At 66.3% G+C, this 57671-nt stretch carries 50 protein-coding genes, 1 tRNA gene and 1 pseudogene (2 of these 52 running past the window's edge); 20 read left to right on the forward strand and 32 right to left on the reverse strand.

The genetic code is table 11. The annotated features are described in order from the left end of the window. Window positions 1–675, forward strand: partial view of a transcription initiation factor IIB gene (locus AC5FRZ_RS10460; protein ID WP_015763627.1) — the 3' portion only. The gene continues 279 nt to the left of window position 1, outside the view; only the last 675 of its 954 coding nucleotides appear in the window; the start codon falls outside the window, past its left edge; the stop codon is at window positions 673–675. 198 nt (window positions 676–873) lie between these two features. Here the strand turns inward: AC5FRZ_RS10460 and AC5FRZ_RS10465 are convergent, their stop codons facing one another. Both AC5FRZ_RS10465 and AC5FRZ_RS10470 read right to left on the reverse strand, forming a co-directional pair. Next, window positions 874–1605 carry a bacteriorhodopsin gene (locus AC5FRZ_RS10465; protein ID WP_170094627.1) on the reverse strand — a complete coding sequence of 244 codons (732 nt, stop codon included), beginning with the start codon at window positions 1603–1605 and terminating at the stop codon, window positions 874–876. Window positions 1606–1607: 2 nt separating this feature from the next. Beyond that, on the reverse strand, window positions 1608–3911 hold the full coding sequence (locus tag AC5FRZ_RS10470; RefSeq protein ID WP_170094629.1) for a methyl-accepting chemotaxis protein: 2304 nt from the start codon (window positions 3909–3911) through the stop codon (window positions 1608–1610). A 326-nt stretch (window positions 3912–4237) separates the two neighbouring features. Here AC5FRZ_RS10470 and AC5FRZ_RS10475 point away from each other — a divergent pair, with 326 nt between their 5' ends. Further along, entirely contained in the window at window positions 4238–4948 is a 711-nt protein-coding gene (locus AC5FRZ_RS10475) for an SDR family oxidoreductase (RefSeq protein WP_493564535.1), read from the forward strand. Window positions 4949–4999: 51 nt separating this feature from the next. Here the strand turns inward: AC5FRZ_RS10475 and AC5FRZ_RS10480 are convergent, their stop codons facing one another. Then, a complete protein-coding gene (locus AC5FRZ_RS10480) occupies window positions 5000–5473 on the reverse strand; it encodes a redoxin domain-containing protein (protein ID WP_493564536.1) in 474 nt (157 codons plus the stop codon). Window positions 5474–5594: 121 nt separating this feature from the next. Here AC5FRZ_RS10480 and AC5FRZ_RS10485 point away from each other — a divergent pair, with 121 nt between their 5' ends. Beyond that, complete coding sequence (locus AC5FRZ_RS10485; RefSeq protein WP_015763632.1) at window positions 5595–5888, forward strand: twin-arginine translocase TatA/TatE family subunit; 294 nt, start codon at window positions 5595–5597, stop codon at window positions 5886–5888. 115 nt (window positions 5889–6003) lie between these two features. Then, window positions 6004–6077 (forward strand) — tRNA-Arg (locus AC5FRZ_RS10490). Between the two features lie 197 nt (window positions 6078–6274). Here AC5FRZ_RS10490 and AC5FRZ_RS10495 read toward each other — a convergent pair. Continuing rightward, window positions 6275–7153, reverse strand: coding sequence for a halocyanin domain-containing protein (locus AC5FRZ_RS10495; RefSeq protein WP_493564537.1), 879 nt, complete (start codon window positions 7151–7153; stop codon window positions 6275–6277). A 239-nt stretch (window positions 7154–7392) separates the two neighbouring features. On the opposite strand from AC5FRZ_RS10495, the gene AC5FRZ_RS10500 reads away from it, so the two are divergent. Beyond that, entirely contained in the window at window positions 7393–7752 is a 360-nt protein-coding gene (locus AC5FRZ_RS10500) for a winged helix-turn-helix domain-containing protein (RefSeq protein ID WP_153553746.1), read from the forward strand. After that, window positions 7749–8048: a DUF7521 family protein gene (locus AC5FRZ_RS10505; protein WP_170094633.1), complete on the forward strand. Its 300-nt coding sequence runs from the start codon at window positions 7749–7751 to the stop codon at window positions 8046–8048. Before AC5FRZ_RS10500 ends, AC5FRZ_RS10505 begins: the two co-directional genes overlap by 4 nt. Window positions 8049–8125: 77 nt before the next feature. On the opposite strand, the gene AC5FRZ_RS10510 is transcribed toward AC5FRZ_RS10505, so the two are convergent. Continuing rightward, complete coding sequence (locus tag AC5FRZ_RS10510; RefSeq protein WP_493564538.1) at window positions 8126–8680, reverse strand: halocyanin domain-containing protein; 555 nt, start codon at window positions 8678–8680, stop codon at window positions 8126–8128. Between the two features lie 203 nt (window positions 8681–8883). Between AC5FRZ_RS10510 and AC5FRZ_RS10515 the strand changes: the two genes are divergently transcribed. After that, window positions 8884–10410: a cryptochrome/photolyase family protein gene (locus AC5FRZ_RS10515; RefSeq protein ID WP_493564539.1), complete on the forward strand. Its 1527-nt coding sequence runs from the start codon at window positions 8884–8886 to the stop codon at window positions 10408–10410. Window positions 10411–10413: 3 nt separating this feature from the next. Here the strand turns inward: AC5FRZ_RS10515 and AC5FRZ_RS10520 are convergent, their stop codons facing one another. From AC5FRZ_RS10520 to AC5FRZ_RS10580, 13 genes are all read right to left on the reverse strand, one after another. Next, complete coding sequence (locus tag AC5FRZ_RS10520; RefSeq protein WP_493564540.1) at window positions 10414–12162, reverse strand: ABC1 kinase family protein; 1749 nt, start codon at window positions 12160–12162, stop codon at window positions 10414–10416. Window positions 12163–12270: 108 nt separating this feature from the next. Next, complete coding sequence (locus AC5FRZ_RS10525) at window positions 12271–14901, reverse strand: heavy metal translocating P-type ATPase (protein WP_493564541.1); 2631 nt, start codon at window positions 14899–14901, stop codon at window positions 12271–12273. Window positions 14902–15021: 120 nt separating this feature from the next. Further along, complete coding sequence (locus tag AC5FRZ_RS10530) at window positions 15022–15612, reverse strand: AsnC family transcriptional regulator (protein WP_153553753.1); 591 nt, start codon at window positions 15610–15612, stop codon at window positions 15022–15024. Between the two features lie 2 nt (window positions 15613–15614). Then, window positions 15615–16298 carry a metal-dependent transcriptional regulator gene (locus AC5FRZ_RS10535; RefSeq protein ID WP_170094642.1) on the reverse strand — a complete coding sequence of 228 codons (684 nt, stop codon included), beginning with the start codon at window positions 16296–16298 and terminating at the stop codon, window positions 15615–15617. 77 nt (window positions 16299–16375) lie between these two features. Beyond that, the gene (locus tag AC5FRZ_RS10540) at window positions 16376–16552 is read right to left on the reverse strand and encodes a hypothetical protein (protein WP_493564542.1); all 177 of its coding nucleotides are present in this window, start codon (window positions 16550–16552) and stop codon (window positions 16376–16378) included. 145 nt (window positions 16553–16697) lie between these two features. Then, a complete protein-coding gene (locus tag AC5FRZ_RS10545; RefSeq protein ID WP_153553756.1) occupies window positions 16698–16946 on the reverse strand; it encodes an MTH865 family protein in 249 nt (82 codons plus the stop codon). 105 nt (window positions 16947–17051) lie between these two features. Then, window positions 17052–17639, reverse strand: a complete 588-nt coding sequence (locus AC5FRZ_RS10550) for a DJ-1/PfpI family protein (protein ID WP_170094644.1) — start codon at window positions 17637–17639, stop codon at window positions 17052–17054. A gap of 108 nt (window positions 17640–17747) precedes the next feature. Continuing rightward, entirely contained in the window at window positions 17748–18533 is a 786-nt protein-coding gene (locus AC5FRZ_RS10555) for an HAD-IIA family hydrolase (protein WP_493564543.1), read from the reverse strand. Window positions 18534–18572: 39 nt separating this feature from the next. Further along, entirely contained in the window at window positions 18573–19994 is a 1422-nt protein-coding gene (locus tag AC5FRZ_RS10560) for a response regulator (protein WP_346775257.1), read from the reverse strand. Between the two features lie 105 nt (window positions 19995–20099). Continuing rightward, entirely contained in the window at window positions 20100–21509 is a 1410-nt protein-coding gene (locus AC5FRZ_RS10565) for a hypothetical protein (protein WP_493564544.1), read from the reverse strand. Next, window positions 21506–22231: an ABC transporter ATP-binding protein gene (locus AC5FRZ_RS10570; RefSeq protein ID WP_170094651.1), complete on the reverse strand. Its 726-nt coding sequence runs from the start codon at window positions 22229–22231 to the stop codon at window positions 21506–21508. Before AC5FRZ_RS10570 ends, AC5FRZ_RS10565 begins: the two co-directional genes overlap by 4 nt. A 74-nt stretch (window positions 22232–22305) precedes the next feature. Then, complete coding sequence (locus AC5FRZ_RS10575) at window positions 22306–22995, reverse strand: DUF2071 domain-containing protein (RefSeq protein WP_493564545.1); 690 nt, start codon at window positions 22993–22995, stop codon at window positions 22306–22308. Window positions 22996–23055: 60 nt separating this feature from the next. Then, window positions 23056–23742 carry a YqjF family protein gene (locus AC5FRZ_RS10580; protein ID WP_493564546.1) on the reverse strand — a complete coding sequence of 229 codons (687 nt, stop codon included), beginning with the start codon at window positions 23740–23742 and terminating at the stop codon, window positions 23056–23058. A 184-nt stretch (window positions 23743–23926) separates the two neighbouring features. Between AC5FRZ_RS10580 and AC5FRZ_RS10585 the strand changes: the two genes are divergently transcribed. Then, on the forward strand, window positions 23927–24187 hold the full coding sequence (locus AC5FRZ_RS10585) for a DUF8145 family protein (RefSeq protein ID WP_493564547.1): 261 nt from the start codon (window positions 23927–23929) through the stop codon (window positions 24185–24187). A gap of 95 nt (window positions 24188–24282) precedes the next feature. Here AC5FRZ_RS10585 and AC5FRZ_RS10590 read toward each other — a convergent pair whose 3' ends face one another. The 4 genes and pseudogenes from AC5FRZ_RS10590 to AC5FRZ_RS10605 all read right to left on the reverse strand — a co-directional run. Then, complete coding sequence (locus AC5FRZ_RS10590; RefSeq protein WP_493564548.1) at window positions 24283–25260, reverse strand: aldo/keto reductase; 978 nt, start codon at window positions 25258–25260, stop codon at window positions 24283–24285. A gap of 49 nt (window positions 25261–25309) precedes the next feature. After that, the gene (locus AC5FRZ_RS10595) at window positions 25310–26389 is read right to left on the reverse strand and encodes an ABC transporter permease (protein ID WP_372480686.1); all 1080 of its coding nucleotides are present in this window, start codon (window positions 26387–26389) and stop codon (window positions 25310–25312) included. Next, window positions 26379–28208: an ABC transporter permease gene (locus tag AC5FRZ_RS10600; protein ID WP_493564549.1), complete on the reverse strand. Its 1830-nt coding sequence runs from the start codon at window positions 28206–28208 to the stop codon at window positions 26379–26381. The genes AC5FRZ_RS10595 and AC5FRZ_RS10600 overlap by 11 nt, the downstream gene beginning before the upstream one ends. Then, a pseudogene (locus AC5FRZ_RS10605) lies at window positions 28209–29027 on the reverse strand (ABC transporter ATP-binding protein); the annotation flags it as partial. Window positions 29028–29177: 150 nt separating this feature from the next. Here AC5FRZ_RS10605 and AC5FRZ_RS10610 point away from each other — a divergent pair. Further along, window positions 29178–29579 (forward strand): SRPBCC family protein, encoded by a 402-nt coding sequence (locus AC5FRZ_RS10610; protein WP_170094667.1) that lies wholly within the window; start codon window positions 29178–29180, stop codon window positions 29577–29579. A 62-nt stretch (window positions 29580–29641) separates the two neighbouring features. Here AC5FRZ_RS10610 and AC5FRZ_RS10615 read toward each other — a convergent pair whose 3' ends face one another. From AC5FRZ_RS10615 to AC5FRZ_RS10635, 5 genes are all read right to left on the reverse strand, one after another. Beyond that, window positions 29642–30874 (reverse strand): ABC transporter substrate-binding protein, encoded by a 1233-nt coding sequence (locus AC5FRZ_RS10615; RefSeq protein ID WP_493564550.1) that lies wholly within the window; start codon window positions 30872–30874, stop codon window positions 29642–29644. A 278-nt stretch (window positions 30875–31152) separates the two neighbouring features. Beyond that, a complete protein-coding gene (locus tag AC5FRZ_RS10620; RefSeq protein WP_153553770.1) occupies window positions 31153–31389 on the reverse strand; it encodes a transcriptional regulator in 237 nt (78 codons plus the stop codon). Window positions 31390–31579: 190 nt separating this feature from the next. After that, complete coding sequence (gene sucD, locus AC5FRZ_RS10625; RefSeq protein WP_493564551.1) at window positions 31580–32449, reverse strand: succinate--CoA ligase subunit alpha; 870 nt, start codon at window positions 32447–32449, stop codon at window positions 31580–31582. Beyond that, entirely contained in the window at window positions 32446–33594 is a 1149-nt protein-coding gene (sucC, locus tag AC5FRZ_RS10630) for an ADP-forming succinate--CoA ligase subunit beta (RefSeq protein WP_170094671.1), read from the reverse strand. Before sucC ends, sucD begins: the two co-directional genes overlap by 4 nt. Window positions 33595–33680: 86 nt before the next feature. After that, a complete protein-coding gene (locus AC5FRZ_RS10635; protein WP_493564552.1) occupies window positions 33681–33959 on the reverse strand; it encodes a hypothetical protein in 279 nt (92 codons plus the stop codon). Window positions 33960–34051: 92 nt separating this feature from the next. Here AC5FRZ_RS10635 and AC5FRZ_RS10640 point away from each other — a divergent pair, with 92 nt between their 5' ends. Beyond that, window positions 34052–34810, forward strand: coding sequence for an NAD-dependent protein deacylase (locus AC5FRZ_RS10640; protein WP_493564553.1), 759 nt, complete (start codon window positions 34052–34054; stop codon window positions 34808–34810). Here the strand turns inward: AC5FRZ_RS10640 and AC5FRZ_RS10645 are convergent. Further along, window positions 34807–35241, reverse strand: a complete 435-nt coding sequence (locus AC5FRZ_RS10645; RefSeq protein WP_208626217.1) for a DUF5793 family protein — start codon at window positions 35239–35241, stop codon at window positions 34807–34809. The two genes, AC5FRZ_RS10640 and AC5FRZ_RS10645, sit on opposite strands and share 4 nt — an antisense overlap. 61 nt (window positions 35242–35302) lie before the next feature. On the opposite strand from AC5FRZ_RS10645, the gene AC5FRZ_RS10650 reads away from it, so the two are divergent. From AC5FRZ_RS10650 to AC5FRZ_RS10675, 6 genes are all read left to right on the forward strand, one after another. Beyond that, on the forward strand, window positions 35303–35887 hold the full coding sequence (locus AC5FRZ_RS10650; RefSeq protein ID WP_372480681.1) for a DUF7549 family protein: 585 nt from the start codon (window positions 35303–35305) through the stop codon (window positions 35885–35887). A 98-nt stretch (window positions 35888–35985) separates the two neighbouring features. Continuing rightward, window positions 35986–37614 (forward strand): type II/IV secretion system ATPase subunit, encoded by a 1629-nt coding sequence (locus AC5FRZ_RS10655; RefSeq protein WP_170094681.1) that lies wholly within the window; start codon window positions 35986–35988, stop codon window positions 37612–37614. Window position 37615: 1 nt separating this feature from the next. Then, entirely contained in the window at window positions 37616–40039 is a 2424-nt protein-coding gene (locus AC5FRZ_RS10660; protein WP_170094683.1) for a type II secretion system F family protein, read from the forward strand. A gap of 50 nt (window positions 40040–40089) precedes the next feature. After that, a complete protein-coding gene (gene ligA / locus AC5FRZ_RS10665; protein WP_493564554.1) occupies window positions 40090–41751 on the forward strand; it encodes an ATP-dependent DNA ligase LigA in 1662 nt (553 codons plus the stop codon). A gap of 70 nt (window positions 41752–41821) precedes the next feature. Continuing rightward, window positions 41822–42565 carry an MBL fold metallo-hydrolase gene (locus tag AC5FRZ_RS10670; protein WP_493564555.1) on the forward strand — a complete coding sequence of 248 codons (744 nt, stop codon included), beginning with the start codon at window positions 41822–41824 and terminating at the stop codon, window positions 42563–42565. A 72-nt stretch (window positions 42566–42637) separates the two neighbouring features. After that, window positions 42638–43324: a DJ-1/PfpI family protein gene (locus tag AC5FRZ_RS10675; protein WP_493564556.1), complete on the forward strand. Its 687-nt coding sequence runs from the start codon at window positions 42638–42640 to the stop codon at window positions 43322–43324. A gap of 464 nt (window positions 43325–43788) precedes the next feature. Here the strand turns inward: AC5FRZ_RS10675 and AC5FRZ_RS10680 are convergent, their stop codons facing one another. Both AC5FRZ_RS10680 and AC5FRZ_RS10685 read right to left on the reverse strand, forming a co-directional pair. After that, a complete protein-coding gene (locus AC5FRZ_RS10680; RefSeq protein WP_015763675.1) occupies window positions 43789–44889 on the reverse strand; it encodes a DNA topoisomerase IV subunit A in 1101 nt (366 codons plus the stop codon). Between the two features lie 3 nt (window positions 44890–44892). Further along, complete coding sequence (locus tag AC5FRZ_RS10685; RefSeq protein ID WP_493564557.1) at window positions 44893–47316, reverse strand: DNA topoisomerase VI subunit B; 2424 nt, start codon at window positions 47314–47316, stop codon at window positions 44893–44895. Window positions 47317–47528: 212 nt separating this feature from the next. On the opposite strand from AC5FRZ_RS10685, the gene AC5FRZ_RS10690 reads away from it, so the two are divergent. From AC5FRZ_RS10690 to AC5FRZ_RS10705, 4 genes are all read left to right on the forward strand, one after another. Then, a complete protein-coding gene (locus tag AC5FRZ_RS10690; RefSeq protein ID WP_493564558.1) occupies window positions 47529–49952 on the forward strand; it encodes a methyl-accepting chemotaxis protein in 2424 nt (807 codons plus the stop codon). A 105-nt stretch (window positions 49953–50057) separates the two neighbouring features. Continuing rightward, window positions 50058–51983, forward strand: a complete 1926-nt coding sequence (gene gyrB, locus AC5FRZ_RS10695; RefSeq protein WP_170094697.1) for a DNA topoisomerase (ATP-hydrolyzing) subunit B — start codon at window positions 50058–50060, stop codon at window positions 51981–51983. A 1-nt stretch (window position 51984) separates the two neighbouring features. Further along, window positions 51985–54444: a DNA gyrase subunit A gene (gene gyrA, locus AC5FRZ_RS10700; RefSeq protein ID WP_493564559.1), complete on the forward strand. Its 2460-nt coding sequence runs from the start codon at window positions 51985–51987 to the stop codon at window positions 54442–54444. Between the two features lie 91 nt (window positions 54445–54535). Then, the gene (locus AC5FRZ_RS10705) at window positions 54536–55582 is read left to right on the forward strand and encodes an FAD-binding oxidoreductase (RefSeq protein WP_493564560.1); all 1047 of its coding nucleotides are present in this window, start codon (window positions 54536–54538) and stop codon (window positions 55580–55582) included. A gap of 71 nt (window positions 55583–55653) precedes the next feature. On the opposite strand, the gene AC5FRZ_RS10710 is transcribed toward AC5FRZ_RS10705, so the two are convergent. Both AC5FRZ_RS10710 and rocF read right to left on the reverse strand, forming a co-directional pair. Further along, the gene (locus AC5FRZ_RS10710; protein WP_170094703.1) at window positions 55654–56865 is read right to left on the reverse strand and encodes an AGE family epimerase/isomerase; all 1212 of its coding nucleotides are present in this window, start codon (window positions 56863–56865) and stop codon (window positions 55654–55656) included. A gap of 100 nt (window positions 56866–56965) precedes the next feature. Beyond that, a protein-coding gene (gene rocF / locus AC5FRZ_RS10715) for an arginase (protein WP_493564561.1) crosses the window boundary here: on the reverse strand, window positions 56966–57671 show its 3' portion. It continues 203 nt past the right edge of the window; only the last 706 of its 909 coding nucleotides appear in the window; the start codon falls outside the window, past its right edge; the stop codon is at window positions 56966–56968.

The following is a 57671-nucleotide window of genomic DNA, read 5'->3' on the forward strand; positions in this document are numbered from 1 at the left end:
TGGAAGGACAAGGACGCGTACGGCCGGTCCATCTCGTCGAAGAAGCGATCCCAGATGCACCGGCTGCGAAAGTGGCAAGAGCGAATTCGGACGAAAGACGCGGGGGAGCGCAACCTCCAGTTTGCCCTCTCGGAGATCGATCGGATGGCGTCGGCACTGGGCGTCCCGCGCTCGGTGCGAGAAGTCGCGTCGGTAATCTACCGGCGCGCGCTGGACGAGGACCTCATCCGCGGCCGCTCCATCGAGGGCGTCGCGACCTCCTGTCTGTACGCCGCCTGCCGACAGGAGGGCATCCCACGGAGCCTCGAAGAGGTCTCGGACGTCTCTCGGGTCGAGCAAAAGGAGATCGGGCGCACGTATCGCTACGTCGCCCAGGAACTCAAGCTCAAGATGGAGCCCGTCGACCCCAAACAGTACGTCCCGCGCTTCGCCAGCGAACTCGAGCTCAGCGAGGAGGTCCAGTCGAAGGCCAACGAGATCATCGACGTGACCGCCGAGCAGGGGCTGCTGTCGGGCAAGTCCCCCACGGGCTACGCCGCGGCGGCGATCTACGCCGCGTCGCTGCTGTGCAACGAGAAGAAGACCCAGCGAGAGGTCGCCGACGTTGCCCAGGTGACCGAAGTGACGATCCGGAACCGCTACCAGGAACAGATCGAAGCGATGGGGATCCACTGAGACGGATCGCTGGCCACGAGAACGGCCGGCAGTACGAGACGGGACCACGTCGCCTCACACTCGGGACGCGTTTTCGCGATACTTTTTGTCGACGCTCGACGGCAGCGCCGCCAGTGGTACGGACAGTCGGTCGTCGCCGCGGTCAGGGCTCATCTGACCGCTGTGACGGCGTGTTGCACAGCAGTGTGACCGAGCGTGTCAGTCAGACGGCTGTGCGTCGTGGTCCGGAGCCATCGCCGCGTCCTCGTCCTCGAACACCTGCGTCCCGAGTTCTTCGACGATCGCCTCGCCACTGAGCGCGAGCAGGCCGAAGCCGACCTTCGTCACCACGTCGAGGTAGGCGACCACCAGCGCCGTCGTTTCGAGGTCCATCAGCCCGAGTCCGGCCTGTCCGACGATCCAGATGACCGGATAGACGCCCCAGAGCACGACGACGAAGTTACGCAGCGTCTCGTAGACGCCGAATCCGACCTCCGAGAGCGTTTCGACGGCGGCGTCCGTGATCGCGCCGTACAGCAGGTAGCCGACGCCGACGAAGGCGACCGCGCCCAGGGCGAACAAGCCCCAGGCGAGTAGGCCGCCCGACAGCGCGCCCGCGAACCCGAAGACGATCGTCAGGACCTGCAGGCCGACGAGCTTCCCGATCGTCTCGCGGTCGGCACCCGCGAACAGCCCCAGGAACAGGACGTTCAGAGGCGTCGTCAGCAGCCAGTCGACGTAGCGGGGAATCCAGACGGTGTGCGTTCCCGTGTCGAAGCCGCCGATGCCGAGTGCCATGATCGCGTAGGCGAAGATCGCGATGCCGGGAATCGAGACCAGCACCGCGTACCGCGTGCGTCTCTCGGCCGGGACGAGCCTGAAGCCGTAGGCGAGAATCGCCGTCCCAGCGAGCATACCGATCGTACCGAGTGTGAACCAGAGTTCTATCATCGTTAGTCGTCGTCAGTGGCCGCAGTCGTCTGCTGGCCGGGACTCTCGGCAGACTGCACCGAGAACCGGTCGAGCGCCTGTTCGAGTTCGTCTGCACGCTGTCTGAGTTCCGTCGCGGAGTCAGACACCTCGCCGATGGAGTGTGCCTGGTCCTCGGCCGCACCGGCGACCGTGTCCGCCTCCGTCGCGGTCTCCTGGCTGATCTCGGTCAGCGTGTCGATCATCTCCAGCAGCTCCGTCGCCGTCTCTGCCTGCTCTTCGGTCGCCCGGTCGATTTCCTGGATACCGGCGTCGACCTCCTCCGTGTACTCGACGATGGTCTCCAGGGCGTTGACGGCCTCTTCGACGGTCTCGACGCCGTCGGTGATCCGCTGGCTGGTCGACTCCATCGTCTCGACGGTGTCGCCGGCCTGTGACTGGATGCGCTCGATGCGTTCCTCGATGTCCCCCGCGGCCTCTTTGGTCTCTTCCGCGAGGCCCTTGATCTCGTCGGCGACGACGGCGAAGCCCGCGCCCTCCGCGTCGGCGTGGGCCGCCTCGATCGAGGCGTTGAGCGCGAGCATGTTGGTCTGCTCGACGATCTGGGTGATGACCGAGACGATCTCGCCGATCTCGTCGAGGTCCTCGTCGAGTGCGTTGATCTCGGCGACGGTCTCCTCGGTCTCGGCTTCGATGCTGTTCATCTCTTCGATGGCCTCCTGGGCCGCTCTACGGCCGTCTTCGCCGACCTCGGCGGCCGACTGGGACGTGTCGGCCACTTGCTGGGCCGACGCCGCCATCTCCTCGGAGGCCGCAGAGAGGTTCTCCATCTCCGAGGCCGCGTTCTGGAGCCGCTCGCTCTGTTCGTTCGTGCCGTCGAAGATCTCCTGGATCGACTCGCTGACCTGCTGGCTGGCCCGGTCGACCCGCTGGGCGTTCGTCCCCACGTCGTCGCTCGCCTGCAACACGTTGCTCGCGAAGGACTTCATCTCGGCGATGGTCGTAGAGAGATCCGCCAACATCGCGTTGATCTCCTCGCCGACCTCGCTCATCGCGTCGTTCATGCTCTCGGTGTCGACGCGGACGGTGAGGTCGCCGTCGGCCGCCGAGGACAGTGCGTCGCTGTACTCGGTGGCCTTCAGTTCGAGGTGGCCCGTCAGCGCCTCCATCTCGGCCTGCTCTTCCTCGGCGTCCTCGCGGGCCTGCTCGGCGTCGCTCTTGGCTTGCTCGGCTTCTTTCCGTGCCTGTTCGGCGTCTGAGATGGTCTCTCGGAGGTTCGTCCGCATGTCGTCGAGCGACTGGTACAGCGAGCCGATCTCGTCGGTCCGGGCGGTGGTCAGGTCCACGTCGAGATCGCCGGCACCCATCTCCTCGGCCCTGTTGGAGAGTCGGCGAAGCGAGACGATCGTACCGCTCCCGATCGTGACGCCGACGAGTCCGAGGTTGATCACCGCGAACAGCACGATCCCGATCAGGTCGGAGTTGATCTGGGAGCTCAGTGCGTAGGCCTCGCTCCGGTCCGAGTGGACCATCACCGTCCAGTCGGCCGTTTCGAGCGTCGTCATGCCCATCAGCGTGTCGCCCATCGCCATGAACCCGGATTCACCCGACGCCGGCATCGTCATGCTGCCGTCGTGTGCCGTGTTGATCTTGCTACTGTTGGGGTGGGCGATGTACTGACCCTCGTCGTTGACCACGGCGGTGTAGGACCCGTCACGCTGGTCGGAGAACGCCTCCGTCCGCTCCTTCAGATCGGTCATGAAGACGATCGCGTGATCGCTGTCGCCCTCGACCGGCGAGAGGATGGCGATGATCGGATGGTCGACGATCGAGACCTGGAACGGATCGGTCACGTGTGTGTCGTCCGGCCCCTCGAAGCTCGGGGGGTCGGTCGCGAACGGCGCTCCCTGCTCGCTCGCGTCGACACCGACGAAGTCCTCGTTCGAACTGGCCTCGATCTCCATCGTCGTCGTGTCGACGTAGTGGACTGCGACGACGTCGGCCGGGAGCCTGTCGTTGTCCTGTAAGGTGTTCAACTGCGCCTGTACCTCGCTGGTCGACCCGGACTCGAAGACCGGCAGCGCGGAGGTCATCCGGACGCTCTGTCGAGCCGACCCGAGCCACGCGTCGATCTGGTCGGCCTGAGTCGCCGAGGTCGCACGCAGGTCGGACTCGACTTCGGACTCCAGTTCGTCCGAAGCCTGAACGCTCACCACGGCACCGACGGCGATGACGACGACCACCGCCAGCGCCAGCGCGAGTCCGAGGCGCAGTGCGTAACTGTCCCCGATAAACTCAGGAAGGAGAGATGATGTCTCAGAACTCATCGTTTCGATGCTGGGCGTTCACGGATTAATAGATTCGCGCGCAGTTTTCAGCGGTGATAAGCGGATGCTGAAACGCGAGCGTTCGCCGGGGTGTCATCTCCGTCGAAGGCCGATCCGTCGCCGTCAGAACCCATAGAACTGTGGGGGCGTCCCCCGGCGATTCGCGACGTGTCGGCTGTGCCAGACACGCCACCGAGTCGTCGGACACGTCGCCTCGCCGTTCGTACCGCCGGCGCTTCGTGTCCCAGCCCGCGTCAGCGGCGAAACGAGCGCCGCCGTCGGTATCCAGACTGGGTTTTATCCGCTGTCGGCCCGAGCTATCTCCTATGTCAGTCGACTTTGACTTCGACGGCAGCGTCGTACTGGTGACCGGCGTCGGCGGTGCTCTCGGTGGTGCCGTCGCTCGTGCATTCGACGACGCCGGTGCGACGGTCTGTGGTGCCGACATCGTCGCTCCGGAGAGCGAGGACTTCCTGCTCGACGAGACGGAGGCAATCGACTACTACCAGGGCGATTTCACCGACGAGGACGACGTGGCCGACATCGTGGCCGGCGTGGTCGAAGAGCACGGCCGTCTCGACGCCCTCTGTAACATCGCCGGGACGTGGCGCGGCGGCGATCCGATCCACGAGACCGACGCCGACACGTTCGACTTCCTGTTCGACGTGAACCTCAAGACGATGTTTCTGGCGTCGAAACACGCCCTCCCGCACCTCCGGGAGAGTGAGGGTACCGTCGTCTCGGTCTCGGCGCGCTCCTCGCTGGAGGGTGGCGCGGGCGACGGGATCTACCGCGCGACTAAGGCCGGCGTGCGACTCCTGACCGAGACCATCGCCGCCGAAAACGAGGGAGTCGTCCGGGCCAACGCGGTCATGCCGAGTGTCATCGACACGCCGATGAACCGCGAGATGATGCCCGACGCCGACTTCGAGACGTGGGTCGATCCGGACGATATCGCGACGATGATGCTGTTCCTCTGCTCTGAGGGTGCCAGCGTCACCAGCGGCGCTGCGGTCCCGGTGTACGGCGAAGCCTGACGCACTCGGTAGCCCCGGCCTACCGGACGCAGCGAGCCGGTCGCCCGCACCTCAGATAGCGTCGACGGCGTCGAGCACTTCGTCGTACGCCGGCTCGACGCCGGGATCGTCACTCACCCAGGCGTACTGGACGACGCCGTCGCCGTCGATGACGAAGACAGAGCGTTTGGCGACGCCGTCGACGCCCAGTTCCTCGAAGTCCATCGAGAGGCCCCACTCGTCGACGATCTCGCGGTTCGAGTCGCTGAGCAGGTCGAACTCCAGACCGAGCTTGTCGCGGAACTCGTTCTGTGAGAACGGCGTGTCGATGCTGACGCCGTACACGCTCGCGCCGGCCTCGCTGAAGTCGTCGAGGCGATCCTGGAACGTGTTCATCTCGTGGGTGCAGACGCCGGTGAACGCACCGGGGAAGAAAGCGAGGACGATCGGAGCCTCGTCGAGGCGGTCTGCGAGCGTGAACGACTCGATGTCACCATTCGCCAGCGGTGCCGTAAACGACGGCGCTTCGTCACCAGTAGAGACCATCACTGACCCGTAGCGGGTACCAGATCAAGTCGTTTGCGTTCCAGAACCTCCCGAGCGATACGGTTCGTCGATCAGGGTGAGCAAAAAGCCTATATTAGACCTCACGCTAAGTCCTGCTACAATGGTAGCAACCCTACTGCAGATCGGTTTACCGGGGACCCAGGAGATGATGATCATTCTCCTGATCGCGGTCCTGCTGTTCGGTGCAAACAAGATCCCGAAGCTCGCTCGCTCGACGGGTGAGGCGATGGGCGAGTTCCAGAAAGGCCGCGAGGAAGTCGAGCAGGAACTCGAAGAGATCCGCGAGGGGCCAGGCGAGAGTCAGGGCGCGACCGAGGAGCCCGACTCCGAGTTCGTCGAGACCACCGCCGACGACACCGCTTCGGAGACCGCTTCCGAAACAGCCACCGAGTGACGCCCGCGACGGTCCCGACAGGTTCCCAATCCCTTCTCCATCCATCTACCGTCCAGCCCCTGCCCTCCACGGCAGAACAGCAGCGTTTTTGAGCCGTCTCGTACACCGCTCGATAGGGCGTGTGGCCTAGTGGACGAGGGCGAGGGGTTCCTAACCCCTCGATCGCGGGTTCGAATCCCGCCACGCCCGTGCGGGGAACCGACGAGCGTAGCGAGTCGGTGACCGAACCGGAATAGCAGGATTCTAATCAGGGAGGTCGCGCGCAGCGAAGCGAGCACGTCCGACCGTGGTTCGAATCCCGCCACGCCCGTGCAGGGAGGAGCGTAGCGACGACCGACCGGAAAAACGATTCTCGCGGTCACGGCGGGTGCGACAGCCGAGGCCGGTTACTCCTCGACGACGATGCCGCCGCGCTGGCCGATCGCCTCGTGAGGGTAGCAGGCGTACGGGTAGACGCCCGGTTCGTCGAAGGTCACTTCGAAGTGGCGGCCACTCTCGCTGTAGATGTCCGACTTCTCGATGTCGCCCTGGAATCCGATGTTGTGTGCGCCACCGTCCCCGGTCCACTCGAACGCGACGGTGGTTCCGGTCGAACACTTGAGTGCGAGCGGATCGAAAGCGAAGTTACCGCCGTTGCCGGGGCTGCCGACGGTCACGGTGACCGTGTCCAAGCCCGTGCGGTCGGCGAGGGTCCCGTCCCAGCCGTCGACGTAGATGAGCCAGTGGTCGAGATCGGGGTAGCCGCTCTCGGGTGCCTTCCGGACTCGGATCACGCCTTTCAGCCCGTCGTCGCGCCGGGGTTCGGAGACGTAGGGGTACTCGCCGGTCGTCTCGAAGTGGTGGGAGTAGGTCTCGTTTGGCTGGTCGGTGGCGTCGCCGCTATCGAAGCTGCCGTCGACCGCGACGACGTTGTGTGGGCCGCCGTGGTCGAACCAGCGCCACACCACCGTCGTACCGGGCGTGACGGTGACCGCGGGCGGGTCGAAGGCGTAGCCGTCGCCCTCGATCGGGTGTCCGACCAGGACCTCGACCAGGTCGTCGTAGCCGACGTTTCGGAACTGACCGCCGTAGCCGTTGGCGTCGGCGAGCCACGCGTCGAGGTCGTCGACCGGGGCATCGGTCGACGAGGGTGTCGCTGTCGTCGTCTGCGGACTCGTCGTCGCGGGTGAACCGGACCGAGCGGAGCCGAGACGGGCGGCGAGTGCCGGGATCGACGCGAACGATACGCCCTGGAGGAGCTGTCGTCTGGAGAGGGACCGTCGCATGGCGAGTGAGGCTACCGGGGGCTCGCCCCTAAAGGGGATCCCCGGTTTGCAGAATCTGGAAAGCATGACTTTTCCCTTTACATTGTGGGGATGATACTACGGTGGGCACGCCGCACGCGGTTCCCGGTCGTCCGACGCGGACCGCTACCAATCCCAAGCCTCCACCCGACTGGCAGACAGTCCTGTTCCGTCTGGTCCGGTCGGACGCGACCGCGGCGGCCACGCGCCCACAGAGACGCATGACCGACGAGGTGCCGTCCGAACAGGCCCTGTTCGATGCACTGGCCGATCCCGACTGCCGGACGATCGTCGCCGCGCTCGACGAACCGATGACGGCCAAGGGGGTCGCCGACGAGTGTGATCTCTCGCGGACGAGTGCCTACCGGAAGCTAGAGACGCTGAGCGACGCGGCACTGGTCGCCGAGCGAACGAAGGTCCGGGACGACGGCCACCACACGACGCAGTTCGTCAGGGACTTCAGGGGCGTGTTCGTGGCCTTCGACGGCGACGAATCGTTCGACGTGGACGTCGTCGACCACGAGGAGACGCCGGACGAGCGCCTCGCGCGCTTCTGGTCACAGATCAGTGAGGAACTATGAACACGGAGATACCGCTCGTCGTCATCGTCTTCAAGACGGGCACGCTGGCGCTCGGTGCGTTGATCACGTATTTGGCCGCGAAAGCGGGGTACAGGACCGGCGCGTCCGGACTGCTGTACCTCGCGGCCGGATTCGGCGTCGTCACGCTCGGCTCGCTACTGGCCGGCATCGCCGATCAGTTGATCGCCGATCCGTCGGTGGCACTGGTCGTCGAGAGCGCGTTGACCTTCGTCGGTTTCGGGATCATCGCGTACTCGCTGTACGTCACGAGAAGTAGTGGGACCGACCGCGTTTGAGACGCGTCGATCCGTGAACGGTGTCGCCACCCGCTGGCGGCGAGACGACTGTCGCGAGGCTGGAGTTGGCCGGATCGTCACTCGACGACGATCGCGCCCTTCATCCCCAGCGACTTGTGGGGCGTACAGTAGTAGAGGTAAGTACCGCTCGATTCGAAGGTGTGCTCGTACTCGACGCCCTCGGTGTTGACTGCGCCACCGGAGTCCAGCGGACCGTCACCCTGGGACTTCACGTTGTGGGTGCCGCCATTGCCAGTCCACTCGAACTCGACCGTCGTGCCCGAAGAGATCTGGACGGCAGCGGGGTCGTACCCGAACGCGCCGCCGTTGGCCTCTGCACCGACCGTGACGGTGACGGTGTCCTGACCGGTCATGTCTGCGACCGTCCCGTCGAAGTTCGACGTTTCGCCGAGATAGTTGGCGACCTCGTCGCCGGCTTCCATCGACGAGCCACCGCTCTCGGTCGCACTCTCAGTCATCTCTTCTTCGGTGGCACTTTCGGTCATCTCGTCGTCGGTCGCGCTCTCGGTGGCGTCGCCGCCGCCGTCTCCACTACAGCCAGCGATGAGACCTGCTGCGGCGATTGCACCGGTACTACGGAGGAGCGTCCGTCGGTTCAGGGAGTCACTCATAGACACAGTGGAGTTGGGGAAGGAGACGGATAAGGTGGCCGGACACGGGGAATCCCGCCGGATGGGGTGAGGTGACACGCGACAGCGAAACACGGCTCGTCGAAGCATTTACCGGCGTGAAAGCGGCGACGACCAACGTTCGTTGGGGTGGTGTTCATGGTTCGTGTAGGCGAAGAGTGAGACATGCGACAGAGTGGTTCGCAATGACCGTGCTGGTGCTTGGCGACCAGCTGTCCCGGCGATTCGGTCCACTCGCCGACCGGCCGGACGACCGCGTGGTGATGATCGAGTCCAGGGACTTCCTCCGTCGGCTGCCCTACCACCCGCACAAGCCGACGCTCGTGTTCAGTGCGATGCGTCACTTCCGGGACGCGTTGCGCGAGGCGGGCCGGACCGTCGACTACCACCGAGAGGAGACGTTCGAAGACGGGTTCGAGAGCCATTTCGAGCGCCATCCCGACGACGATCTCGTGACGATGACCCCGGCGAGTCACGGCGGCACCGAGCGGCTGCGGACGCTGATCGAGCGACACGGCGGGACGCTCACGACAGTACCGGACGAGCGGTTCCTCTGTGCGCCAGCGACCTTCGACGAGTGGACGGGCGGCCCGCCGTACCGTCACGAGTCGTTCTACCGATCGATGCGCCGGGAAACCGGTTACCTGATGGACGGCGACGATCCGGTCGGTGGCGAGTGGAACTACGACGAGCAGAACCGCGAGACGCCGCCCGACGACTGGGAGCCCCCAGCGGTGCCGACGTTCGAACCCGACGAGACGACGCGTCGGGTCCAGTCGTGGGTTCGCGACCACTTCGACGGTGGCTACGAGCAAGCGCCCTACGGCGGTGACTGGGCCGATCCGGAGCCGTTCCGGTGGCCGGTGACGCGACAGCAGGCAGTTCGGGCGCTGGACGCATTCGTCGAGGATCGCCTCACCGACTTCGGGGCGTATCAGGACGCGATGGTCGAGAGCGAGTGGGCGATGGCCCACAGCCTGTTGTCGACTTCGCTGAACCTCGGACTGCTGGGGCCTGCGGAGGTCGTCGAGCGCGCGATCGAGGCCTACGAGACTGGTGACGCACCGCTGCACAGCGTCGAGGGGTTCGTCCGGCAGGTGATCGGGTGGCGAGAGTTCGTCCGGCACGTCTACCGTCGAGAGATGCCCGAGCTGGCGACGGCGAACCAGCTCGACGCGTCCGAAGACCTCCCGGAGTTCTTCTGGACTGGCGAGACGGACATGGCCTGTCTGGACGCGGCCATCGACGGCGTCCGCAAGCGGGGCTACGCACACCACATCGAGCGGCTCATGCTGCTGTCGAACTTCTCGTTGCTGCTCGGTGTCGAGCCGGCACAGCTCAACCGCTGGTTCCACGCAGCCTACGTCGACGCCTTCCACTGGGTCACGACGCCCAACGTCGTCGAGATGGGGCTGTACGGCTCGGGTGCGTTCGCCACGAAGCCCTACGCCGCCTCGGCGAACTACGTCGACAAGATGAGCGACCACTGCAGCGACTGTCCGTACTACAAGACGAAGACGACCGGAGAGCGAGCGTGTCCGTTCAACGCGCTGTACTGGGACTTCCTCGACCGCAACGAGTCACAGCTCCGGTCGAACCACCGGATGGGACTCGTCTACAGCCACCTCGACGACAAGGACGACGATCAGCTGACGGCGATCCGAGAGCGAGCAGACGAACTGCGGACGCGAGCCGCCGACAGCGAGCTGTGAGCGCTACTCCTCGCCGCTCTGTCGGCGGCGCATCTCCTGGCGGGTGAACTGCGGCGACGCGCCCAGGCCGGGACCGCGCCGACCGCGAAACGACCAGACGAGCGCGAGAGCGAACAGCGCCGTCAGCCCGCTTACGGCGACGAGGGCCCGCAGCGCCCCCATCGCGTAGAGCCCGGCGATCGCGAGGAGGCCGACGCTGACACAGAGCCCGTAGACGAGCCGCCGTGCCATCCTGCGGAAGGCACCGCGGTCGTCCTCGATCACCGTCGACAGCGCTAGCTCGCCCCGCTCGACCTTCGCCAGGGCGTCGTCGAGTCGGGGCGGGACCGCGACGGTCGCCCGTGCGCTGGCCCGCAGCTGGTCGGTCACGCGCTCGCGGATCTCCTCGCCGCCACTCGCCATCCCCCGTTCGAGGACGTAGTCCGTGACGACTTCGATGAAGTCGAACTCGGGGGCGAGTGTCCGGGTCACGCCGTCCAGAACCGTCGTCACGCGGACGACGTGGGCCAGATCCTGCGGGATCCGCATCGGGAACTCGTACATCGCGCCCTCGAACTCGGCGATGATCCCCTCGACGTCGAACTCGTCCAGATCGGCCCCACGGAACTGCTCGAAGGCGATCTCGAACAGTTCGCGCACCATCTGGCGGTCGGCCGTCGGGTCCAGCGCCTCCATGGCGACGAACGAGTCGATCACCTGATCGATGTCGTCGGTCGCGATGCCGACGTAGAAGTCGACGAGGTGAGCGCGAGTCTCCGGCCCGAGCTGGCCGGTCATCCCGAAGTCGTAGAAGACGATCGTGCCGTCGTCCTGTACGGCGAGGTTGCCGGGGTGGGGGTCGGCGTGGAAGACGCCGTCCTCGACGATCATCTTGATGTAGATCTCGGTCAGGCGCGTGACGATGCGCTCGCGGTCGACCCCCAGCTCGTCGATCGCGGCCACGTCGTCGATCTTCGTCCCCTCGACGTAGCGCATCGTGAGGACGCGGTCGGTCGAGTACTCTGGCAGCGAGTCGGGGATACACACGTCGTCGACCGCGGCGAAGTTCTGGCGGACGGTGTCGAGCCGGCGGGCCTCGTGGGCGTAGTCCATCTCCTCGCGGATGGTCACGGTGAACTCCTCGGCGAGGTTCCCGAGCGTGAACGCCTGGCCCGGCGGCGACGCCCAGCGCAGGACCGGCGTCAGCGTCGCCACGACTCGGAGGTCCGACTCGACGCGACGACGGACGTTCGGCCGGAGGACTTTCACCGCGACCCGGTCCCCGTCGACCTCGCCGACGTACACCTGTCCGAGGCTCGCGCCGCTGATCGGCTCGGTGTCGAACGTCTCGAACACCGAATCGATCGGTCCCAGTTCCCGCTCGATCACCGGCTCGATCTCCGCCCAGGGGGCCGGCGGGACCTGGTCCTGAAGCTCAGCGAGCACGTCGACGTAGGCCGCCGGCAGCGCGTCGGGCCGCGTCGAGAGCATCTGCCCGATCTTGACGAACGCGGGGCCGAGGTCGACGAACGTCGCTTTCAGAGCCCGCGCGCGCCGGGCCTGCTGGGCGCTGGTCACTTCGCGCGACCGACCGAAGAGGAGGTATCGGCGGCGATCACGCAGGAGGGTGATCGCGAACGGGACGAACTGCCAGGAGATGACGACCGCGCGCCAGAGCGCTCGCAGCTGCACGCCCAGTCCGGTCGGCCGGCGCACGGTCTCGCTACCGGTTCGCTGGTCGTCGCTCCGCTCGACGGTGTCCGTCTGGGCCACAGTATAGGAGCGTCTCGGGTCGCCGTGGGTTTGAGTGTGTTGGACCCGGCGACGAGCGTGCCACCGCTGCCTACCGCGAGCGAAGCTGTGACGGTACGCGGACCGCGCTCAGCGCAGTCGGCCCAACAGCTGGTAGTCGGTGTCGGGCGTGTACCCCCGGAACAGCAGGCTGTTGGTCAGCACGGAGACGCTGGACAGCGCCATGGCACCGGCAGCGAGCACCGGCTGGAGCAGGCCCAGCGACGCCAGCGGGATCATCAGCGTGTTGTACCCCAGCGCCCAGACGAGGTTCTGCTTGATCTTCTGTAGCGTCGCTTCCGAGACGCGGATCGCCTTCAGCACGTCCGCCGGGTCGTCTCGCATCAGCGTCACGTCGGCCGCTTCGATCGCCACGTCGGTGCCCGAACCGATCGCACAGCCGACGGCCGCGGTCGCCAGCGCCGGGGCGTCGTTGACGCCGTCGCCGACCATCATCGCCTCGCGCCCGTCGGCCTGGATCTCGTCGACGGCGTCGGCCTTGTCTTCGGGAAGCACCTCGGCCATGACGTTGTCCGGGTCGATCCCGACTTCACGGGCGACCGCGCGAGCCGTCCGCTCGTTGTCACCGGTGATCAGCCACACGTCGAGATCGCGGTCTCGCAGGTCGGCGACGGCGTCGCTCGCGGAGGGTTTGATCGTGTCCGCGTCGGCGACGACACCGACCACGCGGCCGGCCCGCTCGTCGATTTCGCCGTCCGCGTCGCGGGGACGGAATCCGACGAGCATCGCCGTCTTCCCCTCCGATTCGAGTCGCTCGCGGTCCGAGTCGGCGGGGGTCGGGTCGATGCCGTTGGCGTCCAGCAGTCGGGGGCTCCCGACGAACACCTCCCCGCGATCGATCGTCGCTCGCACCCCCTTGCCGGGGACGTTCTCGAAGGACTCGGGCGACTCGATGTCGAGGCCGCGCTCGCGTGCACCCTCGACGATCGCCTCGGCCAGCGGGTGCTCGCTCTCCTGCTCGGCGCTGGCGGCCAGCGCGAGCACGTCGTCCTCGTCGAAGGCCGTCGGCTCGTCGCGCGCCTCGCGCTGGACGCCACCGTCGGGCGCGGCCGGGTCGAGCGCCACGACGTCGGTCAGTTCCATCTCGCCCTCGGTGAGCGTCCCCGTCTTGTCGAAGACCACGGCGTCGACGTCGCGGACCCGTTCGAGGATGTCGCCGCCCTCGAAGAGGACGCCGTGTTGGGCACCGATGGCGGTGCCGACCATCGTCGCGGCCGGCGTCGCCAGGCCCAGCGCACAGGGACAGGCGATCAGGACGGCGCTGGCGAACACGACGATCGCGAACTCGGTGACGCCGATCGGACCACCCACGGCCTCGGGGCCGCCACCCAGCAGCCCCCACAGGGGCAGCGCGTCGACGAACCCGCCCAGGACGGCGGGGAACTGCCACCACAGGACGCCCCACAGCAGGGCGTTGGCGATGACCGCCGGGACGAAGTACGCCGAGATGCGGTCGGCGATCCGCTGGATGTCTGGCTGACGCGACTGGGCGTCGCGGACGCGAGCGACGATCTGCTGGATCGCCGTCTCCTCGCCGACCTTCGTCGCCTCGACGACGAGCGCGCCGTTCTCGTTGATCGTCGATCCGATCACCTCGTCGCCCTCGGCTTTCTCGACCGGGACGGACTCGCCGGTGACCATCGACTCGTCGACCGCGGATTCGCCGTCGACGACGACGCCGTCGGTCGGGACCTTCTCGCCGGGCCGGACCTTCAGTCGGTCGCCGACCGCGACCGCTTCCAGCGGGACCTCCTCCTCACGGCCGTCTTCGTGGACGACCGTGGCGGTCTCGGCCTCCATCTCCAGCAGCGACCGGATCGCCTCGCCGGCCTGGCCCTTCGAGCGGGCTTCGAGGTAGTTGCCCAGCGTGATGAACACGAGGATCAGCGCGGCCGTGTCGAAGTACAGCCCCGCACCGGGGATCAGCCCGATCAGGGCCGCGACGCTGTAGACGTACGCCGTCGACGAGCCAAGCGCGATCAGCACGTCCATGTTCGCTCGACCGTTGCGCACCAGCGCGCGGTAGGAGTTGACGTAGAAGGGCTTCCCGAGCGCGATCTGGACCGGCGTCGCGAGCGCGAAGGCGAACCAGCCCACGTCGATGCCAGCCAGCGAACCGCCGAGCAGTCCCAGCCCGAGGACGTGATCGACCAGCATCACCAACAGCGGGACCGAGAGCGCGCCGCCAAAGAGCGTGAGGCGAAGTTGGCGTCGGATCTCCTCCTGCCGCGCGAGGTCGCGCTGGTCGCGGTCGTCTCCGCCGTCTCCGCCGTCTCCGTCGTCCCGGACCGGCGTGTAGCCCGCCGACTCGATCGCGTCGTAGAGGTCCGACCGGTCCGCCTCGGCCGGGTTGTACCGGACCTGTGCCTCGTCGGTGGCGTAGTTCACGTCGGCCGCGACGACGCCGGGCGTCGCCAGTAGCGACTCCGCGTTGGCCTCGGCACAGTTGGCACACGACATGTCCGTGATGCCGACCGAGACCGTCTCGTCGACGGCACCGTAGCCGGCCGACTCGACGGCGTCGTAGATCGCCGACAGCGACGTGACTTCGGGGTCGTACTCGACGCGCGCCTCGTCGGTGGCCGCGTTGACGTCGGCCGACGCGACTCCATCGAGGGCAGCGAGGGCGTCCTCGATCGTGGCTGCACAGTTCGCACAGCTCATACCCGTCACCGACAGACGGGTCGTCCTGGGACTCATCTCGTGTATCGATACGGGCTCCTGTTTCATGCGGTTTGCCCCTTCGAAACCAATGTCTCTAGCAAGCCAGAATTTCGAATCGAAGGGGATCGTGGCCCGGAACGATCACATCCAAACCGATCACATCCCGTCTCGGAGCTGATCGTACGTCTCGACGAACCGAGACTCACAGGACTCACAGCAGAAGTAGTACTCCGTCCCGTCGAGGACGCGGCTCGTCCCCTCGTCGTCGACGGTGTTGCCACACTCGACACAGGTCGGAGCCAGTTCGGCAGAGCCGACGCTGGGCGACCAGACGGTGTCGGCGAGGACACGCACGTCGAATTCGTGGACGTACTGGAGGAGGTCCCACTCTTCGAGCAGCGACGTTACGTCGGCCTCGGGAACCGTCGCGGTAAAGAGGAGTCGCGCGTCGACGGTCCGAAGCACGTGTTCGACGGCGTCGACGGTACCCAGCCGCGTCGCCACGTCGGCGGCGATGTCCGGATCGACGGTCAGTTCCACGAGGACGGAGACGCCCTCTCGGAGCATCTGGCGGTCGAGTTCCACCGTGAACCGTCGCAACAGCCCGCGCTCCTGTAGCCGTTCGATCCGGTCCGACACCGCGGGCCCGGACAGATCGACCGCGTCGCCGATCTCGCTGTAGGGCCGGCGGGCGTCTTCTAACAGCAGTTCGAGGATCTGGCGATCCGTGTCGTCGAGCGTGTCCATGGTCAGGCAGTGCCCGTGTTCTCTTCTGTAGCAACGGGCCGAACGTGTATCAGTTCTGCGACGCGGTCGGGCAGCGACACCTCGCGGCCGTCGATGGCGACGGTGACCATCCCGATCGGAGCCACGTCGACGACTTCCAGGCGGCTCTCTGGGGCGATGCCCCGCTCGGAGAGGTACGCCAACTCGTCGGGGTCCCGGTCGCTGATCCGCTCGACGACGACCTCGTCGCCGGTCTCGTGTTCGCCCAGCGTCTCGCCGAACTCCTCGTCGAGGGGCTCCAGGGTCTCGCTGGGAATCGGGTCGCCGTGGGGATCGACCTCGGGGTCGCCCAGCGCGGCCGCAACGCGGCGCTCGAACTCCTCGCTGATGTGGTGTTCGAGCCGGTCGGCCTCGTCGTGGACCTCCGACCAGTCGTACCCCAGGTGTTCGGTGAGGTACGTCTCCAGCAGCCGGTGGTGGCGGACGACTTCGAGCGCGACGGTCTCGCCCTCCGGTGAGAGGTGCGCTCCCTTGTACTTCTCGCGCTCGACGAAGCCGGCGTCGGCGAGCGTATCGAGCATGCTCGATGCCGTCGGCGGCGTCACGTCGAGTGCGTCGGCCAGCGACGAGGTCGAGACCGGACCGTCCTCGTCACGCTGGAGCTGGTAGAGGGCCTTCAGGTAGTCCTCCATCTTCGCGCTCAACATTCACTCTCGGGTAGGGCCATCGCAAGGAAATAAGTATCGTTGCCGAGGGTTCGGCCGCGCCGTTCGACCGCTCGCGCTCAGCGCTCGGGCGGCTCCGAGCCGTCCTGACTCCGGACGCCGTCGTCGTCGGCGGCCCACTTTCGCTGCTGACCGGTCAGGATCCACAGCACCGCGTAGCCGGCCACGCCGACGACGAACAGCGTCGCCGGGATCAGGAACGGACCGAACGTGTCGACGGCTGTCGCGACGACCATGTGCTGGCTAGGGTCACCGCCGGCATAAGTGCCAGCATCCGACCCAGCTGTCGCTCACAGTCTGTGTCCAGACGACCGAACCGTCTGCGCGACGAGCCGGCGGCTCTCCGTCCGGCTGGACGACAAAATCAGCGACGGGAACGACCTACAGCAGGTCCTGGTCGTCGAGCTGTTCCATCACGCTGTCGACGAACTCGTCGACGCTGTCGTAGGGGAAGTCCCCGCCGAGCTTGGTGTTGAGCTCCATGGCCGTCATCGAGAAGTCGCCGGACTCGAACTTCGTCGACGGCCCGTTGGGCAGGGCCGGGACGAGGTCCATCGGACTGGAGATCGGGTAGTCGGCTTCCTCGAACGCTTCGGTGAACTGCTCTCTGAGGTCGTCTTTGTCTGCCATGTCATCCCGTTTGTCGACCGGTCTAAAAAAGCATTCGACCACACCACACAGTCACATTGTTTAGAGTTTATTCTGGGGGACCGCCGGGTCACCGCGGACGGACCGTCAGTCGTCCGCCGCGACCGGTTCGCCGTGACTGATGTCGGTCCCCAGCAGATCGAGGAACTGTGCGAGCCACTCGTCGTGGTCCGGCCAGGCCTGGCCGGTGACGAGGTTGTCGTCGGTGACGACCTCGTCGACCCACGAGCACCCGGCCGCCTCACACTCCGCCCGGACGGCGGGGAAAGACGTCATCTCGTACCCGTCGAGGACGCCGGCAGCCGCCAGGATCTGGGGGCCGTGACACAGCGAGGCGACGGGCTTGTCCGCTTCGAAGAAGTGCCGCACGGCGTCGAGCACCGGCTCGTGGGTCCGGAGATACTCCGGCGCGCGTCCGCCCGGCACGACCAGCGCGTCGTAGTCGCTGGGCGTCACGTCGGCCAGCGTCGCGTTCAGCTCGAAGTTGTGCCCGCGGCTCTCCATGTAGGTCTGGTCGCCCCGGAAGTCGTGGACGGCCGTCTTGATCGTCTCGCCGGCCTCCTTCTCCGGACAGACCGCGTCGACCTCGTGGCCGACCATCTGCAGCGCCTGGAAGGGAACCATTATCTCGTAGTCTTCGCCGAAGTCGCCGACGATCATGAGGATGTCACTCATTGGAAACACCGCGCTCGCCGAGAGCGCGTTAGAGAGTGACACAGCCGGCGACAATAAATCAGATGGTGAACTGACAGATCCTCGTCAGGCAATCGACAAGAGGAGAGTTCAGCGGTCGGAGAGAACGGTGTCGATCTCGGCGATCGAGTCGAGGACGTGGTCGGGTGCCACGTCGCTGTCGGCGAGATCCGCCCGCGTCGTGACACCCGAGAGCACCAGCGCGGTCTCCATGCCGGCCCGTTCGCCCATCGCGATGTCCGTCGAGAGACGATCCCCGATCACGAGACAGTCCGACGCCGGAACGCCCAGCCTGTCGAGTGCCGCCCGTGTCGCCCGTCGCGACGGCTTGCCCAGAATCAGATCGGGTTCCGCTTCGAGGACACCGGCGACCGCGTTGACGATAGCTCCCGATCCCGGCGTCGGCAGACCGTTCTCACCGGGGAACGTGCGGTCCGGATCCGTTCCGAGAAAGGGCACGGTCTCGTCGTAGGCCCGGAGTGCGTCGACCATGTCGTCGTAGTGGAAGTCGGGACTCCACCCCGCGAGCAACACGTCGGCTCGCTCGGGCTCGTCGGTGAGCGCCACCCCCTCGGTGTCGAGAATCTCCGCGATGCTGTCCGTGCCGACGAGAAACACGTCGTCGTCGGCGTGGCGGGCCCGGAGGTACTCGGCGGTCACGTCGGCCGCCGAACAGGCCTCGCCCGGACGGACTGTCACACCGAGGTCGGCGAGCCGGTCGACGTAGGCCGCACCGCTTCGGGTCGGGTTGTTCGAGAAGAAGAGGAGCGACTCGCTGGCGGCCCTGAGGGAGTCGACGGCCGTCGCGGCCCCCGGGACGAGGTCGTCGCCGTGATACACCGTTCCGTCGAGATCGACGATCACGCCGCGGCTCATCGAGTTGCGCTACGGACTGGATCGCCAAAGGCCGACCGGTCAGTCGACGAAGGTGACGCCGCTGATCTCGACGGCCAGGCCGCCGTCCTCGCTCTCGCCCAGCTCGACCGACCAGCCGTGGGCCTCGGCCACGCGCTCGACGATGGTCAGTCCCATGCCGGTCCCCTCGGTGTCGGTCGAGTATCCCATCTCGAAGGGGTCCTCGTCCGTCGAGAGGTTCATACCACAGCCGTCGTCGGCGACGACGAACCCGTCGTCGGTCACGCTGACGGTGACGGTCACCGGATCGGCGTCCTCGGCGTCCTCGGCGTCCGACGGAGGACAGCCGTGGTCGACGGCGTTCCCGTAGAGGTTCGAGAAGATGCTCCCGAGACGGCCGTCGTCGGCCTGAATCCGGGCCGTGGAGTCGACCACCAGTTCCGCCTCGCCGCTGTCGGTCACCATCCAGCTCTCGCGGGCGATCGTGCCCAGGTCGACGACGCTGGGGTCGTCGACGGTCTCGCCCTCGCGAGCGAGTGTCAGCACGTCGTCGATCAGCGACTCCATCCGGTCGAGCGAGCGCGTCAGTCTCGCCTGAAGCTCGGCGTCGTCGCCCCTGTCTTCCTCTAACAGCTGGAGTGCGGACTGGGCCACGTTGAGCGGATTCCGCATGTCGTGGCTGACGACGCTGGCGAACTCTTCGAGGCGCTCGTTCTGGCGCTTGAGCTCCCGTTCGCGCTCGACGCGCTCCGTGATGTCCCGAGAGACCAGCTGGAACGACGGCCGGTGGCTGTGTACGTCGATGGGGACGTAGATGTTGTGAAACGAACGGCCGTCGATCTGGTCTTCCGCGTGGGTCGGATCGCCGTCCTCGATGACGGACTGGCCGACCGCGGTCCGATCCTCGCCGACCGCCCCGAGGACCGCAGCCAGCGTCTGGCCGACGAGTTCCTCTCGGCTGATGTCGGTGAACTCGGCCATCGCCGGGTTGGCTGCGAGGATCGTCCCGTCCTCGGCGACCTGTGCGATCAGGTCCGGGGAGGTGTCGACCAGCAGCTCGTACTTGGCCTGGGTGCGGCGCTTCGAGACGACGTTTCTGATCCGGTTTGCCAGGCGTCCGTACTGCTTGTCTTCGACGACTTCGAGCTTCAGCAGGTAGTCGGTGACGCCCGCGGCGATGGCCTCGCTGGCGACCTCCTCGTCCCCGCGTCCGGTGAGGAGAATAAAGGGGACGTCGGGCTCGCGTTCCCGGACCGCATCGAGGAACTCCAGGCCGTCCATGCCGGGCATCTCGTAGTCGCTCACGATACAGTCCACGTCGTTGTCAGAGAAGTAGTCGAGAGCCGCTTTCGGGTCGCTCGCCGCGTGCGTGCCGAAGTCGTGGTCCTCGGCCAGCGTCTCGGCGGTCATCTCCGCGAAGAATTCGCTGTCGTCGACGACGAGGACACTGAGTTGTTCTCGACCGCTGCTTGGCGTTGTCACGTGGGACACCAGTTCGATTATCGTGGTATTGCGTGAACGGACACTTATAGATACTCGATGCAGTCGTGTCGCCACGGTGTCTGCTGGCACGCCGCGACGACAGTCTCACTCGCGGAAGACGCTCGTCCACCGCGGCCCGGCGCGTCTCGTCAGCACCAGGCCCACGACCGCGCCGACGAGTGCGATCACCACGGCGACGACCCGCACGAGGAGTGGGTCGACGCGCACCGCCAGCGCGGCGACCACGAGCGGCGTCGCCAGCACGGCGAGGGCGGCACCGAACAGCGCGAACCGCGGCGTGTCGAACAGCAACTCGTTTGGCGAGAGCCCGGTCACCGCCGCAGTCACGCCGAAGACGTACAGCGCGACCAGCGGCTGAACGACGGCACCCAGCGCGACCTCGGCCAGAGGGTACCACAGCAGCGCGACCGCGAGATAGAGCAGCGACGCCCCGACCGACAGCAGGAGGTACGCCCGCAACGCGCCGCGAAACACCGCGTCGTAGCTGACGGGGTACCGGAGGTACTCGCGTGGGTCCCCGAACTGGGTCACCCAGCTGTAGGTCGTGAACCCGCCCAGACCCAGCAGCGTGCCGAAGGCGATGCCGACCCCCGGCTCGATACCCGTCGCGGCCGTCACCTGCCGGAGCACCAGCGCCGTGACGCCGAAGAGGACGCCCATCGAGAACAGGACCTTCCAGACCGAGCCCGCCGAGCGCGCGACGGCGAGCAGCGGACGGCGCGTCAGTCCGTCGGGCGCGACGGCGACCAGCAGGCGGTCCAGCCGGCGGTGGCGGCCGTCGTCGCCGTCGTCTTCGGTCGGCTCGAACAGCGCGATCCCGAGGCCGCCCAGAGCGAGCGGCGGGACCACCGCGGTGACGACGGCCGCCACGGACGGATCGGTAAACAGCCGGTACGGCGTCAGCGCAACGGGGTCGGTGCCGGTGGCGACGACCGCGACCACGCCAGCGGCCAGCGCGACGCCGACCGCGAGCGCGTTCCGCGCGGCCAGCGCCGCGAGTGCGAGACTGGCCGTCGCGCCGAGCGCGAACGCCAGCGTCACCGTCAGCCAGGCGAGCGCGACCGTCGCGGGAGCCATCCCGCGGCCGACGGCGACCACGCCGAAGCCCGCCAGCACGGGGGTGACGAACAGCCCCGAGTAGTAGAGGACCTCCTTCACGAGGAAGAGACCGAGGAGCCGTTTCATCGACAGCGGGAGCGTCCGCGCGGAGAAGAGCAACAGCGTCACGTCGCCCAGCACGTCCCGCAGGGCGTCCCGGCCGACGAGACCGATCGTCCCGACCTGGAGACCGAACAGCGCTACCAGCGCGTGCAGCCCGGCGAGGACGGCCGCGGGCTGGGTCCCGGTGGCCGCCAGCAGCGCGGTTCCAAGTGCCGTGAGTGCGCCGATCGCCAGCGGGAACCCCGCGAACCGACGACCGCCGAACAGCTCGCTGTGGAGCCGCCACTCTTCCCGGACCATCCACGACAGCAACGTCTGGTTGGACGCCGTCATCCGACGACCGCCTCGCGCTCGGCGTCGACCTCCGCGACGAACACGTCCAGCAGCTCGCCGTCGTCAAGCTCGCGGGGATCGCAGGTCGCGACCAGCCGGCCGTCCGAGACGATGCCGACGCTGGTACACAGCTCCTGGGCCACCTCGACGAAGTGCGTCGAGAGGAAGATCGTGTTGCCCTCGGCGCAGTAGTCGGCGAGGTGGCGCTTGACCTGTTCTTGCATGATCGGGTCGAGGTTGACCAGCGGCTCGTCGATGAAGACCAGTTCCGGCTCGTGGACGAAGGCGGCGGCGAGCATCACGCGCTGACGCTGGCCCTCCGAGAGGTTCGTCGACAGGGTGTCGAGCGTCTCGGCGAACGACAGTCGCTCGGCCCACCGCTCGACGTGTGCGTCCGGATCGGACAGCTCCCGGACCTCGCAGACGAATTCGAGGAACTCCCGCGGCGTGAGGAAGCTCGGCGGGTCCTCCCGCTCGGGCAGCGTCCCGATCGCCCGACGGACCGCCATCGGCTCGGCGACGGGATCGTGGCCCAGCACGGTCGCCGTGCCCGACGTGGGCGTCCGCTGGCCGGTCAGTATCTCGATCGTCGTGGTCTTGCCCGATCCGTTCGGGCCGAGCAGCGCGAACAGTTCGCCCTCCCCGACCGTCAGCGACAGTCCCGACAGCGCGTCGAGGTCGCCGTACTCCTTCGTGAGCCCCGTCGTTTCGATCGCCGGCATGGGGCTATCCAGTAGACGGCTCGGCTTAGCTGTTGGGTCGACCACTCGCCCGTTCGGCGACGAGCGGTCGGTCGCTACAGCGGTTCCAGCACGCCAACGCCCATCTCGACGCCGGAACTGTAGTGGGCCAGCGGTTCGCCGTCGAGGGCGTCGACCCCCGCCGCGTCCAGCAGCGTCGTCTCCGTCACGGTCGCGTCGGCGGGCTGGACCGTCCACGGCGGGTGTCCCACCGACCCGACGAGCCGCGTCTCCAGCGGCCCGCTCGTCACGTAGCGCTCGCGGTCGAGCAGGAAGGCAGCGAGGGTGTCGGGTGCCGTCGTCGTCGGCGTCCCGGTCGGCTCGAACGTGACGCCCAGTCGCGCGTTCGCGCCGTCTCGCCGCCGCGAGACGACCTCCGTGCGGCCGCCCTGGCGGCGTCGTCGTACGTCGGCGTGGGACGCCGGCAGGTGAAAGAGCGTTCGGAGGGCGTCGGCGACGAGACGGTCGGTCACGTCCAGCGAGAGAAAGGCGACCGCACGGTCGCCGGACGGCGTCTGCACGTACGTGCGGACGGCGACGCTCTCGACGTGCTCGCGAACGGGGACGCCGAAGGCGTCGAAGCGATCGATCGCGAACGACAGCGCGGACACCCACGCCGTGCCGTCCATCGTGTCCGGTTCGGCCCAGCCGGGGCCTACGGCCCGAGCCGCGGCAGGCGCGACCGGCCAGTGGAGGAAACACACGTCCGAGAGCGTGATCGAGAGGGGACGCAGCGGCCCAGACATATCGCTCCGTAGGAGCGCGAGTGGCTTGAGTGACCCGGCGGCGAGGAGCGCCGCGGCCGATCAGCCGTGTCGGTGGAGTCGGCCCGCGGTCACGTCGAGCCCGGGGCTGAAGTGGACGACCCGCTCGGAGTCGGGCGTATCGAAGCCGCTGGCGGCGAACAGGTCGTTGCGGTCGAACGTGACCGTCGCCGGTTGGAGGTCCCACGGCGGGTGGTCGATGTCGGCGAAGTAGATCCGACCGCGGTCGTCGGCCACGTAGAACCGATACCGCTCGGTGAGGAACGCGGCCAGCGAGTCGTCGCGTGCGGGCTCGGGCAGGCCGGTGGGCTCGAAGCTGGCCCGAAATCGAACGTCCGGGGCGTCGGGATGGGTGCGCACGCTCTGGAGGCGCGTCCGCGAGCCGTCACGATGAGCGGTCATCCGCGCTCGGTAGTAGGGCAGCCGGAACAGCCGGCGAGCCACCGCGACGCCGAGCCGGTCGTCGGCGTCGAGGTTGTAGAAGTACACGCCGGGCTGGCCGTCCAGCGTGACGTACGTCCGGAGGTTCAGCTCGTAGAACGAGCGTCCGATCGGAGAGCCCCGCGGCCGGATGTCCGCCATCCGGAAGGGGACGACGCCGAGCCACGCGGACCCGTCGAAGGTGTCGACGGAGAGCCCCTCGGGCAGCGACCGGGCGACCGTCTCGACCGGGACCGGCCAGTGGGCGAACAGGACGTTTCGCCACTCCATCGAGAGCAGAGGGCGCATACTCGACGTTAGGCGCGCGGGCAATAAGGGGTGTCGCCCGGGGAACTTTGGGCCTCCTCTTCCCAGTGGCGGACATGACGTGTGCAGTCAGACAGAGCGACACCGCCCGATGGCGTGTGGCGAAGTTCGGCAACCCCACTGGGAGGCCCCACAGGCACAATGCCGAGAGGGCGGGGAGCCAGCGATGAGCGGCGACGAGACAGACGAGACGAGCGTCGGTGAGCCACCGGAGCGCTGTCCGATCTGTGAGACCGCTTACGACTCCGTCTCGGTCCACGAGGAGGGCGTCGCGGTGAACCTGACCGAGAACGAGCGCTTCCGACGGGTCTGCTTCGAACCGGTCGACGACGGCGGCCCGCAGTTGCGGTTCTACCACCACACCCACGAACAGGCCGGCACGACCCCGTCGAGCGGACGCGGGACCCCCGGTGGACGGGTTCCCTGACTCTGTTTGCGCTGTAAAACTGCGTAATACGTGTCGTTTCGACTCCCGCTCGCCCCTCCGAGGCCCGCTGTGAGCGAAGCGAGCAGCGGGGCTCGCTACTCGTGGCCCGAAACCGGCACCGGCTCGTAGGGCGCTTCCAGCCACTCGATGTCGCTGTCGGCCAGCGAGATGTCGAGCGCCGCGACGGCCTGTTCGAGGTGCTCGATCGTCGTCGTCCCGACGATGGGGGCGTCCACGGCGTCCTTGTGCAGGAGCCACGAGAGCGCGATCTGGGCCATCGTCGCGTCCTTCTCCTCGGCCAGTTCCTGAACGCGCTCGTTGATCTCGCGGCCGCCGCCCTCGAAGTAGGGGTGTTCTCGCGCGTAGTCGTCGGTCTGGCCCCGCGTCGTGGCGTCGAACTCCTCGTGGGGGCGCGTGAGGTAGCCGCGGGCGAGCGGGCTCCACGGGATGACGGCGACGTCCTCCTGCTGGCAGAACGGCAGCATCTCGCGTTCCTCCTCGCGATAGAGAAGGTTGTAGTGGTTCTGCATCGTCTCGAAGCGGGTCAGGTCCTCGCGCTCGCTGGTCCGCAGGGCCTCGGCGAACTGGTAGGTCCACATCGAGGAGGCACCGGCGTGGCGGATCTGGCCGCGGCGGACGGCGTCGTCCAGCGTCCGCAGCGTCGTCTCGATGGGCGTGTCGTCGTCCCAGCGGTGGGTCTGGTAGAGGTCGACGGTGTCCATCCCCAGCCGATCAAGCGAGGCCGACAGCTCCTGTTCGATGGCCTTCCGTGAGAGGCCGCCAGAGTTGGGGTCGTCCTCGTCCATCTGGAAGAACCCCTTCGTGGCGACGACCTGTTCGTCGCGGTCGTACGCCGACAGCGCCTCACCGAGGACGCGCTCGGACTCGCCCGCCGAGTACATGTTGGCCGTATCGAAGAAGTTGATCCCCAGGTCGATCGCGCGGTCGATGACCGCCCGGCTCTCGGACTCGTCGAGGACCCAGTCGCGCCACTCGGAGGTGCCGAAGCTCATACACCCCAGACAGATCTTCGAGACCTCGATCCCGGTCGAACCCAGCGTCGTGTACTCCATACCCGAGCCAGCAGACGGTGCCAGAAAAAAGTACGTCGGCGACGGTCGACTACAGCGACTCGGGCTCGACGCGGGCGACGTACCGGCGCGCGACCACGAACAGCACCACGGCGGCGACGACGTAGCCGGCGACGTGGCCGTAGGTCACGAGCGACGGGCTGTCGACCGCGAGCTTGGCCGCCGTCGTCGATGGGTGTTCCGGCAGGAGGATCGCCGCGCCGAAGACCACCAGCGTCAGGACCGAGTACAGGAGTTGTGCGGGCCGTCGGCGACCGAGTTGCAGCCCCAGCACGACGCCGAAGACGACGACGATCGCCGCCGTCGCAGCGACGAACACCAACAGCGCCAGCGGATTCGACACTGCGATCCCGTTGACCGACAGCAGGCCGATCCACAGCGCCGCCTGTGCCGGTGCCAGCGCGATCATCGCCAGGGACTTGCCGTCGACCACGTCGACCAGGCTGACCGGCGCGACCCGCAGCAGTTCGAGCGTGCCGCGTTCGATCTCCTCGGTGATGGTGTCGACGGCGACCGAGCCGCTGATGAACGGCGGCAAGAACAGCAAGAGCGGGATCAAGACGGTGTAGGTGAAGCTGAAGTACGGGCTGGCGTTCGCCTCCGGCGGGAGTTCGAGGGGCGGCGCATCGAGCGATTCGGCGCGCTCGAACCGTTCGTTGCGCTCCAGGGTCTTCAGCACCTCGCGCAGTTGGACGACGATCAACGTCGTCCGGATGCTGCTGTCGGGCGCGATCGCCGTCACCTCGATTACCTGGCCGTCACTGTCGGGTGACGCGTACGTTCCCGTCAACACCGCGTCGACGCGCCCGACGTTGAACGCCTGCTGGGCGTCGTCGGTCGTGTCGAACGCGACCGGCTGGACGCCGTCGGTCTCCGCGACGGCCTCGAACAGCTCTTGCTGGGCGTCGCCGGTGACGGCCATCTCGATGCCGCCCGACTCGACCGAACCGGGGTCGTACAGCGACGTGAGCCCGACCACGAGGAACGACGAGAACGCTGCCACGAACAGCTGAATCAGAATCGCGAGCACGATCGTCTTCTCGCGCCCGAGCGACGCCAGGTCCCGGCGGGCGATCACGAGCCGTGGGTCCAGCGAGCGATCACTGGCCAAGGGCGATCACCACCGTGTAGTTGTAGGCGAAGTGAATCACCATCGCGGCTCCCAGGGCCAGCAGGTACGACCGCCGAGAGCGCCGCGCCCCGAGCGAGGAGACCGTCGCGGTGACGGCGTGCAAGAGGAGCGGCAAGAGCAAGAGGACGGGGACGGTGACCCAGAGCGGCACGCCGGACGGCAGCAGTTCCAGCCCGACCTGGCTGGTCTGGATCTCGCGGAGTCCCGGATTGACCAGTTGCGCCACGAGCGTCACCTTCTCTGCCAGGAAGAACCCCACGCCACTGAGTGTGCCGACGATCACCCCGGTCCGGAGCGACCGGTCGTACCGACCGCTGGTGTAGCCGGCGTAGAGGTGCAGACTCTTCGCGACTTCTTCGATGAGGACGACCGCACCGAGGATCAGAGGGATCGTCAGTGCCGCCGACAGCCCCTGCAGCGGGAAGATCAGTGCGATCGCCACCAGTTCAGCGACTAACACGAGCGGGATCAGCAACACGGAGAGCTTCAGTGCGCTCCACTTCGACTTGATCCGCCCCGACAGCGCGTCGAGCACCTTCAGCGGGATCGCTCGCTGGGTGAACATGTCCTCTTCCCGGTAGAGCCCGGCCCCCAGTCCGAACAGGACGACGGCCGTCAGCGTGGGCGGAATCGTCGAGAACGCGAAGTTACTCGCCGTCACAGTCTGGGCCTGGAGATCGCGGACCACGACCGTCAGCGGCGAGATCAGTGCGATCGGCGTCACGTCCGTGAAGATCGCCGGCACGAAGGCGTAACTGGTCAGCGAGACCGTCACGGTCACCGTGACGAAGGTCAGTTCCTTGAACGACCGCGCGAACATCGCGCCACAGAACGTCGCCGAGAGGAAGAGCAGTGCGATCGGGAGCATCGCGAGGACCGCGATCGGCCCGCCGCCCGCAGTGAGCCCGGCGAATCGCAGACCGAGCGTGATGAGCGTCACGACGCCCATGGCACCGAGGAAGTACGGTAGCGTCTTCCCAGCGACGATGTCGAACCGGCTGACCGGAGAGACCAGCAGCAGTTCCCCCCGGCGGTTGAGCCGCTCGGAGAGCATCGTCGAGCCGTAGGCCTGGATGACGAAGTTCATCGGGACGATAAACAGGAAGGCAAGCACGAGCGACTCGAAGGGGAAAGGCGGCTGAATGTCCGAGGGAGAGCCGGTGGTCGACCCGCCCGTCAGTCCCGCGCCGAGCCCGGCCAGCCCCCCGGCATCGCTGTCGGTCGAGCCGCTGGCACTGCCGCCGTCGCCGCCGCTCCCGCCGCTCGACCCGCCGGCACTGCTACCGTCACCGTCGCCGTCGCCGCCATCGCCCGAGCCGCTGTCGGACGCGATCGTCTCAGAGACGCCGGACTGTTCGAGGTAGACCAGCGTCACCGAGACGGGCGCTGCTGCGGTCCGGTTGTCGTCGCGGGCCATCTGACGGCTGTTGTACCGGTCGACGCTCGTGCGGAACTCACCGAGCGCCGCCCGCTCTTTGGGGTCTTCCGGACTGCTCGCCAGCTGTGTCCCGACGAAGAGCAGTTCCTGGTCGCCGCGTTCGACCGCCGCGGGGTCTGGCTCCTGGACGACGAACGCCGCGTCGTCGCTGGCCGGGGCGTAGTAGGAACTCGACTCGTCGACGCCGATCCGGTAGAGCCCGCTGTCGAGTCCGCTGGCCCCGCTGCTGGCTGCGAGCCCGGCGACCAGCACCATCGCCACGACCGAGACGGCCATGATGGCGACGGTCCGCTTGTCGACGCCCCCGGCGTTCTTGGTCACCTCCCACTTGGCGATCCGCAGTAGCTTCCGCGGATTCATCTAGGCCTCCTCGACGTAGCGGGTCCCGGGCGTCTCGCTCTCGGCGACGTTGAGGAACACCTCTTCGAGACTCGACTCCTCGGTCCTGATGTCGATGACCTCGCCGCCGCGTTCGGCGGCGGCCGCCCGTACGTCCTCGACGCCGTCCATCGTCTCGACGACGCGCCGCCAGTTGCCGTTCTCCGCGACCGCGCCGGGCACCTCGACGGTCGCGTAGACGTGGTACTCCCGGTCGCCGTACTCGTCCTGGAGGGCTTCCAGATCGCCGCGAGCGACGATCTGGCCCTCGTTCATGATCGCCACGCGGTCACAGATCGTCTCGACGTGATAGAGATTGTGCGCCGAGAAGACGATGGTCTTGCCCTCCCGAGCCAGTTGCTCGGTGAACTGGATGACGTAGTTCGTCGTCAGCGGGTCGAGTCCGCTGGCGGGTTCGTCGTAGACCAGCACGTCCGGGTCGTTGATGAGCGATCTGGCGATGGCGACCTTCCGCTTCATCCCCTTGGACATGTCGCCCAGCTTGCGCTCGCGGTGTTCGAGTTCGAGTTCGTCCAGCGTGTCGTGCATCCGTTCGGTCGCCACGTCCGTCGGCACGTCGTACAGGTCCGCGAAGAATCGTAGGTACGACAGCGGCGTCATCTCCTCGTAGAGGGGCGATTCCTCGGGGAGGAAGCCGAGCTGCTGGCGCATCTCGGTGTCGGTCACGTCGTAGCCGGCGACGGACACGTCGCCGCTGGTCGGTTCGAGCAGTCCAGAGAGCATCTTCAGCGTCGTCGTCTTGCCCGCACCGTTCGGGCCGATGACGCCGAACACCTCGCCCTGGTCGACGGAGAACGTGCTCCCCTCGACGGCGACGAAGTCACCGTACTCCTTGCGAAGGTCCCGAGCTTCGATCATCTGCCCGACGCTTGTGACCGAACTCCCCTATAGTTGCCCCCCGTTTATTAGCAGTGAGAACGAACTACAGCCGTGGCGCTGAACGTCGATCGGACTCCAGACGGGCGTCGCCTCTGTGTGAGCCGGGTGATTCCGGCGACCCGCGACGCCGCCTGGGACGTTCTCACGGACACGAACCAGTGGCCCGACTGGGGACCGTCGGTGCGGGCGGTCGAGTCGAGCGAGCGGATCGTCGAACGGGGAACGACCGGTCGGGTGACGACGCCGGTCGGGACGGTTCCGTTCGAAATCACGAGCTGCCGGGACTACCGGTGGACGTGGCGGGTCGCGAAGATCCCCGCGACCGGCCACCGCGTCGAGCACGTCCGCGCGGACCGCTGCCGGGTCGTCTTCGAGATTCCACTGCTCGCGGCGGGCTACGCGCCCGTGTGCCAGCGTGCGCTGGGCCGGATCGAGGCGCTCCTGCGGGACTGACCGATCGAGCCCGGCGTCGGCCGGACTCAGTAGAGCAAAAAGAGAGGGGCGCGAGTTCCCGGCTAGAAGTCGCCGTTGATGATGTCGCGGACGCGCTGGCGGTCGAAGAGCTGTTTCTCTTCAGGGACTTTGGGGAATTTCTCGGCTTCGAATACGCCAAACTCCTCGGAATAGAGCTGCTGGGCGACCATCTCGGTCTGGAGCAGATTTACCAGTGGTCCCTGCGAACCGAACGCACCCGGATAGACATTTCCTTCCTGGACAGCGGTAAGCTGGCTCCCGATAGAGTCTTCTTCGAACGGTGTCACGAACTGCTCGCGGAACGCTTTCTGGGAGAACGTGTTTTGATTCCCCGTCGTGCCGATTCCCCAGTGAACAACGATCATCTTGGGGTCGACTTCAAGCAGTGTTTCGTAATCGATAGTCCCTGCCTCAATGTGGTCTGTTGTGAACGCACTCTTGATGTCGAGATCTCGATACGGCTTGAGCTCGACGCCTTCTTCCTGTGTCCGCATCGGATAAAACGTCCCTTCGTTCGGGTTCGACGCGCTGTTAATGAGTGCGATCTCTGGCCGTTCGTCAGCGGGCGGGAGCCGAGATTGAATCTCATCCTGCATGGTGGCGTGAATCTCAGCGAGCGCCTCGTACCGCTCGCGCTCCTGGAACAGCTCTGCGAGCCGTTCTAATGCCTCGTACATCGAGTAAAGTTTGTAGTCGTGCCACTCCCGTCGACGCAGGATGTTGTTCCCGAAGAAAGGGGCAACGTTCTCGCGGATCTCGTCGGTATCTGCCTCATCCCACGAGTTGTCCCAGCCAGTACTGTGCATGTAGTTCTGATCCATCAGAATCACGTCGGGATCCTGCTCGTAGAAAATCTCCTTGTCCCAATTCGTCTGTGACAGCGATTCCGTCTCCGAGAGCGGCGGGACATCGAGTCCGAACGGCTCGAAGAGAAATCCGGGAATCATGTACGCCGAGGTCAGGAACCCGTCGCGTTGGCCGAGTGCGAATGCCATGTCGGCCCACTCACCGTTGTTGACGATGTAGGTCTCCGGCACTTCCTCGAAGGTGATGCAGCCGGCAGGCTCGATACAGGCCTCGTAGGAAGTGTCCGTCTCGGTTTCCCTCTCGTCATCAGTGTGCGTCACAGTCTCGGTGCTCGTCGATATTGAGGTCAATCCGGAATCAGATTGACCCGCACACCCAGCAAGCAGTCCGCCACCCACGATCACCCCGCTGTACTTCATGTAGTCTCTGCGCGTCGGTACTTCGTGTCCGTGGTCATCTTCGGACATGTATTTTAGGCGAGCCTAAAATATTATGACTGTTTCGGTCTTCAGACGGCTACAAGCAATTCACGCCATGACCGACTCGCGCTGTGTATGCAGCGTACTCGGATAATTGTCCATCGAAACTGGTGCTTTCTCTAACGAGCAGTCCCCACACCTGCATCACGAGTATTCTGGCACGAAAGGTGTCGAGAACATAGGACTTCGATATAGCCGTGGCTCTTTAGCGGATCGAGGCCACGCTGTCGTGTGGTTGTCCGGGCGAACGGCGACGAGAACCCGTCTCAGGGCGTCTGGACGCGGGCCTTCGATACCCGGTGGATCGCGTCGTCGATCCCTTCGCCGTCGCAGTCGTCGTTCGGGCATCGATAGTGCCAGCCGTCCTCTGTGCCCGCCCGCTCGGAGAACCGTTCCCCGCACTCGTCACAGAACAACTCGCCGGCACTGCAGGTGTCTCGGTGGAGTTCCAGCTCGAGTTCGGTGTCGAAGGTGCGCTTGCACTCCCGGCAGATATGTGGCATAGTTGAGCGTTCCCGCTCACCCACTATAACTACATCGGAACGTTCACGTCAGGGGGTCTCCGACCCGGAAACCGAGTATTATCGGTAAAATCGCTGGACGGCTATCCAGCGAGTGTCGGCGTGAGCCGTCGAAAGTAAAAGATCGTGAAGGTGTACCCGATCGCCGGTTCGCGGGCTGCTGTCTGGCCCGCTACAGGATGTCTTCGACGTGGTCGACGACTTCCTCGGGCGTGTCACCGACCGGTACGCCGTTGCTCTCCAGGGCGTCGATCTTGGACTCGGCGGTGCCGGTCCCGCTGCCGGAGACGATGGCACCGGCGTGGCCCATGCGCTTGCCCGGCGGGGCGGTGCGGCCGGCGATGAAGCCGGCGACGGGCGTGTCCATGTGCTCGCCGATGTAGCGGGCGGCCTGCTCTTCGTCCTCGCCGCCGATCTCGCCGCACATGACGACGGCCTTCGTGTCGGGGTCGGCTTCGAACAGTTCCAGCGCGTCGATGAAGCTCGTCCCGATGATCGGGTCGCCGCCGATACCGATGGCGGTCGACTGGCCGATGTCGCGGTTGGTGAGGTTGTCGACGACCTGGTAGGTCAGCGTCCCGGACCGAGAGACCAGACCCACGTCGCCCGAGGAGAAAATGTTGCCCGGCAGAATGCCGAGTTTCGCGACGCCCGGCGTGATGACGCCCGGACAGTTCGGACCGACGAGGTGGGTGTCGGTCTCGTCCTGTTTGCGCTTGACGCGGGACATGTCCTGGGTCGGAATGCCCTCGGTGATGGCGACGACGAGGTCGACTGGTGCGTCGAGTGCCTCGAACAGGGCGTCACCGGCGAAGGCCGGCGGGACGAACACGACGGCGGTGTTGGCGTTCTCTTCGCGTGCGGCGCGGTCGACGGTGTCGTAGACCGGCACGCCAGCGACCTCTTGGCCGCCACGGCCGGGAACGGCACCGGCGACGACGTTGGTGCCGTACTCGATCATCTGCTCGGTGTGGAACTTCCCTTCGCCGCCAGTGATCCCCTGAACGACGACACGGGTGTTCTCGTCGACTAATACACTCATGCTTCCACCTCCTCGGCGTAGATGACTGCCTGTTCGACGGCGTCCTCCAGCGTCTGTCGTACGGTCACGAGGTCTTCGTTGAGAATCTCCATGCCTTCCTCCGCGTTGGTGCCCGCGAGTCGGACGACGACGGGCTTTGGAATCTCGTCGAACTGTTCGAGCGCCTGGTTGATCCCCTTGGCGACCTCGTCGCCGCGGGTGATGCCCCCGAAGATGTTGAACACGACGGAGTCGACGTTGTCGTCGGAGAACACCATGTCGAGCGCGTTGGCGATCCGCTGGGCCTTCGCACCGCCGCCCACGTCGAGGAAGTTGGCCGGCTCGCCGCCGAAGTGGTCGACGAGGTCCAGCGTCGTCATCACGAGGCCGGCACCGTTGCCGATGATGCCGACGTTGCCCGACAGGCGGACGTAGTCGAAGCCGTACTCGTCGGCCTTCTGTTCGAGTTCGTCGCCGGCGTCGGCCTCGTCTTCCATCTCCTCCAGGTCGGGGTGACGGAACAGGGCGTCGTCGTCGACGTTCATCACGGCGTCGGCCGCGATGACCTCGTCGTCGGCCGTGACCATCAGCGGGTTGATCTCGGCGTCGGAGCCGTCCTTGTCCTCCCAGAGGTCGTACAGCGTCTTGAGGACGCCGGCAACGTCGTTGGCGACCTCGCGGTCGACACCGGCGTCGTAGACGACCTTCCGGGCCTGGTAGTGGTGCATGCCGAAGGCCGGGTCGATGTGCTCGCGCGCGATCGCCTCGGGCTCTTCTTCGGCGACCTCCTCGATGTTGACGCCGCCGCGTGTCGAGACCATCGCGACGGGTTCGCCCTCGCCGCGGTCCATCGTCACGCCGACGTACAGTTCGTTGACGAAGTCGACGGCTTCCTCGACGAGAACGCGGTCGACGTGGAGGCCCTTGAGGTCCATACCGAGAATCTCGTCGGCGTACTGACGGGCCTGCTCGGCGTTCTCAGCGAGCTTGATCCCGCCGGCCTTGCCGCGGCCGCCCACCTGCACCTGTGCCTTGATCGCGACCGGATAGCCGATCTCTTCGGCGGCGTCGACCGCGTCGTCGACGGTCGTCGCCAGCGTCGATGCGGGCGTCGGAACCCCCGCGTCGGCGAAGACCTGCTTCGCCTGGTACTCGTGCAATTTCATGTCATACGTAGGGGCGTCTCGCGCCCGCTTAAATCCCATCTTTTTCCCCTGCCGGAGGCTGTTGCCGGCACGCGCGAGCGGCCCGATCAACCGTCGACCGACGACGGCCCGTCCAGTCGCTCACGGCCCCGGAGCAGTGCCACGCCGCCGAGCAACACAGACTGATGCAGGACGGCACCGAGCGCGACAGCGCCGAGGGCCAGCCCCGCAGTCACCGTCAGCGACGCACCTTCGAGAACGGACACGGCAATCACCAGCAACGCCGCGACGGTGCCGTTCCCCAGCGAGCGGGGGAGTTCGTCCCGAACTATCTCCACGACCGAGCGATCCGTCGCGTCGCCGTTCAGGAGCGCTGCGAAGCACATGGCTCCTCCTGAGGACTGGAGACAGTTAACTCGACCGTGCGATTTGCCGGCGGAATCGCCGAATTTAGCCCCACCGGCCACGAAACGCCGGTATGGATCAGGCCATCGAATCGAAGGTCGCCGACCTCGTGGCGTCCCTGCGCGAGAGCGACACGGCCGTCGTCCTCACCGGCGCTGGCGTGAGTACCGCCTCCGGCATCCCCGCCTTCCGCGGCGAGGACGGCCTCTGGTCGGAGTTCGATCCGAAGGCGTTTCACCGCCGACGGCTGGACGCGGACCCGGCGGGATTCTGGGCCGACCGTCTCGAACTCAGGGAGCGACTCACCGGCGGCGGATCGGTCGCGCCCAACGCCGCGCACGAGGCCATCGCGACGCTGGAAGCAGAGGGACACGTCGACGCCGTCGTCACCCAGAACGTCGACGGCCTCCACAGAGAGGCCGGTACCGAGGATCTGATCGAACTCCACGGGACCAACGAGCGGGTCGTCTGTGACGACTGTGGGCGGCGGACGGCCGCCGATCCGGTCTTCGAGCGGGCGGCCGGAGGAGAGCGGCCGCCACGGTGTGAGTGTGGCGGTGTCTTGCGGCCCGACGTGGTGCTGTTCGGCGAATCGCTACCGGGCGAAGCGATCGAGCGGGCGAACCGGCTGGCCCACCGGGCGGACTGGTTGCTGGTCGCCGGCTCGTCGCTGACCGTCGATCCCGCCGCAGGACTCCCCGGTAGGGCGGCGCGGTCGGGCGCGACGGTCGGTATCGTGAACCTCGATCCGACGGAGAAAGACGACGCGGCCGCGGTCGTCGTCAGAGCGGACGTGACGACGATACTGCCGGCGATCGAACGGCGCGTCTAGAGTTCGACGCCGCCGGGAATGAGGCTCCGCCCGCGGCTGAGACTGCCGCTCTCGTCGTAGACGAGCAGGATCTCCTTCGTGTAGACTGTCGACTTCCCGTCGCCGTCCGTGAGCCGGAGTCGGTATCTGGTGTCCTCGCCGTCGCTGGCGGCGGCGACGACCGACTCGACGACGCTCGGGGCGACGTTCGCTTCGAGGACGTACTCGCCGTTGTGGCGGTTCGCGATCGAGAGGACGCCAGCCGCCTCGCTGCCGTCGGCTCGGGTGCGATAGGTCACGTCCAGTTCGCCCGCGTCGAGTGTGCCACCGTCGCTGGTGAGTCGATCCGACAGGAGTTCGTCGGGACCGTCAAACGCGATCGCGATCACCGGATCGTCGGTCGACGACTCCTCGGTCCCGCTCACGTCGATGTCGAAGTAGTCACGCCGCATCTCGTACCCGACAGTAGGGAACGCTTGGCAAAGAACGTAACGGCGATTGGTACCACGACACATGGGCTCGGACGGAGCCGACAGCTATAATCCACAGTGGGACGCGGTGACGGGCATGGCCTGGGTCAAGTCCGAGTACGCGCCGGAGCTCGCGGTCCTGTCGACGTGGCTCGTGGCGCTGTTGCCGTGGTCGGGGGCGGTCCTGCCGATCGAGGTCGGCGGTCGACAGGTGACCGTCGTCGTCATCCGGTTCCTCTACTTTCGGCTGCAGTACATCTTCGGCATCTCCTTCGGCGAGCAAGAGCGGCCGTTCCTCTGGGTGGTCGAGGCACCGGCGTTCAACCAGACTCTGACGACGGCGAGCTGGGTGTGGGTCGGGGCCGCAGTCCTCTCGCTCGTTCCGCTGGCGTTGAGTGTCGCCTACTACGTCGACGAGGACGCCCACGAGGCCGCGATGCCGGTCGACCCGGTCCGGCTTCAGGGCGCGCTGCTGGCACTGTTGGGCGTGGGGCTGGCCGCCGCGACGCTCCTGTTCTGGGACCGCCAGCCGATCACGATCCCGGTCGGCACCGTGCTGACGCTCGTGTTCGGCACCCTCCTGCTGACGGTCGACCGGACCGACGACGAGGGCGTCGGCGAGGAGTGACGCCGCCGGCCCACGGAATTTCAATTCGCAATACTTGGAGGGGCTCATTTAAGTACGTCGGCGAAGTATCGTGAGACGATTCCACACGGTATCGAGCGATGGCAGGCGACGAGATAGAGCACGACGGATCGAGTTCGACGCCGCTGTCGGGCGTGCGCGACTGGCTCTCGCGGACGGCTCGCATGCTCAGCGGCGCGGCCGTCCCGTCGACGAACTACGATCCACAGCGCCACGGCAAACTGGTCGAGTACACGGTGCCCGAGCAGTACGACGAGATCGACCGCTACTGGCTCAACGCGCCCTTCGCCTTCGCCTCGATCAACCACGATCCCGAGGCCGACGAACAGTTCTACCAGGTCGTCGAACCCTCGCTCGACGAGTTCGAGCGCGATCTGCTCGATCGGCTCTTCGAGGACATCCGCGGTCCGCTCATCTACCGCGAGGACGTGAGCGACGACCCCGAGGCGGCGCTGGCCGCGGCGCTGCGGGACCGGATCGAGGAGTACGGCGTCGTCGTCGAGCCCGAGACGTTCTACCGGCTGCTGTACTACCTCTATCGGTCCTTCCTGGGCTACGGCCGGATCGACCCGCTGATGCACGATCCCGACATCGAGGACATCTCCTGTGACGGGGCCGGCCTGCCGATCTTCGCGTACCACGACGCGTACACCGACATCGAGACCAGCGTCGTCTACGAGGAGGGCGAGCTGAACGACTTCGTGATCCAGCTCGCACAGCGGTCGGGCCGACACGTCTCCGTCTCCGATCCCGTCGTCTCGACGACGCTGCCGGACGGCTCGCGGATCGAGCTGGCACTCGGCGAGGAGGTCACGCCCCGCGGCTCCGCGTTCACCATCCGGAAGTACGCCGACGAGCCCTTCACGCCGATCGACCTGCTGAACTACGGGACCTTTTCAGTCGAGATGCTGGCCTACCTCTGGCTGGCCATCGAGTCCAACAAGTCCCTGATCTTCGCCGGGGGGACGGCGGCGGGCAAGACGACCTCGATGAACGCCGTCTCGATGTTCATTCCGCCCCGGTCGAAGGTGTTGACCATCGAGGACACCCGCGAGCTGTCGCTGTACCACGACAACTGGCTCTCGTCGGTGACCAGGGAGCGACTCGACGAGTCCGACATCACGATGTACGACCTGCTGCGGTCGGCGCTGCGCCACCGGCCGGAGTACATCATCGTCGGCGAGGTCCGCGGCGAAGAGGCGATCACCCTCTTTCAGGCGATGAACACGGGGCACACGACGTTCTCGACGATGCACGCCGACTCGGTCCAGACGGTGATCAACCGGCTGGAAAACGAGCCGATCAACGTGCCGCGACCGATGGTCCAGAGCCTCGACATCCTCTGTGTGCAGGTGCTTGGCCGGTCGGGCGGGGAACGCGTCCGGCGGGCCAAGACCCTCGCCGAGATCGAGGGAATCGACCAGCGGACCGGCGAACTCGACTACTCAAACGCCTACGCCTGGCAGGCCGACGAGGACTACTTCGAGGACTCCAACAGCGATCTGCTGGACGAGATCAGGCGCGAACGGGGCTGGAGCCAGTCGGAGTTGCTCCGAGAGATGGACGATCGAAAGCGGTTCCTGCGATACCTCCAGGCGGAGTCGATCACGGACTACCGGCGCTTTACCGCGATGGTCAACAAGTACTACGCGGACAGCGAGACGGTGATGGAGCGGATCGACCAGGTCGACCTCGACGCGACACCCTGACATGCAACTCAATCCACTGGGGACGCTCCCCGTCTTCGTGGTCATCGCGATCCTGTGTGTGGTCGCGCTCGCGATGCTCGACGAGACGTTCGACACGTCGCTGACGCGGTTCAGCCGACGGCTGTTCGGGCGGTACGTCCCGGCGTCGGAGGAGCGAGAGCGACTCCTGAAGTCGGCGTTCGTGGTGTCCACGTACCGGACCTACGCCGCCCGAACGCTGCTGTACACGGCGCTTTCGGCGCTGGGCGGTGCGATCACCGGGGTCTACCTGTTCGGCGGACTCCTGCTGGCGATTCCGGGGATCGTCGACCTCATGATGGGATTGCCCCGGACGATGGTCAACGCGCTGGGGATCCGTGGATTCGAACTCGTGTTGACGCAGCGTGAGATCCTGCTGATCCTGCTGAGCGGGGGTGTCCTCACCGGCGTGACGGCCGCGGGGCTGACGTACTGGCTGCGCTGGGAGCTTCCCCGAAGCAGGGCCGCGGTCCGCCAGCGAGCGATCGACGAGGGACAGGGACGGACCCTCGCGTTCCTCTATGCCCTCTCGCGTGGCGGCGTCTCCTTCCCGAAGGCGTTGCGGACGCTCTCGGACAACCGCGAGATCTACGGGGCTAGCGCGGAGGAGGTCTCGGTCGCGGTCAGGCAGATGGACCTGTTCGGCCAGGACATGATCACCGCCGTCAGGGGGATGGCCGGTCGAACGCCCAGCGAGGACTTCCAGACGTTCGCCGAGAACCTCGCGAGCGTCCTCCAGAGCGGGCGCAGCCTCTCGACGTTCCTCAGAGAGCAGTACGAGCGGACGAAAGACGAGAGCGAGCGCCGTCAGGAAGAGATCCTCGAACACCTCGCGACGGTCGCGGAGGCGTACGTGACGGTGCTGGTCGCCGCCGTGCTCTTTTTCATCACGATCTTGCTCGTGTTCGGCCTGACCCTGACCGACACGCTCGTGTTCATCCAGATGGTCGGCTACCTGATGATCCCCCTCGCCAACGCCGGGTTCATGCTGTACCTCGGCCAGCGGCTGGCGATCCTGGGCATCGGGAACAACAAGACGACCTCGCTCCTCGATCGGCGAGCGACGACGACGTTCGCCAAACCGACCGACTCGGGCGGGTCGACGGCGACCGACGGCGGCTACGCCGACTCCATCGAGCGACGCCAGCTTGCCGTCTACGACCGGATCGCGACGGTCAAGCGCCTCGTCACCTCGCCGGTCGAGACGTTCCTCTGGAACCCCTCTCGGGTGCTCTACGTCACGGTGCCGGTCGCCGTCCTCGCGATCGTGCTCCGGGCACCGGCGGCCTTCGAGACGGGGACGGTCAACCTCCGGGTCCTCGACGACGTCCTGATCCAGTCGCTCCTGTTCGTGCTGGCGACGTTCGCGGTCGCGCGGGAGCTGTACACCCGGCGGATCCGCCGGATCGAGGCTGCCACGCCGGAGTTGCTCGAACGGCTGGCCAGTCTCAACGAGGCCGGCATGACGGTCGTCGAGAGCCTGGAGCGCGTCCGCGGGACGGACGTGGGCGCACTCAGCGAGGAGGTCGACCGGATCTGGGCGGACGTGACGATGGGTGCCAACGTCGAGGACGCCCTGACGAGGTTCGGCCGCCGGATCAGGACGACCTCGATGTCGCGGGTGGTCACGCTGTTGATCAACGCCATGCGATCGAGCGGCAAGATGGGGCCGATCCTGCGGATCGCCGCCGATCAGGCTCGCTCTGACCACCGGCTGCGCCGCCAGCGCCGCCAGGAGATGCTCACCTACCTCGTCGTCATCTACATCTCCTTTCTCGTCTTCCTGGTCATCATCGCGTCGGTCCAGGAGGTGCTCGTGCCGGCGTTGCCTTCCAGCGTTCCGACCCCCGAGAACACGGGGCGACTGGGCGTCAACGTCGATCAGTTCGCGCGGCTGGGCCAGGTCGACAAGGCAGCGTACACGCTCGTGTTCTTCCACACGGCGCTGATCCAGGCGCTGTTTACCGGCTTCGTCGGCGGGCAACTCGGCGAGGGGTCGCTCAGAGACGGGGCCAAACACGCCGCGATCATGCTGGGTGTGGCCTACGTGGTGTTCCTCCTGCTGTCCTCGCCGGTGGCCTCGCTGACCGTCGACAGTCCCGCCGCCGGACAGGAGCGCATCACGGTCGATTCCGCCTCGCTGTCCGACGGCGGCTACGTCGTCGTCTACGAGGACGAAGCCGGCGGCGAGATCGTCGGCCAGTCGGCGTATCTCGTCGCCGGCACCCACGAGGACGTGACGATCGAACTCGACAGCCCAGTTGAGCGGCGGGACTCGCTGGTCGTCGTGGCGCATCTCGACACCGACGGCGATCGAGTGCTGAACTACGGCGGCTTCGAGCGAGACCGGCCCTATCCCGCGCCGGGACAAGGCGAGTTCGTCACCGTACCGGTCACGGTCGAGTAGCCGACGCGCATCGAAGGGTGTTTGCGACGCCGGGTCGGTAGCCTCCGGTAATGGAGTTCGCCGAGTTCGCCGCGACGGCGGCCGAGATCGAGGGCGAGAGCGCCGACATCGCGACGACCGAGCTGGTGACCGGGCTGCTCGCAGACGCCGGTGACGACCTCCCGATCCTCACACGGCTCGTGCAGGGACGGGTGTTCCCGGCCTACGAGGCGACGAAGCTCGACATCGGCCCGAAGCTGTGTTACGAGGCGCTGGCGCGGGCTGCGGGCCGAAACGTCGCCGTCGACGACATCGAGGCCCGCGTCGCGGACGTGGGCGAGATCGGTGCCGTCGCCGCCGACCTCGACCTGGGCGGCCAGCAGGGACTTGCTGCCTTCGGCGCTGGCTCGCAGTCTCCGCTCACCGTCGCCGAGGTGGCGGACGAACTCGCAGCCATCGCGTCGGCCAGCGGTTCGGGCAGCCGCGACACGAAAGTCGAGACGCTCTTTGGCCTGTTCAACCGCGCCAGCGACGAGGAGGCGCGCTACCTCGCCCGGATCGTCCTCTCGGAGATGCGGATCGGCGTCGGCGAGGGGACGGTACGCGACGCCATCGCGGCGGCCTTCGACGCGCCGGTCGACGCCGTCGAGCGCGCGCTACAGGTCACCAACGACTACGGGAACGTCGCCCGGGTCGCCCGAGACGAGAGGGCCGACGGGCTGGCCGACCTCGAACTGACGATCGGCCGGCCGGTCAAGGCGATGCTCGCACAGGCCGGCACCGTGACCGAGGCCCTCGAAGACTGGGAGACCGCAGCGGTCGAGTGGAAGTACGACGGCGCTCGGGTCCAGGTCCACTACGACGGCGAGACGGTCCGGCTGTTCTCTCGGAACATGGAGGAGGTGACCGAGCCGCTGCCGGAGGTCGTGTCGGCCGTCGAGGACGCCGTCGACGGTCCGGTGATCCTCGACGGCGAGGTCGTCGCGGTCGACGGCGACGGCGATCCGCTCCCCTTCCAGGAGGTGCTGCGACGCTTCCGGCGCAAACACGACGTGGCCCGTGCCAGCGAGAACGTCGGCGTTCGCCTGCACGCGTTCGACTGCCTCCACGCCGACGGTCGTGACCTGCTGGACACCGCCCTCGTCGACCGACGAGACGAGCTCGACGCGGTGCTGGGCGACGCCGACGCAATCCGGTCGACGTGCTGGCTCGCGGACGACACCGGACGGATCGAGGACATCGCCGACGAGGCGCTGGCCGCCGGCCACGAGGGGATCATGCTGAAAGATCCAGACTCGACGTACTCGCCGGGCAAGCGGGGCAAACACTGGCGCAAACGCAAGCCCGACGTGGAGACGCTCGACCTCGTCGTCACCGGCGCAGAGTGGGGCGAGGGACGGCGAGCGACCTATCTGGGGACCTTCGAGCTGTCGGCCCGGACCGACGACGGCTACGCGCCCGTCGGCAACGTCGCGACCGGCATCACCGACGAACAGCTGGCGACGCTGACCGAACTGCTGGAGCCACACGTCACCCGGGAGACCGGCCAGCGCGTCGAGATCGAACCGGCCGTCGTCTTCGAGGTCGGCTACGAGGAGATCCAGACCTCCTCGACCTACGAGTCGGGGTACGCGCTCCGATTCCCGCGGTTCGTCGAGGTCCGCTCGGACAAAGCCGTCGCGGACGGCGACACGCTCGAACGGGTCGAACGGCTGGCCGCCCAGCAAGGGTGATATGCCGGCTGTGAGGAACGACCATCCGCGTCACGGGCCATTTATACGCCGCTCGGCCGAACCGTGATCTATGACTGTCCACTTCGAGGAGCTCACGCTGGACTGGCTCGGCTACGCGACCCTGCGGGTCGAGAGCGACGACACGACGATCTACTTCGATCCCGGACGCTACGGCGTCCTCACGGGCGAGTGGGAACCCCACGTCGAGGGGATCAACCACCCGCCGACGCAGGACTACGACGCGCGGGACGGCGACGTCGTGCTGGTCACTCACATCCACCACTACGATCCGGACGGCATCCGCCGGGTCGCGAGCGACGACGCGACCGTCGTCCTCTTCGAGGGGATCGACGTCCACGCGACCGACCGCGACATCGACCGACCGGCCGATCTCGACTTCGAGGTCGTCGAGGTGGGCATGGAAGACGAACTCGTCGCCGCCGACTGCCCGATCTGGACCGTCCCGGCCTACAACGAGGAAGACGGTCCGAACGTCGAAGACGACGGCACGCCGATCCACCCGAAGGGAATCGGCTGTGGCTTCCTGGTCGAGATCGGCGGCCAGCGGGTCTTCTGGCCCGGCGACTCCGACGTACTGCCCGGCCACGAGGAACTCGACGTGGACGTGTTCGTCCCGTCGATCGCGAAGAACTACACGATGGATCGCCACACCGCCGCCGACCTCGCGGCGGAGATGCGACCGGACTGCGTGGTGCCGATCCACTACAACACCTTCGAGTCCCTGGAGGGCGACGACGAGGCCTTCGCAGTCGACGTTGCGGGCCGTGGCGTGCCGGTCGCACTGGACCATTGAACCTCGTTTCGGTCGCTCACTTTGCTGCCGCGCCCGAAAGGAGGTTACACCACACACCCCTACAGAGGGTGCATGACTACTGCACTGTTCATCGTCAGCGAAGAAGGCTACTGGGGCGAGGAGTGTATCGAGCCGCTCACGACGCTCACCGAGGCGGGCGTCGAGGTGACGGTCGCGACGCCGACCGGGAACCCGCCGGTCGTCGACGAGCGATCGATCGACCCCGAGGAGGTCGGCGAGGAGACCGCCGAACGCGTCACGAGCGTGGCAGAGAGCGACGACCGCCTCAACGACCCGATCGCGCTGGCCGACGCCGATGCCGAGGCCTACGACGCTGTCGTCTTCCCCGGCGGCCACGGTGCCGAGTGGGACGTGACCCAGGACGTACACGCCCGTGACGCGCTCCGGACCGCGGTCGAGGGCGAGACAGGGACGGCGCTGGTCGTCTGTCACGCCGTCGGCATCCTCGCGTTCACTCGCGACTCCGACGGCGACATGCTCGTCGCCGACCGGAACGTCACCGGCTTCCCCAACGTCTGGGAGGAGGGGATCGTCGACGAGCAGGACCTGCTCCCCGACGGACGCAAGCTGCCCTACTGGGTCGAAGACGAGGTCGAGGCCGCGGGCGGCGTCTGGGACGCCGAACTCGACGCCGACACGTCGGTGACCGTCGACGGCGACCTCGTCACCGCACGAGGACCGCCTTCCTCACACGCCGCTGCGGTGACGCTGCTAGCGGAACTGGGGATCGAGGAGTAGCAAATCGCATATTCATATAATCATGATTTGTGGCTCGAAAAGCGAGAGCATATAACTTGAGGGAATATTAGCGAGAGACATGTACATGCCTCACCTACAATAGTATGACATGTCGGAAGAATATTTGAGTGACGCGGAAGGTCTGGCGTACGATATTTATGAACATGGTTGGGACGGTCAGGGTGGACCAGGCGTCCAAGGTGTTGCAACCCATTATATTGCCCTACAATTTGAGAGGATTACAGACGTATTAGAGAATCAAGAATAGCAATCGGCTCTTTCGGCCACATGCAGAGAGCGACTGAGCAGGTTCGTAAAACTCTCCGGCGACCGAGCGGTCCGAAGGACCCGGAAGGTCGCCGGTTCTCCGAACGCGAGCCAGTGGCTCGCGTTCGGCCTTTTTCATCGACGTTTTTGCGCAAGTGGTTCGAGGGGCACCTCGAACCCGCAGCGGAAAAAGGTCGTTAGAGGACGCCCATCTCGGTCAGCCGTTCAGGCAGATACGTATCCGTCACGAAGTCCAGTCCCCGCGAGGCCAGTGCCTGCTGTTCGGACTTCTTCCCGATGTCGAGCTGGAGTTCGATCTGCTCCTCCCAGAACTCCGTCTGGAAGCGTGGGTCCTCCAGCTCCGATTCGAGGGCGTTGATGTCCGAGTCCGAGAGGGGGTCCGTCGGCAGGTCGTACTCGACGATGTCCTCCGGACGGATGCCGATGAACTGGGCTTCCGGCGTCGCGAGGTACTCCGAGAGGTGGGCCGACTTGATCGAACCGTAAGCGACCGAGCCGTAGATGCGGTACGACCAGGGGTCACCGTCAGTGAAGACCACGACGGGCAAGTCGAGTTCGTCGTGGAGGCGCTTGGTCAGCCGCCGGGTCGCACGGGCGGGCTGGCCGCCCAGGTGGACGACGATGGAGTCGTACTCGTCGTCGAACCCGTTCTCGACCAGCCGGTCGCGCATCCCACCGGTCTCGACACAGAGGACGAAGTCGGCGTCGTTGTCGAGGAACTCGATGGTGTCTGGGTTGTTGGGGATCTGGTAGCCGCCCTGGCCCACGTCGTCCTGGCAGTGGATCTCGCGGTCGCCCCGCCTGGTCTGCTCGCGCAGCAGCAGCGGTCCCATCACCTTCGCGCCGGACTCCTCGGGGCGCATGTGGAAGTCCTCGCGTTTGACCTCCGAGACGATCTCTAAGTCCTCGATGAGGTTGTTCGACTCGTCCTGTGTGTTGAACTGGGCCTCGTCGAGGTCCCAGGACTCCGAGAGGTAGTACAGTTCACGCAGGGTCGAAGAGCGGTCCTCTTCGAGTTGCTGTGCGAGGAAGTCGATGGTGTAGGTCGCTTTCAGGAGCTTCTGGGCTCCGGAGACGGTCTTCGCCGACCGGGTCGAAGAGCGGTCGCCGTAGACCCACACGTCCTTGTCCTCGTCGTACTCGATGTTGGACTTCGTTCGGGTGGGAATCTGCATCGTCGGCACGTCGCCCTCGGCGAACTGGTCGTAGAAGTCCGCCGCGAGGTCGAGCAGCTGTTCGCGGGCTTCTGCCTCGTTGAGGTTGCTATCAGTACTCATAGATTACGCGTTCACGGTCAGTTTCTCGTCTTCGACGCCGTCGACGGCGATGTCGAACTCGGCGTCGCCGTCGATCTGATACTCCAGGACTGCGTCGTCGCCGGCAGCGACGGTCGTCTGCCACTTGACGAACCACTCGCCGTCCATCTCGACGACGTTCGCGCCGTTCGTGGCCCGTGGCTCGGTCGTGACGATGTCCGTCAGGTCGATGTCGGCGTTGGTGTCGTCGTTGTTCTCGACGACGACCCGGACCGTATCGCCCTCGACCTCGCGCTCGACGAGGACGTTGTTCATGATGCGGGCCATCGAGTCGTCGATGTCCAGTTGCTCGTTGCCGGTGACCGTCGCGAGCTTCTCGGCCATCTCGGGGAGGATCGTCGCGAGCTTGTTCTCTTTCTTCCGGCGCTTTTGCATCGATCGGCGCTTGTTGAGGTAGCTCTTTAGCTCCCGTGCGGCCTCGCGGATCGCCAGTTCGATCTCGGACTCGATCTCCGGGATGTTGGCGACGGCGTCTTTGGACTCGCTGGTGAAGGGGACGTTCGTCGAGGCGATGTGGACCATGACGACTGCGGCGTCGTTGGGGATGCCGCTGCCCCCCGGCTGATCGAGGCCGTAGTTGCGCCAGTTGATCGACTTGACCACGTCGGTCGTCGCACAGGCACCGCGCTGGTACACGAGCGGGACGCGGTTGGCAAAGCGCATCACCTGAGCCTGGTCGTGTTCGATGTCGCCGCCGTAGGCGATCCCCGCCTCGACGATGAACGGGTCGCCGCCGTGGACGGAGGCGTCCCGAGTGGAGGCGGCGAAGAAGTCCGCGTCGAACTCCTTTTTCAGCCCCGCCTCGACGAGTTCGGCGGTGATCGGTGCGAGACAGTCCGTCGGCGGTGCGATGATGTCGGTCTCGCGCATCGCCTCCAGCAGGTCGCTGGCGACGTCGCGGTCGTCGGCGATCTCGCTCACGTTGGGGGGATCGTCCGAGACCGGCGCGGCGACCTCCCAGAGGGCGTCGACGATCTTCTCGCGTGCGGTCTCGCCGAACGTGGTGTCGTCGCGCTCCTCGGTCATGTCGGCGGCGCGGTCGACGTAGGACTCAAACTCGGCGTAGGTCAGCCGGTGGCGGCCGTCGTCGAACTTGTCCGCGATTCGCTCGGCGATGCCCTGCACCGCGGCGTCGTCCTTGCGCGTCGTCGTGACCTCGTCGACGAGTTCGTACACGTCCGGCGTTCGATCGGCGGTGATCTCGCCCCACGCCGCCTCGATGGCGGCTTCGCGGACGGTGTCGCCGAAGGTCTTCTCGTAGTCGTCCTCGATCCGGTCGGCGTGGCCGTCGACGATCTCTTCGAGGCGACCGTGGGCGACCCGGCCGGCCTCCGAGACGGCGCTGGCGACCGCATCGGCGAACGCCGCGGTGGCGTCTTTGCCCTTGTTCGAGACGGCCTGCTGGACGGCTCGCGCCACGTCCGTTCCGACGGCTTCGCCGTCTTCACCTCGTTGCCCCTCCGGGGCAACGCTGCCGTCGTGGGGCTCCGGGCCGTACCACGTCATCTCGCGGCCGTAGTACCGGTCGTTGAAGTTCGCGATGACCTCGTCGCTGGTCTTCTGGCCCACCCGGGTGAACTCGCCCTGCATGAACCCCGAGATCGAGTACGAATCCGTCGACTCCAGCATCTTCAACAGCGTGCCGAGTTCGACGCCGTGGGGGTGGGGACGGATCTCCTCGGTCTCGTCCGGGAGCTGGTCGGTCGTCCGTTCGTACTTGAGGTGTTCCTTTGGCTCGACCAGTTCGATGCGGGCGTGGGGGTTGACCACCGCCGTGTGCTTGATGTAGTCGTGGAGCTGCTGGCGGGCCCGCATGTTCGCCTCCATCTCCAGTTCGATGCGGGTGCCGTGGGGTCGCTCCCAGGTCGTCGTGTCCTCGACGCTGATCTCGGGTTCGTTGGCGTCCGTGTCGACGATCAGCTCGAAGTACTGGGCGTCTGCGTGTTGCTCGGTCCGGCTGGTGATCTTCGCCGGCTTGCCGCTGGTCTTCTGGGAGTGGAGGACGGCCGCCGAGATACCGATCCCCTGCTGTCCCCGGTTCTGCTCGCGCTTGTGAAAGCGCGAGCCGTAGAGCAGCTTCCCGAAGATGTTGGGGATCTGTTCTCGGGTGATGCCGGGGCCGTTGTCTTCGACGATGAGCCGGTAGTAGTCCCCCGCTTCCTGGATCTCAACGTAGATGTCGGGGGTGATCCCGGCCTCCTCACAGGCGTCGAGCGCGTTGTCGACGGCCTCCTTGACGGCCGTGACGAGCGCCTTGGCCCCCGAGTCGAACCCGAGCATCTGCCTGTTCTTCTCGAAGAACTCGGCGATGGAGATGGATCGCTGGCTCTCGGCCAGTTCGTCGGCGATCCCCTCCCCCTCCCCGAGACGAGACTGATACGAGGTCATTCGTGGCGGTACGTATCAGCGGACAGCTTAAAAGGTGTTCGCCACCGGAGTGAAAGTGGTCACGGCGGCGTGACGGCACTGAGTGGCAGAGAGATTAATCGACGCTGTCGTTCTCGGATATTTGTCCTGATAACTCGCCAGTTGTCTTTTTACCCGAGCATTCCCCACAGAGAGTAGCGCGGCAACTAGAAGGAACCCAACAAAGATTTATTATGACTATCGAGAACTGGCTCCCACAGTCCGTCCGTCGGAGTTACACGCGAAAGTTCGGGCTCGTCGCACTGGTGATTCTGCTGATCGTCGCGAGCATCGGATTCTACACCGCAACACAGGTTTCAGAAGACGTGAGCGATCAGCAACGCCAGAACCTCCTGGCGAACGCAGAGCTGGAGGGCGACGCCGTCAAGCAGTGGGTCGACACCCAGCAAAACACCGTCAGAACGCTCTCGAAGCAGCGGGCGCTCGCGACGACCGACCTCGATCAGGTACGCACCGCACTCGACGACGAGATGGAGCAACTGCCAAGCGAAGTCGTGGCGCTCCACTATCTCGACCGGGACGACCGGACGATCGAGGCGAGCACGAACGCCGACCTCGAAGGCTCCAGCGTGACCGAGACGGCGATCGTCTGGCCACAGGAAGCGAGCTACGACGAACTGTCGTTCGACGGTCCTGAAACAGTCATCCAGTCGTGGGTGTACGAGGATCGGGACGGCTCCCCCTCGATGGCCTTGATCTCGCCGGTGCCGGAGACGGAGTACGCGCTCATCATGAAGATCCGGATGAGCGAGCGAGCCCAACGCTTCCGCAGCTCCATCGACGGAACCCGGACGACGATCATCGGTCGGGGCACCGGTGACGTACTGCTGGATCGCGACGAGGACGCCATCCTCGCGCAGTACGGCGGCTCGAACGCTGACGAGATCAGGACCGCCGTCGACAACAACCCCAACGGGACGCTCCTGACCTCGGATTCGGTGGTCGCGTACACGGCCGTCGGCGGTGACTCCAACTGGGTCGTCATAAAGAAAGCGCCCAAGTCGTCGGCACTGGTGGTTCGCCAGCAGGTCGAGCAGAACATCTTCCTCCTGATCGGGTCGGCGTTGGTCGGGCTGGTCGTGCTGGGGCTGATGGTGCGACGGGGGCCGATGCGTTCGATGCAGGAGCTGTCCTCGCAGGCGACCGCGCTCGCAGACGGCGACCTCGACATCGAGATCTCCGACGACGGTCGGATCGACGAGGTCGGACAGGTCCGGACCGCGTTCCGCGACATCACGGCGTACCTCCAGACCGTCGCCGACCAGGCCGACGCGCTGTCGCGCCAGGACTTCGACGCTGCCGTCCTCGACGAGCCGGTCCCCGGACGGCTCGGGGACTCGCTGGACGCGATGCAGACCGACCTAGAGCAGTTCATCGACGACCTCGAAACGGCCCGCAGCGAGGCGGAAGTCGCCAAACAGGACGCCGAGGCCCTGGCAGACAGCCTCGAACAGCAAGCGACGGCGTTCGGAGCGGTGATGGCCCGAGCCGCAGAGGGCGACCTGACCCAGCGACTCGACACGGACATCGACAACGACGCGATGCGAGAGATCGCAGAGGCGTCCAACGAGATGATCGCGGAGCTGGAGCGGACCGTCGTCGAGATCGAGCGCTTCGCACGCGACGTCGACGATTCGAGCGAACAGATCTCCGCGAGCGCGGACGAAGTGCGGACCGCGAGCGAACAGGTCGCCGAGACGATCCAGGAGATCTCCAGCGGAGCCGAACAGCAAAACGAGAACATCCAGCAGGTGACAGACGAGATGACGGATCTCTCGGCGACGATCGAGGAGATCACGTCCTCGACCGACGAGATCGCGACGAAGGCCGAACGCGCCTCCGAGACCGGCGAACAGGGGCGCGAGTACGGTCGAGAAGCGACCGAAGAGATCGAAGCGATCGAGCAGAAGGCGACAGAGACCATCGAGCAGGTCGAGACCCTCGCCACCGAGGTCGAACGGATCGGCGAAGTCGTCACGCTCATCGACGAGATCGCCGACCAGACGAACATGCTGGCGCTGAACGCCTCCATCGAGGCCAGCCGAGCCGGCGAGGCCGGCGAAGGGTTCGGCGTCGTCGCCGACGAGATCAAAGAGCTCGCGGCCCAGACCCAGGCTGCGACCGACGACATCGACTCGATGATCACCGAGATCCAGTCGGTGACCGACGAGACCGTCGTGGACATGCGCGAGATGGGCGCACGGGTCGACACCGGACAGGAGACGATCAGGGAGGCCACCGAGGCCCTCGACGAGATCGTCGAACAGGTCGAGGAGACCAACGCCGGCATCCAGTCGATCAGCGACGCGACGACGGAACAGGCGGCGTCGACGGAGGAGGTCGTCGCGATGGTCGACGAAGTCGGTTCGATCAGCGAACAGACGAGCGCACAGACGGAGAACGTCGCGGCCTCCGCGGAGGAGCAGACCGCCTCGATCACGGAGGTCACCGAGAACATCCGGACGCTCTCGGATCGAGCCAGCGACCTCAAGGGGCTCGTCGAGTCCTTCGAGACCGAGGCAGACGCCACCAGCGGCCACAGCGACAGCGGACCGGCGAGCGAGGCAGCGACCGGCCGGTCGAGCGGCGGGTCCTGATCCCGTTCGAACGATCGGACGAACCGAACTGCCGGACGGGGCGACCGCTTCGCGTGCGCGTGCGGGAAGTTTAAGACCCCCGCACGACTAGACGCAGTAGATTCTATGTCACAGGACCGTGATTACGGTGCGGAACAGATTCAGGTTCTGGAGGGGTTACAGGCCGTTCAAAAGCGGCCGGCGATGTACATCGGGTCGACCGACTCCAGAGGCCTCCATCATCTCGTCTACGAGGTCGTAGACAACTCCATCGACGAGGCACTCGCCGGGCACTGCGACGAAATCACCGTCACGATCCACGAGGACGACTCCGTCTCTGTCTCCGACGATGGCCGCGGCATCCCGGTCGACACCCACGAGAAGCACGACCGGCCCGCGCTCGAAGTCATCATGACCGTACTCCACGCGGGAGGGAAGTTCGACAGCAAGTCCTACCAGGTCTCCGGTGGGCTCCACGGGGTGGGTGTCTCCGTCGTCAACGCACTCTCGAAGTGGCTCGAAGTCGAGGTCAAACGCGACGGTGCCGTCTGGAAACAGCGGTTCGACCACGGCGAACCGGAGTACGAGCTCGAACGGGTTCGCGACATGGAACCCGACGAGGAGACGGGCACACAGATCCGTTTCTGGCCCGACGACGAGATCTTCGAGGCGACCGACTTCGTCTACTCGACGCTGGCGTCTCGCCTCCGGGAGCTTGCCTTCCTCAACTCCGGCGTCGAGATCTCGCTGGTCGACGAACGCGACGGCGAGTCTCAGACGTTCGTCTACGAGGGCGGCATCAAGGAGTTCGTCCAGTATCTCAACGAGACCAAAGAGCCCCTCCACCGCGACGTGATCTACTTCGAAGACGAAGAGCAGATCGAGGACGGGCCGGTCCAGGTCGAGATCGCCATGCAGGGCACGGCCGAGCTACAGGGATCGATCCACGCCTTCGCCAACAACATCAACACGCGAGAGGGGGGCAGTCACATGACCGGGTTCAAGACGGCTCTGACCCGGACGGTCAACGACTACGCCACGAGCAACGGCCTGTTGAACGACCTCGACGACACCCTCTCGGGCGAAGACATCCGCGAGGGCCTCACGGCCGTCATCTCCATCAAACACCCCGACCCGCAGTTCGAGGGCCAGACGAAGACGAAGCTGGGCAACAGCGAGGTCCGGGGGATCGTCGAGTCGGCGATGCACGACGGTCTCGGGACGTTCTTCGAGGAGAACCCCGACACGGCGGAGGCCATCGTCGGCAAGGCCGTCGAGGCCGCGAAGGCCCGCAAGGCCGCGAAGAAAGCCGAGGAGCTGACCCGGCGCAAGTCCGCGCTCGAATCGACGGCACTGCCCGGCAAGCTCGCCGACTGCCAGACACGGGATCCCGACGACGCGGAGCTGTTCGTCGTCGAGGGCGACTCTGCCGGCGGCTCGGCCAAACAGGGACGCAATCCGGAGTTCCAGGCGATCCTCCCGATCCGCGGGAAGATCCTCAACGTCGAGCGACACCGCCTCGACCGCATCCTGGAGAACGACTCGATCCGCAACGTCATCACGGCGCTCGGCACCGGCATCGGCGACGAGTTCGACATCGAGGACATCCGCTACAAGCGGATCATCATGATGACCGACGCCGACGTCGACGGTGCCCACATTCGGACGCTCCTGTTGACCCTGTTCTACCGGCACATGAAGCCGCTGCTGGAAGCTGGCTACGTCTACGCCGCCCAGCCCCCGCTCTATCGGGTCCGGTACAACGGCGAGACCTACGACGCGATGACGGAGGCAGAGCGAGATCGGCTCGTCGAAGAGAAGTGTGACGGCAATCCAGATCAGGTCCAGCGGTTCAAGGGCCTGGGCGAGATGAACCCCCAGCAGCTGTGGGACACGACGATGGATCCCGACCAGCGGATCCTCAAGCAGATCACCATCGAGGACGCCGCCGCCGCAGACAAGATGTTCTCGGTGCTGATGGGCGACGCGGTCGAGCCCCGCAAGGAGTTCATCAAGGAACACTCGCCGGAAGCCGACTGGGTGGACATCTAACATGAGTTCTGAAGCACCTGATCCCGACGATCCGCAGGCAGCGTCGCGCGTCGACCGCGTCCGCATCGAGGACGAGATGGAACAGAGCTACATCGACTACGCGATGAGCGTCATCGCCGGTCGTGCGCTCCCGGACGTTCGCGACGGGCTCAAGCCCGTCCACCGCCGGATTCTCTACGCGATGCACGAGATGGGCGTCTCGTCGCGGTCCTCTCACCGCAAGTCCTCCTCGATCGTCGGGGAGACGATGGGTGATTACCACCCCCACGGTGACAGCGCGATCTACGACACCCTCGTCCGAATGGCCCAGCCGTTCGCGATGCGCTACCCCCTCGTGGACGGACAGGGGAACTTCGGCTCGATGGACGGCGACCCCGCGGCCGCGATGCGTTACACCGAGGCCCGGATGTCGCCGATCTCGGAGGAACTGCTCGCCGACATCGAGAAAGACACCGTCGACTTCCAGTCGAACTACGACGACCGACTGCAGGAGCCGGAGGTCCTGCCGTCGGCGATGCCGAACCTGCTGGTCAACGGTTCCTCGGGGATCGCCGTCGGGATGTCGACGAACATCCCGCCGCACAACCTCGGCGAGGTGATCGACGCGACGATTCACCTCATCGACAACCCCGACTGCGAGGTCGAGGACCTGATGGACCACGTGAAGGGGCCGGACTTCCCGACCGGCGGCAACATCGTCGGCAAGGACGCCATCTACTCGGCGTACTCGACGGGGCGCGGTCGCCTCCGCGTCCGGGCGGACTACGAGGTCGATCCCGAGGAGAACCGGATCGTCGTCACGGAGATCCCCTACCAGGAGAACAAGGCACGGATGGTCGAGCGGATCGCCGAGGACGTCAACGAGGGCGTCATCGAGGGGATCGCCGACCTCCGCGACGAGTCGGACCGCAACGGCGTCCGCATCGTCGTCGAACTCAAGCGCGGCGCGAACGTCGACGTGGTCGAGAACCAGCTCCTGGAGAGCCACCTCGAATCGACCTTCGGCGTCATCAACCTCGCGCTGGTCGACGACGAGCCCCGCGTGCTCACCCTCAAAGAGACGCTCGAACACTACGTCGATCACCGCCGGGAGGTCGTGCGTCGGCGCTCGCAGTTCGAACTCGACGAGGCCCAGGACCGCGCACACATCCTCGAAGGTCGCCTGAAGGCGCTGCAAAACGTCGACGACGTGGTCGAGCTGATCCAGGACTCGGAGGACCGCGACGAGGCCCGCACCGAACTACAGAGCCAGTTCGACTTCTCCGAGGAGCAGGCGGCCCACATCGTCCGGATGCAGCTTGGCTCGCTGACCTCGATGGAGACCGCAGAGATCGAGTCGGAGTACGAGGACGTACAGGCCCGAATCGAACGGCTCCAGACGATCCTCGACTCCGAGTCGGAGCTTCTGACGGTCATCAAAGACGAGCTTCGCGAGATCAAAGCGGAGTACGACGACGACCGCAAGACCTCGATCCTCGAAGCCGAGGGCGAGGTCACCCACGAGGATCTCATCCCCGAGGAAGACTGTGTCGTCGTCATCACGGAGGACGACTACATCAAGCGGATGCCCGTCGACGTGTTCGACGCCCAGAACCGCGGCGGCAAGGGGATCATCGGCTCGGACCCCAAGGAGGGCGACCGCGTCTCGAAGGTCTTCCGGGCGAACAGCCACGACTACCTGCTCTGTTTCACCAATCAGGGACAGGTCTATCGCCTGAAGACCTACGAGATTCCGGAGATGTCCCGCACCGCCAGGGGCAAGTCGGCGGTCAACATCATCGATCTCGGCGACGGCGAGGAGATCACCGCCGTGGTCTCGACGGACGACTTCGAGGAAGAGGAGTGCCTGACGATGGTCACCCGCAACGGCTACGTCAAGCGCACCTGCGTCGACGAGTTCGAGAACATCCTCTCGACGGGGATCATCGCCGCGAAGCTCGAAGACGGCGACGCACTGGTCGACGTGGAGGTCACCGACGACAGCGGCGATCTGGTCGTCGCCACCGAGGGCGGCATGACGATCCGTTTCGACGAGTCGGAGGTCCGCGAGATGGGACGGTCGGCCCGCGGCGTCCGCGGGATCGACCTGCAAGACGGCGACAAGGTCGCCGCGATGGTCGCGACGGACGACCACGACGACCGCGCACTCCTGACCGTCACCGAGAACGGGTACGGGAAGCGCACCCTCCTGTCGGAGTACAGCAAACAGTCCCGCTACGGGAAGGGCCTGATCGACATCAAGACCGACGACCGCAACGGCCGCGTCGCGACGGCGAAGGCCGTCCGCGAGGACGACCACCTGGTCATCATGAGCGAGAGCGGCCAGATCATGCGCATCCCCGCCGGTGACGTGTCACAGGTCGGCCGCAACACGAAGGGGGTCAAGATCATGGAGCTCGACGGGGCGGACAACGTGGCGAGCGTCACGGTGGTGCCCGCCGAGATCGAAGACGGCGAGTAGCACGGAGAACGCGAGCGGCGAGGCAATCTTTTGCGGGAGGGACGGTACAAAAAGCGTAGTATGAAGACGCTGGGCTACGAGGAGGGAACGAATGCCAGACGTTCCGCGCCACAAGAGCAAACACGAACGGCTGGCCGCCCATCCGCTCGTCACCGACGAGGGACGCGTGACGCTCGTCGAGCCACTGGACCGGAGCCGGAACGGCGAAGTCCGGAGCGCCGTGCGGCGCGAGGTAGCGGCCGCGGGCGTCGACTGTCTGTTCGCGGACTTTCGCAGCGGCTCCGACGTCGACTGGACGGGACTGTACGAGGCGCTGCGCGCCGAGGGCGCGTCGCGCCGACGGATCGGGGCCGTGCGAGACCTCGCCGATCGGTTCGAACGTCCGTATCCGTCACTGCTGCGACTGCGTGTCGATCCCGACACGGAACTGAACTTCGAGCCGGGGCAGTACGTCACGCTGCGCAGCGGCGACACGCCGCGGGCGTACTCGCTCGCGAACGCGCCAGCGGAGCACGAACTGGAGTTCTGTATCCGGCGCGTGCCCGGCGGACGCCTCACCAGCGAACTGTTCGTCCACGTCGAGGAAGGCGACGAGGTGGTCGTCCGCGGTCCCTACGGCGAGATGGCCCTCTCGAACCCCTCCAGCCGGGACGTGGTCTTTCTCGCGACCGGCACCGGCGTCGCCCCGTTTCGCAGTATGATCGAGCACCTCTTCGCGACCGGGCAAGACACCTATCGAGGCACGGAGCGGGACGTGTGGCTGTTTCTCGGCTGTGCGTGGCGCGACGACCTGCCGTATCGCGAGTGGTTCGAGTCGCTGGCCGAGGACCACGAGCGGTTTCACTTCGTCCCGACGCTGACGCGAGAACCACTCCTGAGCGACTGGTCCGGCGAAGTCGACTACGTCCAGCAGGTGTTCGCGAAGTACCTCGACGGGGCAGCGGTCGATCGCTCGTCGGTCCCGCAGTCGATGCAGCGCTACGTCGAGGCAGAACCCGTGGGGACGCAGGCTCGGCTCGACCCCGACGACCTCGACCTGTACGCCTGTGGGATCAACGCCATGGTCGAGACGCTCGTCCGGACGGCGCGGTCGGTCGGTGTCCCAGAGGCACACATGGACTACGAGGGGTTCGGGTAGGGCCGTCGACCGACGCTGTTTCACGAGCGCCGGGACGGGACATCACCGGCGGCGAACCAGGGGTAGATTGCCTACTCGGCGAAGCCGTCGGCTCGTAGGGTCTCGTAGATGGCGTTGAGCTGGTGGTAGCCGACTTTGACCTCTGGCGTGTCGTCGATGGCGTCGGTCGCGACCTCGTTGTCCGGCGTCAACTGGAAGTACCAGTTCCCGTAGCGGTCGTTGACCGCGTTGTCCAGCGCGTAGTTCCAGATCCGGTCGTACCACGCTCGATACCGGTCGTCGTCGAAGCGGTCGGCCAGCAGTGCGGTCGCACCGATCCCCTCACACAGTGGCCAGTAGTACTTGTTCTCGACGAGCGGGTCGCCGTCCCGGTCGAAGTTGTAGACGAAGCCGCCGCGGTCGTCGTCCCAGCCGTTCTCGACGGCCGCGTCGAAGAAGCGAACGGCGCGGTCGGCGAACCACGACTCTTCCCGGTGGCGGGCGAGCACCAGCAAGAGCTTGCTCCACTCCAGCAGGTGGCCCGGCTGATAGCCCCAGGGCCGGAAGAGATCGCCCGGCTTGTCGCGGTTGTACGCCCAGTCGTGGTCCCACTCGCTCGTGTAGTGCTCCCACAGCAGGCCGTCGCCCTCGTCGGCGAGGTCGCGAGCCAGCCCCTCGGCGATACGAGCGGCGCGGTCGAGGTACTCCTCGGTCCCGGTGGCCTCGTAGGCGGCCAGTAGCGCCTCGCAGGTGTGCATGTTGGCGTTCTGGCCGCGGTAGTCGCTCGTGCCGGACCAGTCGCGGTCGAGTTCGACGCGACAGCGGCCGTACTCGTCCTCCCAGAAGTGTTCGTCGAGCAGCGCGTACGCGGGCTCGATCCGCTCGCGGGCATCCGGGACGCCGGCACGTGCGGCCGTCGCGTACGCCAGGAGGACGAACGCGTGGCCGTAACAGCGCTTGCCGCCGTCGGCTACCGTCTGCCCGTCGAGTTGCCAGACGTACCCGCCGTGGCGGTCGTCGCGGTGGTGTCGTTCGAGGTGACGAATGCCGTGTGCAGCCATCTCCTCGCAGTAGTGGGGCCCATCGAGGAGCGCGCCGACGCTGTAGTTGAACACGAAGCGGGCGGTGGCCGGCAAGAGCTTGGCGCGAGCGTCGTAGACGGTGCCGTCGCGGTCGCTGATCTGTGGGACGAACCCGCCGTGGGTCGTGTCGACGGACCGTTGGTGGTAGAAGTCGAGCAACGAGAGCGCATGTCGCCGGAGATACCGGGGGTCTCTGACCGTCGTGTCGTTGCGGGCGAGCATTGCCGGCCCGTCGACGTGACGAGTAATAAGCTTGCCCGAACTCCCACATCGTGTTCCACAGCGAGTGCCGTCGGCCAGAACGGACCGATAGCGCTCCGGTTTACAGGATCCGCTTGCCCATCGCGCTGGCGGCGAGTTCACAGGCCAACTCCGCGGTCTGGTTGTGTGTGTCCAGGATCGGATTCACCTCGACGACCTCCATCGAGCACAGGTCCGTCGAGCAGTTGGCGACGTACTCCATGGCGACGTGGGCTTCTCGGTACGAGACGCCGCCCCGGACCGGCGTTCCGACGCCCGGTGCCTCGTTGGGGTCGAGCCAGTCCATGTCGAGGCTGACGTGCAGTCCGTCGGCCGCGCTGTCGGCGACGGCCAGCGCGGACTCGACCACGTCCGTCACGCCGCGGTCGTCGATGTCGCTCATCGTGTAGGCCGTTACCGGCGACTCACGGATGTGTCGGCGTTCGCCCTCGTCGAGGTTCCGCAGCCCCACGAGCGCGACGTTCGCTGGGTCGACGTTCGGAGCGTGAGCCCACTCACTGCCGTCGAAGGAACCGGTCCCGAGGATCGCAGCAAGCGACATCCCGTGGACGTTGCCGCTGGGAGTCGTCTGGGGCGTGTTGTAGTCGGCGTGAGCGTCGAACCAGACGATGCCGATGTCGTCTGCCGTGGTGCCCGCGACCGTTCCGATCGCGATCGAGTGGTCGCCGCCCAGAACGAGCGGGAACTCACCTGCACTCACCGTCGAGTCGACGGCCGACGCGATGCGTTCACAGACCACCTCCGTCTCGGCGAGATACTTCGCTCGT

This window comes from Halomicrobium sp. HArcht1-1, from assembly GCF_058933285.1.

Coding starts and splice junctions, on each gene's coding strand:
- AC5FRZ_RS10575 (WP_493564545.1), bottom strand. CDS start 22,995: ATGTCTGGGCCGCTGCGTCCCCTCTCGATCACGCTCTCGGACGTGTGT.
- AC5FRZ_RS10545 (WP_153553756.1), bottom strand. CDS start 16,946: ATGGCAGACAAAGACGACCTCAGAGAGCAGTTCACCGAAGCGTTCGAG.
- AC5FRZ_RS10515 (WP_493564539.1), top strand. CDS start 8,884: ATGACCGTGCTGGTGCTTGGCGACCAGCTGTCCCGGCGATTCGGTCCA.
- AC5FRZ_RS10585 (WP_493564547.1), top strand. CDS start 23,927: ATGAGCGGCGACGAGACAGACGAGACGAGCGTCGGTGAGCCACCGGAG.
- AC5FRZ_RS10550 (WP_170094644.1), bottom strand. CDS start 17,639: ATGAGTGACATCCTCATGATCGTCGGCGACTTCGGCGAAGACTACGAG.
- AC5FRZ_RS10555 (WP_493564543.1), bottom strand. CDS start 18,533: ATGAGCCGCGGCGTGATCGTCGATCTCGACGGAACGGTGTATCACGGC.
- AC5FRZ_RS10475 (WP_493564535.1), top strand. CDS start 4,238: ATGTCAGTCGACTTTGACTTCGACGGCAGCGTCGTACTGGTGACCGGC.
- AC5FRZ_RS10525 (WP_493564541.1), bottom strand. CDS start 14,901: ATGAGTCCCAGGACGACCCGTCTGTCGGTGACGGGTATGAGCTGTGCG.
- gyrB (WP_170094697.1), top strand. CDS start 50,058: ATGTCACAGGACCGTGATTACGGTGCGGAACAGATTCAGGTTCTGGAG.
- AC5FRZ_RS10590 (WP_493564548.1), bottom strand. CDS start 25,260: ATGGAGTACACGACGCTGGGTTCGACCGGGATCGAGGTCTCGAAGATC.
- AC5FRZ_RS10685 (WP_493564557.1), bottom strand. CDS start 47,316: ATGACCTCGTATCAGTCTCGTCTCGGGGAGGGGGAGGGGATCGCCGAC.
- AC5FRZ_RS10500 (WP_153553746.1), top strand. CDS start 7,393: ATGACCGACGAGGTGCCGTCCGAACAGGCCCTGTTCGATGCACTGGCC.
- AC5FRZ_RS10535 (WP_170094642.1), bottom strand. CDS start 16,298: ATGTTGAGCGCGAAGATGGAGGACTACCTGAAGGCCCTCTACCAGCTC.
- AC5FRZ_RS10470 (WP_170094629.1), bottom strand. CDS start 3,911: ATGAGTTCTGAGACATCATCTCTCCTTCCTGAGTTTATCGGGGACAGT.
- AC5FRZ_RS10480 (WP_493564536.1), bottom strand. CDS start 5,473: ATGGTCTCTACTGGTGACGAAGCGCCGTCGTTTACGGCACCGCTGGCG.
- AC5FRZ_RS10645 (WP_208626217.1), bottom strand. CDS start 35,241: ATGCGGCGTGACTACTTCGACATCGACGTGAGCGGGACCGAGGAGTCG.
- AC5FRZ_RS10565 (WP_493564544.1), bottom strand. CDS start 21,509: ATGACGGCGTCCAACCAGACGTTGCTGTCGTGGATGGTCCGGGAAGAG.
- AC5FRZ_RS10510 (WP_493564538.1), bottom strand. CDS start 8,680: ATGAGTGACTCCCTGAACCGACGGACGCTCCTCCGTAGTACCGGTGCA.
- sucC (WP_170094671.1), bottom strand. CDS start 33,594: ATGAAATTGCACGAGTACCAGGCGAAGCAGGTCTTCGCCGACGCGGGG.
- AC5FRZ_RS10660 (WP_170094683.1), top strand. CDS start 37,616: ATGCAACTCAATCCACTGGGGACGCTCCCCGTCTTCGTGGTCATCGCG.
- AC5FRZ_RS10485 (WP_015763632.1), top strand. CDS start 5,595: ATGGTAGCAACCCTACTGCAGATCGGTTTACCGGGGACCCAGGAGATG.
- AC5FRZ_RS10615 (WP_493564550.1), bottom strand. CDS start 30,874: ATGTCCGAAGATGACCACGGACACGAAGTACCGACGCGCAGAGACTAC.
- AC5FRZ_RS10640 (WP_493564553.1), top strand. CDS start 34,052: ATGGATCAGGCCATCGAATCGAAGGTCGCCGACCTCGTGGCGTCCCTG.
- AC5FRZ_RS10505 (WP_170094633.1), top strand. CDS start 7,749: ATGAACACGGAGATACCGCTCGTCGTCATCGTCTTCAAGACGGGCACG.
- ligA (WP_493564554.1), top strand. CDS start 40,090: ATGGAGTTCGCCGAGTTCGCCGCGACGGCGGCCGAGATCGAGGGCGAG.
- AC5FRZ_RS10670 (WP_493564555.1), top strand. CDS start 41,822: ATGACTGTCCACTTCGAGGAGCTCACGCTGGACTGGCTCGGCTACGCG.
- AC5FRZ_RS10620 (WP_153553770.1), bottom strand. CDS start 31,389: ATGCCACATATCTGCCGGGAGTGCAAGCGCACCTTCGACACCGAACTC.
- AC5FRZ_RS10580 (WP_493564546.1), bottom strand. CDS start 23,742: ATGCGCCCTCTGCTCTCGATGGAGTGGCGAAACGTCCTGTTCGCCCAC.
- AC5FRZ_RS10650 (WP_372480681.1), top strand. CDS start 35,303: ATGGGCTCGGACGGAGCCGACAGCTATAATCCACAGTGGGACGCGGTG.
- AC5FRZ_RS10570 (WP_170094651.1), bottom strand. CDS start 22,231: ATGCCGGCGATCGAAACGACGGGGCTCACGAAGGAGTACGGCGACCTC.
- AC5FRZ_RS10540 (WP_493564542.1), bottom strand. CDS start 16,552: ATGGTCGTCGCGACAGCCGTCGACACGTTCGGTCCGTTCCTGATCCCG.
- AC5FRZ_RS10465 (WP_170094627.1), bottom strand. CDS start 1,605: ATGATAGAACTCTGGTTCACACTCGGTACGATCGGTATGCTCGCTGGG.
- sucD (WP_493564551.1), bottom strand. CDS start 32,449: ATGAGTGTATTAGTCGACGAGAACACCCGTGTCGTCGTTCAGGGGATC.
- AC5FRZ_RS10690 (WP_493564558.1), top strand. CDS start 47,529: ATGACTATCGAGAACTGGCTCCCACAGTCCGTCCGTCGGAGTTACACG.
- AC5FRZ_RS10495 (WP_493564537.1), bottom strand. CDS start 7,153: ATGCGACGGTCCCTCTCCAGACGACAGCTCCTCCAGGGCGTATCGTTC.
- gyrA (WP_493564559.1), top strand. CDS start 51,985: ATGAGTTCTGAAGCACCTGATCCCGACGATCCGCAGGCAGCGTCGCGC.
- AC5FRZ_RS10680 (WP_015763675.1), bottom strand. CDS start 44,889: ATGAGTACTGATAGCAACCTCAACGAGGCAGAAGCCCGCGAACAGCTG.
- AC5FRZ_RS10530 (WP_153553753.1), bottom strand. CDS start 15,612: ATGGACACGCTCGACGACACGGATCGCCAGATCCTCGAACTGCTGTTA.
- AC5FRZ_RS10675 (WP_493564556.1), top strand. CDS start 42,638: ATGACTACTGCACTGTTCATCGTCAGCGAAGAAGGCTACTGGGGCGAG.
- AC5FRZ_RS10600 (WP_493564549.1), bottom strand. CDS start 28,208: ATGAATCCGCGGAAGCTACTGCGGATCGCCAAGTGGGAGGTGACCAAG.
- AC5FRZ_RS10710 (WP_170094703.1), bottom strand. CDS start 56,865: ATGCTCGCCCGCAACGACACGACGGTCAGAGACCCCCGGTATCTCCGG.
- AC5FRZ_RS10655 (WP_170094681.1), top strand. CDS start 35,986: ATGGCAGGCGACGAGATAGAGCACGACGGATCGAGTTCGACGCCGCTG.
- AC5FRZ_RS10635 (WP_493564552.1), bottom strand. CDS start 33,959: ATGTGCTTCGCAGCGCTCCTGAACGGCGACGCGACGGATCGCTCGGTC.
- AC5FRZ_RS10705 (WP_493564560.1), top strand. CDS start 54,536: ATGCCAGACGTTCCGCGCCACAAGAGCAAACACGAACGGCTGGCCGCC.